This window comes from Chryseobacterium sp. (genome assembly GCF_041914225.1).
Taxonomy (GTDB): Bacteria; Bacteroidota; Bacteroidia; order Flavobacteriales; family Weeksellaceae; genus Chryseobacterium.
This window is the reverse complement of the sequence record NZ_JAYSDT010000027.1, coordinates 1-56,187: the sequence shown is the minus strand read 5'-3', so window position 1 is coordinate 56,187 and position 56,187 is coordinate 1. Positions and strand designations below refer to the sequence as shown.

At 35.9% G+C, this 56,187-nt stretch carries 31 protein-coding genes and 1 pseudogene; 25 read left to right on the top strand and 7 right to left on the bottom strand.

Features of this window, described 5'->3' with window-relative positions; all coding sequences use genetic code 11:
• Both ACE3RB_RS13035 and yidC read left to right on the top strand, forming a co-directional pair.
• Window positions 1–1,577 (top strand): CTP synthase (locus ACE3RB_RS13035; RefSeq protein ID WP_374464603.1); only part of this gene is annotated, 1,577 nt, incomplete at its 5' end.
• A 179-nt stretch (window positions 1,578–1,756) separates the two neighbouring features.
• Entirely contained in the window at window positions 1,757–3,556 is a 1,800-nt protein-coding gene (gene yidC, locus ACE3RB_RS13030; protein ID WP_374464602.1) for a membrane protein insertase YidC, read from the top strand.
• Between the two features lie 130 nt (window positions 3,557–3,686).
• On the opposite strand, the gene ACE3RB_RS13025 is transcribed toward yidC, so the two are convergent.
• Complete coding sequence (locus ACE3RB_RS13025; protein ID WP_374464601.1) at window positions 3,687–4,271, bottom strand: ribonuclease HII; 585 nt, start codon at window positions 4,269–4,271, stop codon at window positions 3,687–3,689.
• 544 nt (window positions 4,272–4,815) lie between these two features.
• Between ACE3RB_RS13025 and ACE3RB_RS13020 the strand changes: the two genes are divergently transcribed.
• From ACE3RB_RS13020 to argS, 7 genes are all read left to right on the top strand, one after another.
• On the top strand, window positions 4,816–7,839 hold the full coding sequence (locus ACE3RB_RS13020) for a SusC/RagA family TonB-linked outer membrane protein (RefSeq protein ID WP_374464600.1): 3,024 nt from the start codon (window positions 4,816–4,818) through the stop codon (window positions 7,837–7,839).
• Between the two features lie 8 nt (window positions 7,840–7,847).
• Window positions 7,848–9,500 carry a SusD/RagB family nutrient-binding outer membrane lipoprotein gene (locus ACE3RB_RS13015; protein WP_374464599.1) on the top strand — a complete coding sequence of 551 codons (1,653 nt, stop codon included), beginning with the start codon at window positions 7,848–7,850 and terminating at the stop codon, window positions 9,498–9,500.
• Window positions 9,501–9,894: 394 nt separating this feature from the next.
• On the top strand, window positions 9,895–12,930 hold the full coding sequence (locus ACE3RB_RS13010; protein ID WP_374464598.1) for a SusC/RagA family TonB-linked outer membrane protein: 3,036 nt from the start codon (window positions 9,895–9,897) through the stop codon (window positions 12,928–12,930).
• 5 nt (window positions 12,931–12,935) lie between these two features.
• A complete protein-coding gene (locus ACE3RB_RS13005) occupies window positions 12,936–14,366 on the top strand; it encodes a SusD/RagB family nutrient-binding outer membrane lipoprotein (protein ID WP_374464597.1) in 1,431 nt (476 codons plus the stop codon).
• Between the two features lie 292 nt (window positions 14,367–14,658).
• The gene (locus tag ACE3RB_RS13000) at window positions 14,659–17,655 is read left to right on the top strand and encodes a SusC/RagA family TonB-linked outer membrane protein (RefSeq protein ID WP_374464596.1); all 2,997 of its coding nucleotides are present in this window, start codon (window positions 14,659–14,661) and stop codon (window positions 17,653–17,655) included.
• A 12-nt stretch (window positions 17,656–17,667) separates the two neighbouring features.
• Window positions 17,668–19,089, top strand: coding sequence for a SusD/RagB family nutrient-binding outer membrane lipoprotein (locus ACE3RB_RS12995; RefSeq protein WP_374464595.1), 1,422 nt, complete (start codon window positions 17,668–17,670; stop codon window positions 19,087–19,089).
• An 81-nt stretch (window positions 19,090–19,170) separates the two neighbouring features.
• A complete protein-coding gene (argS, locus tag ACE3RB_RS12990) occupies window positions 19,171–20,931 on the top strand; it encodes an arginine--tRNA ligase (protein WP_374464594.1) in 1,761 nt (586 codons plus the stop codon).
• Between the two features lie 114 nt (window positions 20,932–21,045).
• Here the strand turns inward: argS and ACE3RB_RS12985 are convergent, their stop codons facing one another.
• The 5 genes and pseudogenes from ACE3RB_RS12985 to ccoN form a co-directional block, all read right to left on the bottom strand.
• Window positions 21,046–21,987 (bottom strand): YihY/virulence factor BrkB family protein, encoded by a 942-nt coding sequence (locus ACE3RB_RS12985; RefSeq protein WP_374464593.1) that lies wholly within the window; start codon window positions 21,985–21,987, stop codon window positions 21,046–21,048.
• A gap of 1 nt (window position 21,988) precedes the next feature.
• Window positions 21,989–24,316, bottom strand: a complete 2,328-nt coding sequence (locus ACE3RB_RS12980) for a BamA/TamA family outer membrane protein (RefSeq protein WP_374464592.1) — start codon at window positions 24,314–24,316, stop codon at window positions 21,989–21,991.
• Window positions 24,316–29,343 (bottom strand): annotated as a pseudogene (locus ACE3RB_RS12975) (translocation/assembly module TamB domain-containing protein). Before ACE3RB_RS12975 ends, ACE3RB_RS12980 begins: the two are co-directional and overlap by 1 nt.
• A 291-nt stretch (window positions 29,344–29,634) precedes the next feature.
• A complete protein-coding gene (locus ACE3RB_RS12970) occupies window positions 29,635–30,522 on the bottom strand; it encodes a cbb3-type cytochrome c oxidase N-terminal domain-containing protein (protein WP_374464591.1) in 888 nt (295 codons plus the stop codon).
• Window positions 30,523–30,541: 19 nt separating this feature from the next.
• Complete coding sequence (gene ccoN / locus ACE3RB_RS12965) at window positions 30,542–32,821, bottom strand: cytochrome-c oxidase, cbb3-type subunit I (RefSeq protein WP_374464590.1); 2,280 nt, start codon at window positions 32,819–32,821, stop codon at window positions 30,542–30,544.
• Window positions 32,822–33,005: 184 nt separating this feature from the next.
• Between ccoN and ACE3RB_RS12960 the strand changes: the two genes are divergently transcribed.
• The 7 genes from ACE3RB_RS12960 (at window position 33,006) to ACE3RB_RS12930 (ending at window position 41,565) form a co-directional block, all read left to right on the top strand.
• Window positions 33,006–33,299, top strand: a complete 294-nt coding sequence (locus ACE3RB_RS12960; protein ID WP_374464589.1) for a helix-turn-helix domain-containing protein — start codon at window positions 33,006–33,008, stop codon at window positions 33,297–33,299.
• A gap of 287 nt (window positions 33,300–33,586) precedes the next feature.
• Window positions 33,587–36,559 carry a sensor histidine kinase gene (locus tag ACE3RB_RS12955; RefSeq protein WP_374464588.1) on the top strand — a complete coding sequence of 991 codons (2,973 nt, stop codon included), beginning with the start codon at window positions 33,587–33,589 and terminating at the stop codon, window positions 36,557–36,559.
• Complete coding sequence (locus tag ACE3RB_RS12950; RefSeq protein ID WP_374464587.1) at window positions 36,556–37,170, top strand: response regulator; 615 nt, start codon at window positions 36,556–36,558, stop codon at window positions 37,168–37,170. The genes ACE3RB_RS12955 and ACE3RB_RS12950 overlap by 4 nt, the downstream gene beginning before the upstream one ends.
• Before the next feature lie 110 nt (window positions 37,171–37,280).
• Window positions 37,281–38,072: a hypothetical protein gene (locus ACE3RB_RS12945; RefSeq protein ID WP_374464586.1), complete on the top strand. Its 792-nt coding sequence runs from the start codon at window positions 37,281–37,283 to the stop codon at window positions 38,070–38,072.
• A 174-nt stretch (window positions 38,073–38,246) separates the two neighbouring features.
• A complete protein-coding gene (locus ACE3RB_RS12940) occupies window positions 38,247–39,068 on the top strand; it encodes a hypothetical protein (RefSeq protein ID WP_374464585.1) in 822 nt (273 codons plus the stop codon).
• A gap of 187 nt (window positions 39,069–39,255) precedes the next feature.
• Window positions 39,256–40,674 carry an amino acid permease gene (locus ACE3RB_RS12935; protein WP_374464584.1) on the top strand — a complete coding sequence of 473 codons (1,419 nt, stop codon included), beginning with the start codon at window positions 39,256–39,258 and terminating at the stop codon, window positions 40,672–40,674.
• A 258-nt stretch (window positions 40,675–40,932) separates the two neighbouring features.
• Window positions 40,933–41,565 (top strand): HdeD family acid-resistance protein, encoded by a 633-nt coding sequence (locus tag ACE3RB_RS12930; protein WP_374464583.1) that lies wholly within the window; start codon window positions 40,933–40,935, stop codon window positions 41,563–41,565.
• A gap of 62 nt (window positions 41,566–41,627) precedes the next feature.
• Here the strand turns inward: ACE3RB_RS12930 and ACE3RB_RS12925 are convergent, their stop codons facing one another.
• On the bottom strand, window positions 41,628–43,049 hold the full coding sequence (locus ACE3RB_RS12925; RefSeq protein ID WP_374464582.1) for a transcriptional regulator: 1,422 nt from the start codon (window positions 43,047–43,049) through the stop codon (window positions 41,628–41,630).
• A 607-nt stretch (window positions 43,050–43,656) separates the two neighbouring features.
• On the opposite strand from ACE3RB_RS12925, the gene ACE3RB_RS12920 reads away from it, so the two are divergent.
• The 9 genes from ACE3RB_RS12920 to ACE3RB_RS12880 all read left to right on the top strand — a co-directional run bounded on the left by ACE3RB_RS12920 (window position 43,657) and on the right by ACE3RB_RS12880 (window position 55,945).
• On the top strand, window positions 43,657–44,949 hold the full coding sequence (locus ACE3RB_RS12920) for a hypothetical protein (protein WP_374464581.1): 1,293 nt from the start codon (window positions 43,657–43,659) through the stop codon (window positions 44,947–44,949).
• A 48-nt stretch (window positions 44,950–44,997) separates the two neighbouring features.
• Window positions 44,998–45,543 (top strand): hypothetical protein, encoded by a 546-nt coding sequence (locus tag ACE3RB_RS12915; RefSeq protein ID WP_374464580.1) that lies wholly within the window; start codon window positions 44,998–45,000, stop codon window positions 45,541–45,543.
• Window positions 45,544–45,773: 230 nt separating this feature from the next.
• Window positions 45,774–46,766: a hypothetical protein gene (locus ACE3RB_RS12910; protein ID WP_374464579.1), complete on the top strand. Its 993-nt coding sequence runs from the start codon at window positions 45,774–45,776 to the stop codon at window positions 46,764–46,766.
• 500 nt (window positions 46,767–47,266) lie between these two features.
• On the top strand, window positions 47,267–48,256 hold the full coding sequence (locus ACE3RB_RS12905) for a hypothetical protein (protein ID WP_374464578.1): 990 nt from the start codon (window positions 47,267–47,269) through the stop codon (window positions 48,254–48,256).
• A gap of 5 nt (window positions 48,257–48,261) precedes the next feature.
• Window positions 48,262–48,747 carry a hypothetical protein gene (locus ACE3RB_RS12900; RefSeq protein ID WP_232721397.1) on the top strand — a complete coding sequence of 162 codons (486 nt, stop codon included), beginning with the start codon at window positions 48,262–48,264 and terminating at the stop codon, window positions 48,745–48,747.
• A gap of 95 nt (window positions 48,748–48,842) precedes the next feature.
• Window positions 48,843–50,237, top strand: a complete 1,395-nt coding sequence (locus ACE3RB_RS12895) for a SpvB/TcaC N-terminal domain-containing protein (RefSeq protein WP_374464577.1) — start codon at window positions 48,843–48,845, stop codon at window positions 50,235–50,237.
• Between the two features lie 29 nt (window positions 50,238–50,266).
• On the top strand, window positions 50,267–50,851 hold the full coding sequence (locus ACE3RB_RS12890) for a hypothetical protein (protein WP_374464576.1): 585 nt from the start codon (window positions 50,267–50,269) through the stop codon (window positions 50,849–50,851).
• The gene (locus ACE3RB_RS12885) at window positions 50,851–55,683 is read left to right on the top strand and encodes a colicin E3/pyocin S6 family cytotoxin (RefSeq protein ID WP_374464575.1); all 4,833 of its coding nucleotides are present in this window, start codon (window positions 50,851–50,853) and stop codon (window positions 55,681–55,683) included. The genes ACE3RB_RS12890 and ACE3RB_RS12885 overlap by 1 nt, the downstream gene beginning before the upstream one ends.
• Complete coding sequence (locus ACE3RB_RS12880) at window positions 55,673–55,945, top strand: hypothetical protein (RefSeq protein WP_374464574.1); 273 nt, start codon at window positions 55,673–55,675, stop codon at window positions 55,943–55,945. The genes ACE3RB_RS12885 and ACE3RB_RS12880 overlap by 11 nt, the downstream gene beginning before the upstream one ends.
• Window positions 55,946–56,187: the final 242 nt, after the last annotated feature.

The following is a 56,187-nucleotide window of genomic DNA, read 5'->3' as shown; positions in this document are numbered from 1 at the left end:
TGACAGGAGGTGTAACTTCATCTTTGGGAAAGGGAATCGTTTCTGCTTCTCTGGGACTTCTACTAAAATCACGCGGCTTTAATGTAACGATCCAAAAATTAGATCCTTATATCAATATCGACCCGGGAACTTTGAATCCTTATGAACACGGAGAGTGTTATGTGACTGAAGATGGTGCGGAGACGGATCTGGATTTAGGCCACTACGAGCGTTACCTTGATGCTCCTACATCCCAAAACAACAACGTTACTACAGGAAAAATTTACCAGACTGTCATTGAAAAAGAAAGAAAAGGAGATTTCCTTGGAAAAACAGTTCAGGTAATTCCTCATATTACTAACGAAATCAAACGTAGAATTAAGATCCTTTCAAAACAGAACTACGATATCATCATTACTGAGATCGGGGGAACTGTGGGGGATATCGAATCTTTACCATACATTGAAACTGTTCGCCAGCTTAAATGGGAATTGGGAGAAAGTAATTGTATGGTCATTCACCTTACTTTACTGCCTTACCTGGCATCAAGCGGAGAATTAAAAACAAAACCATCCCAGCATTCCGTTCGTCAGTTAATGGAAAGCGGAATTATGGCAGATGTATTAGTGTGCAGAACGGAACATAAAATTCCTAAAGATCAGAGAGCAAAGCTGGCTCAGTTCTGTAATGTTCCTTTAGACAATGTAATCGAATGTAAAGATCTTGAAACGATCTATGAGGTTCCAATGTATCTTCAGAAGCAGAACTTTGATGATGTAGTTTTGAAAGCGCTGGATCTGAAAAGTGATAATGATGCTGATCTTAAAGACTGGAAGAGTTTCCTTAAAAAATTCCAGAATCCTAAGAAAACAGTTGAAATTGCTTTGGTTGGAAAATATGTTTCCCTTCAGGATTCATATATTTCAATTGCTGAAGCTTTCAAACATGCCGGAGCAGACCTTGAAACTGAAGTAAAAGTAAGATGGGTATACAGTGGAGACATCACTGAAGACAATATCAAAGACACCCTGAAAGGTGTGAATGGTATCCTTGTAGCTCCAGGTTTCGGAGACAGAGGAATTGAAGGGAAAGTTCTTACGGCAAAATATGCAAGAGAAAATAAAATTCCAATGCTGGGAATCTGTTTAGGAATGCAGATCATGACGGTTGAATTTGCAAGAAATGTATTAGGACATACAAAAGCAAACTCTATGGAATTTGATACCGCCACTCCTGATCCTGTAATTTCTTTGATGGAAGAACAGAAAAATGTAGTGGATAAAGGTGGAACAATGCGTCTCGGAGCATGGAAATGTGCTCTGAAAAACGGTTCCAGATTATATGACATCTACGGAAGCAAAAATATTTCTGAAAGACACCGTCACCGTTATGAATTCAACAGTGATTATCTTCAGGAATTTGAGAAAAATGGTTTCCTTGCTACAGGTACCAACCCTGAAACCGGTTTGGTAGAAGCTCTTGAGCTTCCTGACCACCCGTTCTATGTAGGGGTTCAGTATCACCCGGAATATAAGAGTACGGTAGCAACACCGCATCCTTTGTTCAGAGCTTTCATCAAGGCTTGCGAAAAGAAATAAGGTAAATATTTTATCATAGACGTCTATACATAAACTCAGGCTGATTATTCTCAGCTTGAGTTTATTATATAGTAACAACGTAAAGCATAGAGTTTTGATAAAAAAACAGTATTTTTGTCAGCTCAAATTACGTACAACAGTATGTACTTTTTAAACGTAAAATTTTAATATAAAATAAAATGCAACAAAACAACGGAATCGATAAGAAGCAGATGATTAGTTTCGCGGTTTTATGCCTTGTTCTATTCGGCTTTATGTTCTATTTCCAGAACAAACAAGCAAAAGAAGCGGAGCTGAAAGCTCAGGAGCAGAAAACGGAACAGGCAAAAAATGCCGTAAAGCAAACTCAGGCAACCAATATCAATCCAAATGTAACTCCTAATGCCATCCAGACAGCAAGTCTTGGAAATAATGAATTGAAACTTGAATTTTCAAGCTTGGGAGGACAGGTTTCTAAAGTAGAGCTTTTAAAATATAAAGCCTACAACCATAAAACAGACAATGCGGATCAGCCTCTTTATCTGATCACTAAAAATAATTCAAACTACGGCTTTCAGTTTAAAGATAGAACAGGGAAGACCGTTAATACTAAAGATTTAGTTTTCTCACCTACTGTTAATGGAAATGCTGTGACGCTGACAGCGGATTATAATGGTGCTGTAATTCAGTTTATTTATACGGTACTTCCAAAATATACCTTAGACTTTAAAGTAAGAACTCAGGGCCTTTCTAAAATTACTTCTGATAATAAAGCAGATTTTATCTGGGATTATAATGTAAGAAACTTGGAGAAAGGTAGAGCCCAGGAACAATCTCACTCGGAATTTTCGTATGCTTTCAATAATTATAAAGATTATGATTATGATGGAAGAACCACAATGGAAGAGGAAAAAGAAACTCTTAACTGGATTGGCGTAAAGCAGCAGTTTTTCTCTTCAGTGATTGAAGCTAAAAACGGATTTACTCAAAGTAAAGGAAATCAGGAAAATGTTGAAGAAGGAGAATATCTGAAAAAATTCAACTATGAAGGTTTTGTTCAGATGACCGGAAGTGAACTGAATCAGGATTTCACATGGTACTTTATGCCTTTGGACTTACCATTGCTTAAATCTTATGATAAAAACTTTGATGAGATTCTTCCTTTAGGTTGGTCGTTCATCGGAGCAATGAACCGTTATTTCTTTATGTGGTTGTATAGCATTATCGCTGCGTGGGGATTATCTGCAGGCTGGGTAATTTTTGTAATGACCATCATTGTGAAACTGATTCTTTCGCCAATTATGTATAAGCAGCATAAGCTGAGTGCGATGATGAAAGTGATCCGTCCGGAAATTGATGAAGTAAATGCGAAGTTCAAGGATGCGGATCCAATGAAGAAGCAACAGGCTACAATGGAAGTTTACAGAAAGGCTGGAGTTAATCAGATGGCGGGATGTTTACCTGCATTGGTTCAGATTCCTATTTTCTATGCTTTATTCCGTTTCTTCCCGAATTTTATTGATCTTAGAGGGCAGGGGTTTTGGTTTGCAAAAGATTTGACAGCTTATGATGATTTGATCAAGCTTCCGTTTAAAGTTCCTTTCCTTGGAGACCACTTGAGTATTTTTGCATTAGCTTGTACGATTGTTATTTTGATTTATACGGTAATGACCTCAGGAAATATGCAGCAGCCTCAACAGGAAGGAATGCCAAATATGAAGGTGTTAATGTATATCTTCCCGATTACATTCCTGTTCTTCCTTAATACTTCAGCTTCAGGTCTTTCATGGTATTATTTCGTATCGAATGCGATTAACATCTTAATTATCCTGGTGATTAAATACGTTATTCTGGATGAGAAGATAATCCATGCTCAGATTCAGTCTAACAAGGAAAAACCGAAAGCAGAAGGTAAATTCCAGAAGAGAATGAGAGAGATGATGGAGAAAGCTCAGGAGCAGCAAAAAGCTCAGGAACAGCAAAGAAATAAAAAGAAATAATTCTTAATAATAATATGTAAAGAGCAGCAATTTTTTAATTGCTGCTCTTTTTTTATGTAAGCTTTTATTTAGAATCATTTTAAATTTTCAATCAGGCTATGAGAATTTAATAATTGGAAATCGGCTTTTTTCAGTCATATTTCAATCTGAAAGATTGTCTGTGATAAACTGTTGGACCGTGCTTTATAAGGGCTTCCTGGTGTTTTTTTGTGGCATAGCCAAAATTAGTATCCCAGCCGTATTCAGGATGCTCTTCGTGAAGCTGGATCATGAGCTTATCTCTGTAATTTTTAGCAAGGATAGATGCCGCAGCGATAGATAATACTTTAGAATCTCCTTTGATAATACACTGGTGCGGAATGTAATTATAAGGATGAAATTTGTTTCCATCTACCAAAATAAGTTCAGGAGTTATAGTCAGCTTATCCAAAGCACGGTGCATTGCATGAATACTTGCATTGAGAATATTATGTTCATCAATAAAGGAAGCAGGAAGCTCTGCAATAGCGTAATTTTTTACATTGTCCTTGATATAACTATCCAATTCCATGCGGGTTTTGAATGTTAATTTTTTAGAATCATTAACTAAATTTTGTTCAAAACCTTCATCTAAAATTACCGCAGCAGCTACCACCGGACCGCTTAAACATCCTCTTCCTACTTCATCACATCCGGCTTCGATGTAAAGGTTTGACCAGTTTTTTATTAGTTCCATATTTGTTTGAAATACCAATCGCAAAATTAAATAAACAAAAATATTAATCCAATGTTTGTTCTAATGATTTATAGAATGAAATATTATTAAGATTATTTTACGCTTGATTTTTAATATTTTAGATTAACACTTCTTGCTGAAAAGAGGTTTTTTTTTGATAATAATACTTTTGCGTTATATTGTACATGTCTTTTCTTCTTTTTCTTGACAATTGAATAATTAATTCATATTGTTAATGTTTCATTGTTTTGGTGTTTTTTTAAAATTTATTGTATGTTTTTATTGTTTGTATTGACTTTATTCTTTGTTTTGTTGTTAAGTTGATGTAATAAATATTAATTTTTGTTCTTGTTGTTGTTTTTTGAATAATGCAGTTTAATTAGTTGTTAATATTTGTTAAAATGTTTATTTTTAACAAATATTAATATTTTATTTATTGTTTTTTTTAATGATAGTTGAAATTTTATATTTTTTTAAGAAAAAGTTTTGTGTTTTTAAGAAAGTTTTACAAATTTGTAACCTGTAAAAAATAATTGAATTCGATATGAAGAAATTAACTGCAAGTGTATTTGCGGTAGTACTATCATCATCATTTGTGATGGTATCAGCCCAAAACACTAAAGATACTCTAAAGACCAAAAATATAGAGGAGATCGTTGTTACGGGTGCCTTAGGTATTAAGAAAAAAGCTGATGCTATTACAAATGCCCAACAAATAGTAAGTACTAAAGAACTTAATCAGGCTGCTGCACCAGGGGCAGTTCAGGCATTAACAGGAAAAGTATCTGGGCTTCAAATTACCAACACAAACAGTGCTGTAGACCCAAGTTTTAAAATTATTTTGAGAGGGTCAAAATCAATTACTGGTAATAATCAAGCTTTGGTTGTTATTGATAATGTGATTTCAGATGCTGCAGTTTTAAACTCTTTACCTCCAGAAATTATTCAAAGTGTAAATGTTATTAAAGGGTTGCAAGGAGCTGCTTTATATGGTTCTCAAGGGGTGAACGGAGCTATTATTGTTACAACTAAAAGAGGAACGAAATCTGAAAAAATTCAGGTTAATTTAACTTCTGCTGTTGAAGTAACTCAGGGATTTAAATATCCACTTATTCAAAAGAAATATGGAAAAGGGGTTCAGGACGACAGTTATAGTGATGCTGATTATGGTGGTACAAACTATGTGCCATGGGAGAACATGTCTTGGGGAGCTGCTTATGACTATCCAGGGTTTGGAGGGACATTGGTTCCAAGTGGGTTGCCACAAGCAAATGGTAAATTTATATACGAAAATTATTCTCCTGTAAAAGATCATTTTTCAAAATTTTTCACCAATGGTGTTAGTTTCCAAAATGGTGTTAGCGTGAATGCTGGTGGTTCTGATGGTTATGCATTTATGTCAATCAACAGACTAGATAATGCTTTTGTTGTTGATGGGGATAAAATGAGACAAAATAACTTCTTGTTCAAAGCAGGGAAGAAGCTTGGGAAATTAAGAATTGATGGTCAGTTCAATTATATAGGAAGATTGGTTAATAAAACTGATTCAGGCATATATGACGATATCTTGCAAATGCCATCTACTAATGACATTAGAAAGTATAGAAATTCTGGAATCGGGGGATATCTTACTGCTTATTCTACTAACCCTTACTGGACAGTGGAGCATGCAAGATATAATACTAACAGAGATTATCTAAATGGTATATTGTCATTACAATATGAATTTAATAAGCATATCAACATTAGCTATACAGGAAATTTAAATCTTACTAAAACTCAGCAGGATAACTGGAATGATGGTTCAACTGGCATTATCAGTTATTCTAACACAGGAGTTCCATTCTTAGATTCTCACACTTTGAATCAATTTGGATCTCCGGATGTTACAGCTTATTATTTCAACAGAATATACAACGATAGAAAATACTATGGAGATTTAATGTTAAATTTCGATTATGATTTAACATCAGATTTGAACTTGAAATTTAACCTTGGAAATAATATTCAAGATAGTTATTCTACTGCAAGAACTGTTGGGGGAACAGGATTATTTATTCCAGGATGGTATAACTATAATAATGTATCCAATCCATCTCAATATGGAAGTACGGATGCTCAGGCTGATGGTGGATATATGGATAATTATACTACCAGAAACAGAGTATTTGCCGGATTTGCCAATTTGGATTTAGCCTATAAAGATTATTTATTCCTAAATGGGACTTTCAGATATGAAAAGAATTCTGTTTATACTGTAAATAGCAGAGATCCTCTTACAAACAACAGATTGACAAATAATAAAGCGTATTCTTATTATTCAGTTGGGGTGTCTTTTATTCCGACTAAAGCTTTTGATTTTGGAGGCAATGTACTAAACTATATGAAAATTGCACCAAGTTTCACAAAGGTAGGAAACTCATCTGGTATAAATCCATATAACGTTAATGCTACTGGTATCATCCCTACAGGATATCCTTTTGGACCTATGCCTTCATACATCATGTCCACATCTATTACTAATCCTAGTGTTAGACCTGAGTTTGTTAATACTTTTGATCTAAACATTGCGCTAGGTTTCTTAAAGGATAGAATTACTTTGGAAGGATCTGTTTACCAGTCTACTACGCAGGATTTGATCAGTAGTATTACTCCTTCGAACACGTCTGGATTATCTTCTTATAGAGATAATATTGGGAAGTCTAGAATGAAAGGTTTTGAAGTTGATTTGGGAATAACTCCAATCAAAACACAGGATATTACTTGGAATCTTCACGCAGGTTATGCAATGTCTAGAACGAAATTATTAGAATTAAGCAGTGGTGCAGAAAGAGTTCCAATCTTGACGTATACAACTCCTTCGGTTGGTTTAGCGGCAGTAGTAGGCGAGAATTTCTATTCAATTGTTGGAACAACTTATCAGAGAGATCCAAATGGTAACATTATTGTAAATTCCAATGGGGTGCCATTAGTAAACTCTGCAACAAAAGTATTAGGAAGTTTAAATCCTGACTATACGATGACATTTAATACTTCTTTCAGATATAAAGCATTTACATTATCAGCGGTAGCGGATTATCGTAAGGGAGGTAAGTTTGTATCATTTACAAAAAGATTATTGGCATTTACTGGAGGGCTTGAAGAAACAGCAAGCCAGGACAGAACTCAAGGTTATGTTGTACCAGGTTCTGTGCAGCTTGTTAATGGCTCATATGTTCCAAATTCAACACCTGCTTATGGTGATGATTATAATGGTGCAACGACATATTGGTCAGGGTCAATTTACAGAAATGTTGGAGAAAATTTAGTAGTAGATGCTACAGCATTTAAAATTAGAGAAATTGCAGTATCATATGATGTTCCAAAATCTGTTTTAAATTCTACCTTCATAAATAGTCTTAGTTTGAGCTTATATGCTAGAAACCCAATTATTATTTATTCTAAAGATAATAGAAACTTTGCAGACCCTGAAACGGCAAGTAGTAACGATAACGCTGCAGGAATTGCTTTAACGACTCAGTATCCTACAACAAGAACCTTTGGTTTTAAAATTAACGCAACTTTTTAATTAAGAAAATGAAAAATAAATTATATATAATTGCTTTGTCAAGTTTATTGCTTGGAGCTACTTCATGTAATGATTATCTTGATATTAATGAGAGCCCAGATAGAATTTCTGTTAATGATCTGACTCCTAACTTTGTTTTTCCAGGAGCTGTTACAAACAGTTATTATGTGCAGGCAAGAAGATTAAATCTTTTTGCGGGATTAATGATGAATAGTGTTGCAGGAAATTCTTATTCTTATGGAACGCCTTTCGTGGATGAGTACTCTCCAAATATTACAAGTGCATTCTATGCTGATGTTTGGGATCAGTTATTCAGAAATGTAGCTAACTTTCAGTTTGTTTTAGATTATAGTGATCCAACAGGAGAATATACTCAATATAAAGCGATGTCTAAAATCATGAAAGCTTACTATGTTCAGACATTAACTGATTTATGGGGAGATATGCCATATTCTGAGGCTTTCAAAAGGGAATTAAACCTTACTCCTAAATATGATAAAGGAGAAGATATCTATAAGGCTTCTATTGCTGATATTGAAAGTGCAATCCAAATGATCGATTCTAATAAAGGTGCGAATCCAGGTAGTTCTGATGTTGTTTTCAAAGGATCTATGAGTAGCTGGAAAGCTTTTGCTAATACATTAAAACTTAGATATCTTATCAGAATGTCTAATGTTACAGGTGATTTAGCAACTTATAGAGATCAAAAACTTGCAACTTTACAAGGGGCAACATTTAATACAGCTGATGTAACTGTTAATCCTGGATATTCTCAAAGTTCTGATGCTCAACAAAACCCTTGGATGAACTATTATGTATACACAAGTGCAGGTGCTCAACCTCAAAACTGGACTTTAGTTGTACCTTCAGAACATATTGCAATTGCTTTAAATGGTAATGCTGTTCATAGAGAGGGGCAAGCTACAGTTCCGGACACAAGAAATGTATACCAAAAGTTTAATGGAATTGTTGATGGAAGAAGAGGTAGAATATTTACTCTTGTTTCAACAAAAGATAATAATAATGTTACTACAGCGAATGTTGAGGGAGTAAGGCAAGGTGCTACTCCTGGGCAGCCAGGTGCTCCATCACTTAGAACTGTTTCAAGAACTGGTGATGGATTAATTGTAGGATCTCAAACTATTGGAGCTACTGATGCTGCTGGAAGAAAAGCTGAATTAATCCAGAAGGGCTCTTCAAAAGCAGGCGTTCTAATGACAAAAGCAGAAACAGAATTTTTATTAGCTGAAGCTGCTCTACGTTATCCAGCACAATTTTCTGCAGCACAGGCGCATTTCGAAAGTGGTATTACTGCGTCTTATGCCTACCTAGGTGCATCTGGTGCGACAACTTATATAGCTAGTGTAAACGCTGTGCCTAAATTAGGATGGACTGGTACGGATACTAATAAGCTTGAGGCAATTATGACTCAAAAATGGATTGCTTTAACAGGAATCAACCCCGAACAATCTTATTTTGATTATACAAGAACATCTTATCCGGAAACGCCGTTACCAACAATCTCGCTTAAAGCGGTTAAACCAAACAGATTGTTGTATCCAAACTCCGAATATCAATCAAATGCTAACAATGTTCCAAGTATGGCAGCAGATGATGTTTTTGCTAAAAATAAATTTACCCCATTCTGGGCTAGAAACTAATTTTTGTAATACAATTTTAATATATTTTACCGCCTTCGGGCGGTTTTTTTGTTTATGAGATCTGTATTTCTTTATTGTAAAAATTGTTTTGCATGATATTATAATAATATAAGAGCCTTTTTGTTTTTTTAAGTTATTGTAAATCAGTGTTTTTAGCTTTATTTGTTCACGATTTATTATAGAGATTATCAATTTAAATAATTGTTATTATTTTTTAAATGAAATTAATAATCTAGTAATTTGTTTTTGTTAAATATTTTGTTTTTAACTTATTTTAATAGTTTTTTCATTGTTTTTATTTATTAATATTAAATTAATTGCAATTTTTTTACATTTTGCTTTGTGGTATTAATAAAGTTTTACAAATTTGTAAAGTCACAAAAATTAATTTGATATGAAGAAACTAACAACCAGTCTTATAGTTTTGGTATTGTCTTCTTCTGTTGCTATTGCAAATGCTCAACAGAAAAAAAGTGATACTGTTACACAGACAAAAGAGATTGAAGGTGTAGTAGTAACTGCACTTGGAATCAAAAGAGAGAAAAGATCTCTCGGTTATGCTACCCAAGAAGTAAAAGGGGAAGATGTCAATAAAAACCCTACGACTAACTTCCTAAATAACCTATCTGGTAAAGTTGCAGGTTTGGAGATTAAGCAAAGTACAAACTTTGGAGGATCAATCAACGTGGTTACAAGAGGTTTTAAGTCGCTATTGGGAGATAATCAGGCTCTTTTTGTTGTAGATGGGGTACCTATCATGAATAAAAATATCAATACAGCAAGTCAGGCAACAGGTGGAGGTGGTTATGATTATGGAAGTTCAGTATCTGATATTAACCCTAATGATATAGAGACTCTGAATGTTCTCAAAGGAGCAGCAGCAACAGCTCTTTATGGATCCCGAGCTCAAAATGGGGCAATCATTATTACAACCAAAAAGGGAAAAAGAAATAAAGAAGGTATTGGAATGGAGTTTTCTACTTCTATCACAATGTCTTCCATAGATAAATCTACATTTCCTAAGTATCAGACCCAATACGGACAGGGGTATACTGGTAACAGCTTTAGCAGTACATTATATCAGGGAAGTCCAAGGGTAGCTTTCGGTAATGATGCTTCCTATGGATCTCTTTACGATGGCTCAATGGTTTGGCAATATGGGGCATTCATTCCGGGGTCGCCTACTCAGGGCCAGAGAACACCATGGCAAATGGCGAAAAACGGCCCTATTAAGTTTTTCAATACGGGAACTAATTTTGTAAATAGTTTAGCATTTAGCGGTGCAGATGATAAATCGAGTTATCGTTTAAGTTATACTAATACTGATGCCACGGATATTATGCCGAATAGTTCATTAATAAAAAATAATTTTAGTGGAAATGCATCATATAAACTGACTGATAAATTAACTGCTAATCTTTATGCAAACTATATTACGCAGAAAACTATTGGCCGTAATACTACCGGATATAATGATAATATCATGACTAATTTCAGACAATGGTGGCCTACCAATGTTGATATAAAAGATCAGGAATATCTGTACCGTACCTTCAAAAAAAATTATACATGGAATATGAGGGGTATTTCTGACTTAACACCTGCCTTTTGGGATAATCCATATTTCCAGAGATATGAAAATTATCAAAATGACTCTAGAGATAGATTTGCAGGAAATTTTAGTTTAAGCTATGATGTCTCAAAAGATATTAATCTCTTGGTGAGAATGGGGCGAGATGGTTATACTATGATCACTGAAGACAGAAAGGCGGTAGGCTCATATGCAGGAAATAGTTTTGGATTAAATGGAGCAGTCAATCAGCCTTCGGGTTATGCAACAAGTCTTTATAAGTTTTCTGAAACCAACTATGATTTCATAGGTACTTATAAAAAAAATATTACTGATGATTTTAATGTGAATGCATTATTAGGGGGTAATATTAACGTACAGAAAACATATTCTAATCAACAGTCTACCTCAGGAGGATTGTATATTCCAGGTATTTATACTATTGCAAACTCAGCATCCGCACCGGTTCGTCCTTTGATTTCTGATTTGACAAAGTATGTATACGGAGTATTTGCCCAAGTATCCTTGGGATATAAAAATACTTATTTTTTAGAAGGAACTTACAGAAGAGATCAATCAACAGCACTACCTGAGAACGATGCTGTATACTGGTATCCATCATTATCTGCAAGTGTAGTGTTTTCAAACTTAGTGAAAGCAAATTGGTTAAATTTTGGTAAAATTCGGGCTGCATATGCAAAAGTAGGTTCTGATACTGCTGCTGATCAGCTTTTGAACAGATATTTTTCGCAACCATCTTACGGAGATATTCCGATATATGCTTATAATACCACATTAAGGAATTTTGAGCTTAAATCTCAGGGGCTTAAAAATTTTGAAGTTGGTATTGAAGCAAAAATGTTTAAGAATCGTTTAGGGTTTGATGTAGCTTGGTTTCAAAATAAAGCCTACGATCAGATATTACCATTACCTGTATCTTTTGCCAATGGGGCGTTGGCAAAAACTCAAAATGCCGGTGAGTTAACCACAAAAGGGTTTGAGGTTTCCATTAATGCAACACCAATTAAATCAACCAATTTCTCTTGGGATCTTAGCTTGAACTGGTCTAATCCTTGGACAAAAGTAACAGCACTGGCACCAGGTATTGAAAATATTACAATAGGAAGATTGCAGGGAGGTGTTAGTATTAATGCTCCTCTGGATGGTGATTATGGATCAATATGGACCTCGGATTATGTTTATGATTCAAATGGAAATCCTATCGTAGGAGCTAATGGAGCCTATTTGGTGACTGATACACCAACTTATAATCAGGGAAGTTTCCAAGCTAAATGGACAGCAGGATTAAGTAATACTATTTCATATAAAAATTTATCATTAAGCTTTTTAATTGATTGGAAAAAAGGAGGTAAGGTGTATTCGTTAGATCAATATTATGGATATGGAACAGGTGTATATCCCGATTCTGTAGGATTCAATGATTTAGGTAATCCTATTAGAAATACACTCGCCAATGGTGGAGGTGTTATCTTGCCGGGGGTAATGGAAGACCCTAATAATCCAGGACACTTCATCACAAATACCATTAGATTGGATAAATCTCAATCTAGTCAGGTTTTGGGAACAGACCTTCCGGGAGCGGCTTATGTATATGATGCAAGCTTTGTGAAATTAAGAGAAGTTGCTATTACTTATAGGTTTGATAAGCATGTGTTTAACTCTAAATTTATACAAGGAATGTCTGTGAGTTTAGTAGGTAACAATCTTTGGATTATTCATAAGAACTTACCATACTCTGATCCGGAGGCAGGTTTGTCTTCAGGAAATATTCAAGGATATCAATCAGGTCCTATGCCGGCTACAAGAAATATCTCCTTTAATGTAAAAGTTAATTTCTAAAGAATATGAAAAAATATATATTAACACCAATATTAGCTCTCTTGTTTATAGGTTGTACAACAGGTGATGATGTGAATCTTGATCAACATGCTAACTACAATACGACTCAAGAGTCTTTGCTTACATATGCGCAAAAAGAGCTAAGTGATTATATGAATACACCTAATGTTAATGAAAATAACTTTAGGCTTACAATGCAATACTGGCAAGAAACGATTTATGTAAATGAAAGTAACTATGATTTTACAAACAGAAATGTTTCAAATAATGTTTGGACAGACAACTATGTAAATGTATTAAAGAATTTAGACCAGGCGGAAAAAATAATCAATGAATATGTCCCAACACCTGCAGAACAATCTACCTGGCCAGGAAAAAAGAAAAATCAACTGGCAATTGTAGATATAATGAAAACCTATACCTATCAAGTTTTGGTAGATACTTATGGAGATATTCCTTATACCCAGGCTTTAAATATTGATCTTTATCCGCTTCCAAAGTATGATAAAGCATCAGATATATACTCTTCACTTATTTCAAAATTAAGTACAGATATAAATAATTTATCTGGCAGCAGTGGAACTTTTGGTAATGGAGATATATTTTATAATGGAGATATTTCAAAATGGAAAAAATTTGGTAATTCTCTGTTATTAAAATTGGGGATTGCTTTAGCTGATGTTAACCCTGCTTTAGCTCAGTCTACTGTAAATCAGGCAATTTCGGGAGGGGTTATGACTTCTTCAAGTGATAACTGTCAGTTCGCTTATTTGGCTGCTTCTCCTAATCAGAATCCTATATTTCAGGAAACGGAATCAAGAGATGATTTTATTGCAGGAAAAACATTGGTCGATTATATGAATACAACTATGGATAATAGAATTACTAAATATTATACCGATGTTGACGGCGTATATATCGGACAGGTAATAGGGGCTCCTGGAGAATTTTCAGAATTTTCAAACGCAGGTGATTTTGCTTATACAGCTACAACACCTGGCCTTATTATGACATATACAGAAGTTGCATTTTATATTGCTGAAGCTGCTGCAAGATGGGGGATAGGTGGAGCACCGGCTACTTTGTATAACTCAGCTGTAACATCTTCTTTTGCGGATTGGGGATTAGCATCTGATGCTGCTGCTTATATTGCAGCACATCCTTATAATGCGGCTAATTGGAAGAAATCAATCGGTGAACAGGCCTGGGTGGCAATGTATAATCAATCAGTGACTTCCTGGAACTTCTATAGAAGACTGGATTATCCACAACTTGTAGCTCCGGCTACAGCAATTCCAAATGCTGGGGGGAGAGTTCCGGTAAGGCTTCAGTATCCAGCGGCCGAAGCAACAACAAATGGGACTAATTATGCTGCTGCAAGTGCTGCTATTGGTGGGGATAAATTAACTACAAAGATTTTCTGGGATGTAAATTAATGTAATAATTTTTTTAATATACATATTATACCGCCTTCGGGCGGTTTTTTTATTTAATAATATTATTGTTTAATAATTTAAATGGAGTAATGTGAATAATTAAATTGAATTATTTTTCTTAATATTTTAAAATTTTAGTATTTTTTTTATGTATGTTTATTTTTTAACTTATTTTTTTTGTTAATTATTGTATTTTGTTGCTTATGGATGATAAATTTTTATTTTTTTTAACATTTTTGTTTGAATTATTGAATATAATTGACAAATTTGTACGGATATAAAAATAATTGATATGAAGAAACTAACAGCAAGTCTTCTTGTTTTAGTGTTGACTTCTTCTATGGCAATAGTTAGTGCCCAAGAGAAGAAAGATACCATTAAAGCAAAAGAAATTGAAGGAGTGGTAGTAACTGCACTTGGTATTAAAAGAGAAAAAAAATCTTTGGGGTATGCATCGCAGGAAATTAAAGGAAGTGCGCTTACAGATGGAACAACGAATACCGGAAATATTGCAGCGCAATTATCAGGTAAAGTTGCTGGACTTAATGTTACTACAAATAACAATTTTGGAGGATCTTCCAACCTTTTAATTAGAGGAGTTAAGACACTGGGAGGAGGTAATCCTTTAATTGTTATTGATGGATCACCTGTTAATAATGCCAGTACCCGGGAAAATTCAATTGACTATGGAAATGCCCTTTCTGATATCAACCAGGAAGATATTGAATCCATAAACGTATTAAAAGGAGCTGCAGCCTCTGCACTGTACGGTGAAAGAGGGTTAAATGGTGTAATTGTTATTACAACCAAGAATGGAAAAGGAAAGGATGATGGTTCCTGGGGAGTTACGCTTTCCTCTGCAATACAGGTAGGGTTTATTGATAAATCCACTTTCCCTGAGTATCAGACAAGATATGGAGCCGGTTACTCTCAAAAATTTGGTACTCAGGCTTCCGATGGTTTAAATAATGCAAACTTTGGAGCGGATGCTTCTTGGGGACCTAAATTTGACCCCAATTTATTGGTTTATCAGTGGGATTCATTTAATCCTTTATCTCCCAATTATCAAAAAGCCACCCCTTGGGTAGCCGCTAAAAATGGACCGATTAAATTTTTCGAGAATCCGGCCTCATACATCAATAGTGTAACATTAGAAAAAGGACAAAAAGGGAAAAACATCAGTTTTAATTATGAAAATATGATGTCTGATGGATTAATACCTAACTCGCACCTTAATAAAAATAATTTCTCTTTAAAGATTAATTATGATCTAACCCCTAAATTACATACATCTTTTTATTCTACAATGACTTTACAGGAAACTAAAGGTAGAAGTATTACAGGGTATTCTAACAATATAGCTACAGGTTTCAGACAATGGTGGCAAACCAATGTGGATATTAAGGATCTGCAAAACTTATATTTTGCAAATGTAGATCCGCGCGTAGCCAATGCATCCAATAACTATGGTAATGTAACCTGGAACAGGAAGTCTGCAGCAAATGGGGCTCCTGCATATTGGAACAATCCATATTTCCAGGCCTATCAGAATTATTCTTCAGACAAAAGGTATAGAAGCTTTACCTATGGTCAGTTAACATATGATGTGATTGATAATATTTCTGTAACTGGAAAAGTTTCTTATGACAGATCAAATCTTATGGCTGAAACGAGATTGGCTGTTGGGTCTTTACCTCAGGCTTTTGGGCAATCAAATAACTCTATTGGTTCAGGCTATGGAAGACGAGATATCCTGCAGACGGAGACCAATTATGACTTAATGGTGAATTATAAATTCGATATCACAGATAATATTAATCTTTCCGGAGTTGTAGGAGGAAACATACGTCGAAATTATTATAATTCAATCTATGCTTCTACAGAGGGAGGATTGATAGTACCTGGAATTTATGCTTTATCCAATTCTAAAAAAGCACCTTTGGCACCAGATGAAAATCAGTTTACAACTCAGACAAACTCAGGGTATGTTACAGCTTCATTTGATTTCTTTAAAAAATTCTATATAGATGGAACGTGGAGGGTAGATCAAAGTTCAACATTACCTGCAGGCAATAATGTCTATAACTATCCTTCTGTAACTGGTTCAGTCATTATGTCCGAAATCTTAAATACTAAGAGCTGGATGAATTTCTGGAAATTGAGAGCAAATTATGCAGAGGTTGGAGGAACAGCAGATCCTTACCAACTTGCTAATAATTACAGATCTTCGGGAATTTTATCTGGGGTAGGAATATATAATTCAATTTTAAATCAGCCAAACCCTAATTTAAAACCACAGAGATCTAAAGAATTTGAAATAGGAACTGAAGCTCATTTCTTAAAAGATAGAATAACAATTGATTTTGCTTATTATAAAACCAAAACAATTGACCAGATTATTTCTCTTCCTATTTCTTCCGGTGCAGGATTTACTGCTAAAATAATTAATGCAGGTAGAATTGATAATACTGGTTACGAAGTACAACTGGGATTGGTACCTGTAAAATTAAAAGATTTTACATGGAATATTGATGTTAACTGGTCAAAAAATAAAAATGAGGTAGTTAGCCTGTATCCTGGAATTACCAACCTTTTATTAAATAGTTTTCAGGGAGGTGTATCTTTAAATGCCAGAGTAGGAGAATCATGGGGAACACTAGTAGGTGCTGATTACACGTATTTAAATGGCGAAAAAGTAATTGATCCGAAAACCGGGAAATATTTACAAAATCCAAATCAGGTGATAGGTAATACTACTCCGGATTGGATTGGCGGTATCAGAAATAGCTTCAGTTATAAAGGCTTCTCTTTAAGTTTCTTAATTGATATGCGTAAGGGTGGTGATATATTCTCAACAGATATGTATTATGGATTGTCGTCCGGTCTGTATAAAGAAACTGCTGAAGGAGATTTCAGAGATAAACCTATTGTTGTACCTGGTGTTCTTCCTGATGGAACTCCAAATAATATTGCAATATCACAGGTTGATAACAGTGGTTCTACCGGATACAAAACACAGCCTGCACGCGAATTTGTTTACGATGGATCTTTTATTAAGCTAAGAGAAGCAAGTATTGGCTATATGCTTCCAAAATCTTTATTGGCAGGTACCAAGATTTATGATGCTAAGATTTCAATTGTAGGTAGAAATCTATGGATAATTCATAAAAATTTACCATATGCTGATCCAGAAGCTATGGTGGGTGGAGGACTTAATTCTTACGGATGGTCAATCGGTTCAATGCCTACAACAAGAGATCTGGGTATCAATGTTACATTTAAATTCTAAATTACTTTAAAAATGAAAAATATTATAAAAATAAGTTTGGTGTCTGCATGTATTGGATTAGCTTTAAGTTCATGTCAAAGTGATTTAACTTCTCTTAATGATGACCCTAAACACCCGTCGGTTCTTCCATCTGATAACTTACTAGCTACTGCATTATATCAGTCATCTTATTATATGGATAACCCTAGTGTAAATTTTAATAATTACAGATTCTTTACACAACAATGGGCGGAAACTCAGTATCCGGATGAAACCCAATATAATTTGGTAACCCGTAATCAACCTCGTAATCATTTTAACAGAATGTATGTTTACAGTATTAACAATCTGAAACAAGCAAAAATGAATCTGATGAATGAGGTGGAAACGGATGATATACGAGCTAATAAGTTGGCAACTTTAGAAATTGAAGAGATTTTTATTTGGGAAAATATTGTTGATACTTATGGGGATGTTCCTTATTCTGAAGCTTTCAAACCGGATGAGATTTTAACTCCTAAATACGATGATGCTAAGACTATTTATCTTGACTTGATCAAAAGAATTGATGCTGTTACTGCTACTATAAAACCTGCAGCTACAGGTTATAGTGATCTGGTTTACGGAGGTAATATGACTAAATGGAAGAAATTTGCTAATTCTATTAAATTAAGATTAGGGATGAATTTAGCAGATGTTGATCCTGCATTGTCAAAAACTATTGTTGAATCGGCGATTGCCAGTGGTGTTATTTCTTCTGACGATGATGCTTACAAATTCAAATATGATGGAAATACTTTTTCCAATCCGGTATTTGATAATTTAGTAGCCTCAAACAGGAATGATTTTTTACCTAGTGAACTAGCAATTAATACTATGAGTACTCTTTCCGATCCAAGAATGGATGTGTGGTTTACCAAAGTAGGAGGAGTATATAAAGGAGGCGTTTTTGGAGAATTAAATGATCCATATACTAATTTCTCTCAATTAAGTTCTTATTTCAGAAGTGCTACTGCAGCATCCAATCTTTTTAGTTATGCGGAAGTAGCCTTCTTAAAAGCAGAGGCTGCTGCAAGAGGATATTCAGCTGGAGGCACTGCTGCAGAGCTTTATGCAGCTGCTGTGAAAGAATCTATGAGGGAGAATGGAATAAGTGGTACCATCGCAGATGCATATGTGCTTGCACATCCTTATAATCCGGCAAACTGGAAGCAATCTATAGGTGTACAAGCTTGGATTGCTATGTTTAATAAAGGTTTTGCTAGCTGGAACTTTACAAGACGTTTGGATTACCCTATTCTTGTGAATCCTCCAAAATCTAATTTATCTTCAGTGCCTTACAGAATGCCTTATTCTGATCAGGAATATGTATTGAACGGAGCTAATGTAAAAGCTGCCGGTGATAAAATTGGTGGAGATAAGGCTACAACAAAGCTTTTCTGGGATAAGAATTAACACATATTTTATTAACATTCATATTATACCGCCTTCGGGCGGTTTTTTTATTTCCGTATATTTGTACTTCAAAATTTTGACATGAATATTAAAGATATTATAGAGCAAAAACTTTCGGAAGTCATTTTAAATGTATACCAGTTAAAAGACATCAAACTGGAAGTTCAGGAAAATAAAACAGAGTTTGAGGGCGATTTTACGATTGTCACTTTCCCTTTGGTAAAACAGTTGAAAAAGAATCCTGAAAGCATTGGGGTTGAATTAGGAGAGGCTTTGACAGAGCAGACGGAACTTTTTGAAAGCTTTAATGTAGTAAAGGGTTTCCTTAATGTTAAGGTGAAAAACCAATTGTTTGTGGATAACTTCAGGTCTGTAAGTGAAAATTTCTCTACAATAGAAAAGAAAAATTCTACGGTAATGGTAGAATATTCTTCGCCGAATACTAACAAACCATTACACTTGGGGCATATCAGAAATAACCTGTTAGGATTCTCGGTTGCTCAGATTTTAAAAGAGGCCGGATATGATGTAATTAAAACTCAGATCATTAATGACAGAGGAATTCATATCTGTAAATCCATGCTGGCATGGGAGAAATTTGGGAACGGAGAAACTCCTGAAACAACCAATACCAAAGGAGATAAATTTGTTGGAAACTATTACGTAGAGTTTGACAAAAATTATAAAAAAGAAATTGCAGAGCTTGTAGAGCAGGGTGTAGGTGAGGAGCAGGCTAAAAAAGAGGCTCCGGTAATGAAGGAAGCTCAGAAAATGCTTCTGGACTGGGAAAATGGAGATGAAAAAGTAAGAGCGCTTTGGGCAGAAATGAATTCATGGGTTTATAAAGGATTCAATGAAACGTATAAAAGATTAGGCGTTGACTTTGATCAGGTTCAGTATGAAAGCAACACATATATTTTAGGAAAAGATCTTATTCAGGAGGGGCTGGATAAAGGAGTTCTGTACCAGAAAGAAGATGGTTCTGTGTGGTGTGACCTTACAGATGAAGGTCTTGATCAGAAGCTGTTACTTCGTTCAGACGGTACTTCAGTCTATATGACGCAGGATCTTGGAACAGCCGTAGAGCGTTTTAAGCAAAATAATATTCAGAAACTGATCTATACAGTAGGAAATGAACAGGATTATCACTTCCAGGTTTTATTTAAAATCCTGAAAAAGTTAGGATATGAATGGGCAGACCAGCTGTATCACCTTTCTTACGGAATGGTGGAATTGCCTGAAGGTAAAATGAAATCCCGTGAAGGAACTGTCGTAGATGCTGATGATCTGATGCAGGAAATGTATGAGACCGCAAAATCTAAGGCTCAGGAATTAGGAAAACTGGAGACTCTTTCTGAAGAAGAGAAAGAAGCTTCTTATGAAACGGTAGGACTGGGAGCATTGAAATATTTTATGCTGAAAGTGGATCCTAAGAAAAAAATGCTTTTCAACCCTGCAGAGAGTATTGATTTCAACGGGAATACAGGTCCGTTTATTCAATATACTTATGCACGTATCCAGTCATTGTTGTCTAAAGCAGGTACTTTGCAGACTGGAACAGCTGAGATTGAATTAAATCAGTCTGAAAAAGAATTGATTATGCAGTTGGCAAACTTTAAAACTGTTGTAGCCAAGTCAGCAGAAACATTAAGCCCGGCATTGGTTGCCAATTATGTTTATGACCTTGTAAAAACATACAACTCTTTCTATCAGAATAATCCGATTCTGAATCAGGAAGATGAGAAGATAAAACAATTCCGTTTGAATATTTCAGATATCACAGCGAAAACGATCAAAAAATCGTTGGAACTGTTGGGAATCGGAACCGTAAACAGAATGTAAACATAAAATCCTCCTGAAATTTCAGGAGGATTTTTTATATCAATTAATTGGTTTTATGCTGGCAATTCGGATCGTATCTCAAAATCCCGAACCTCGAATCCTGCATGCCACATGTTACGTCTTATCATCGGGCTCACTATGCATCTGCTTCAAACTATCCGCATACAACTTAGCCGGAGTCCATCGTGCATGTTTGGAAAGTGTGACTTTATATCCCTTTTTATAAGTGTAAACCTTGGTAAATTCAGCACCGAAAAATATCAGCATACAGGAATAGTTGATCCACATCATGATCAGGATAACCGTTCCGGCTGCACCAAAGGCTGAAGTAGGCTTTACCTGATTGAAATAAAGGCTTAATAAAAATTTTCCGAGGGTAAATAAAACGGTTGTCAGAAATGCGCCTTTCCATACAGGTTTCCAGCTGATCAAGACATCAGGGAGCACTTTAAACATTAAAGCAAATAGGAGCATAACCAGACCAAAACCCACTGCAAAGTTGACAAGCTCTACCAGCATATAGGTTTCAAAACCAAAATATTGGGTGATAATCGTATTAAACAGGCTGATCAGAGAAGACAAAATCATGGTGATCATCAAAAGGAATCCCAGAATAAGAATCATTCCTAAAGAATTGGCTCTATCCAGTAAAAATTTTACTAATGCTTTTTTGGGAGCAGCTTCTACTTCCCAAAGTGTATTCAATGAATGCTGAAGCTGAAGAAAAAGCGTTGTAGAACCGAAAACCAATGATCCGACTCCTACAGCTTTCATAAAAATATTCTTTTTGTCAATCAAAGCGCCCGCCAGCATCCCTTCGATACTTTTTGCCACATCAGGACCCATAATACCACTGATCTGCGTGCTGATCTGTCCGCGGATCGCTTCCTCTCCAAAGAAATTTCCAAGCACCCAGATAATAATAATCAATAATCCCGGGATTGAAAAGATAGCATAATAGGCAAGACTCGCTGAATCTTTTGATGCAGAAGAATTGTTCCATTCTGTAAACGTGTCTTTCAGGACCTCCCAGAAAAATTTGGCAGTTTTGATCATATTAAAAAGGATATCCGATGGCAATATTTAAAACAAGATTATCTTTTCTCCAGCTTGGATCTCCGAAGTTAATTTTGTCGAAGGCCCATCTGTCTCCCTTCTGATAATAAGGAACTCTCAGTGGCATGGCCAGATCCAGTCTTAAGATCAGGATAGAAAAATCCAGCCTCAGACCTACTCCGGCTCCCACCGCAATTTCATTTAAAAAATCTTTTGAAAACTTAGCCCCGGGTCTGTTTTCATCGTCATGAAGAAGCCAGATGTTTCCGGCATCTATAAACACAGCAGCATTTAAGAACTTATAAAGATTGGCGCGGTATTCGGCATTTAATTCCAGCTTAACATCTCCGGACTGATCGAAGTAAGAACCTTCCGGTATGGTTCTCGGATCAAAGCTTCCCGGTCCCAATGTTCTTGCACGGAATGCTCTGATACTGTTACTTCCTCCTGAGAAAAACTGCTTGGAGAAAGGAATAAATTCTGAATTCCCGTATGGATAAGCAATTCCTCCGATAAATCTCGTTGCCAGTGAAGACTTTTCACTAAACTTATGATAGAACCTGAAATCATTTTCAATTTTTACATACTGGCTGAAAGGAATACCAAATATTTTCTTCTCTTTATCTTTTTTTACATCAGCACCCGTAACCAGCTCCGTAATATTTCCTGCCAGATCAAGCATCCCTTTATAGTAAATGGTATTGGTCTTAGGCAGCATGGTATTGGTATAAGTGTAAGAATAAGTAGGACCAAAAATGAGCTGCTTATCTACAACCCGCTGCATAGCAGGATTGCTGGCAGACTTAATATGATATTCTTCTGTAACATTTGCCGGAGAAACCAATGTAATATCAATCACTTTCAGATCATGCTCCTTCCTTGCATTTTCTTTCCATAAATATCCGAATGACCCTGTGAAATTATTAAGCGTGTAATACTGTGTTCTGTTTTGGAATTCATATCCCAATGTGATATTCGTTCTGGGAACAAACTCACTGGATGAATGAAAACGGAACGGTGCTACAATTCTTGGAATTGAAAGCTGTACATTTGTTCCTGCACGGAAAATATTATTGGCATTCTGGGCTCCTCCCATCTGGAAATCAAAAGCGCCGTAGATCGCAGCTTTGAATTGTTCTGCGCCCCTGAAGAAGTTTCGGTGTGTCCAGTTCAGGTTCAGCTCACTTCCTGCATAGTTGGCAGAATTGGTTCTTCCTAATGCTTCCAGACGAAGGGACTGAATTTGTCTCGGAGTTAATAAATAATAGGCGTCAAATTTATGGCTTAGAGAATCAGATACAATGAACTCATTCTTTACAAATTTGAAAACCCCCAGACTGATCAGCCGGTTCAGAGTCAGGTTATGATTGGAACGGTTATACAGATCTCCCTGTTTGAAATATAAGGCTCTGTCAAAAATCTTTGGTTTGAATTTATGCTGTGGATCAATTACATATATATCATCGAAAGCATATTTTGAAAGAGAGTCTTTATTCATCGGGATGCTGTATTTTCCATCTTTTACATCCTGAATGTTGTAGTTGGGAAATACAATCACTTTGTCAATACTGAATTGCTGAGTCGCTAAATTCGGAGTATTGTCTTTCAGTTTTACGTTAAGTTCAACCTTATGATTTTTGCTTACCGTGCTGTCTGCCTGTACGATAATATTATCCGGATGAAAATAATAAAAACCTCTTTCCTTTAACCTGTTATCAATTCTTTCTCTTTCCGCCTTAATGACATCAAGGTCAAAAGGTCTGCCGTCTTTGAGAAGGGTTTTATCAGCAAAGCTCTGGATTTCCTGATTAACCAGTGTAGAGTCCTTCTGAAACTTTACTCCATCAATAAGGTATCTTGAACCTGGCCTTAGCGTATAAATAACCTTAGCTTTTTTATGTTTTGAAACCGTATCATAAGTAGCTTTAGCATTAAAATACCCTTTGTTTTCAGAATAATTTTCAATAATATCTTTATTGAATTCTCTGTCTACATCACCTAATAAAACTGGTTTTTCGCCCACTTTATATTTAAGCCAGTAATTAAAACCTTTGTCTTTTTTAGGCTCTTTGGCTATGTTATAGAAATACAGTTTTGGGCGCATTCCTAAAAATGTAGAATTGGGTTTGGGGGTGAGATTGGCTTCCAGTGCAGACTGCAATTCTTTTTTTTCTTTTTTTGAAATCGTATCGTTTTCAATCTTTACTTCAGCTCCTGTGTAGAGCATCTGGCCTTCTTTCAAAAACCTGGTATTGCTGCACGAAATCACCGTTGATGCCATCCCGGAAACCAACAGGTACTTACAATATATATGGAACTTATTACTCATTATTTAAATTCTACCACTTGGTTATTTTGATTCTTTTTCGGTTTTTTCTCTTTGGATTTCTGGAAAATCTCCCGGAATTTGTCATAATCCAATGTAATAATGAATCCGACTCCGGTTTCTATGATCTGCCCCTGAAGAGCCACCTGGTATTCATCCTTGCGATAAGCACGAAGCATATATCTTCCGTCTTTGGAAAGACTGTAATCTACAGAAACATTCCCTGCAATATTGGTCATATTTTCATTCTGACGGGCCTGGCCTTCCAGCCCGAAGTTGCTTCCCACCGTTACTTTCAATCGGTCATTCAAGAGTTTTTTACTGATATCCACATTCAAATCGGTTCTCGTATTTTTCTCCCCGCTGGAATAATCTTCTGAAGAATCAAGACCAAAATTAAGATCTACTCCTTTAATCAGACCTGCCGCAAGATTATTCAATTGCTGAGAAAGGATTTTACTCACACTCTGTCTTGCCATGGTCTCCGCAGACATTCCTGCTCCGCTTTCAAATGGATTCTCCCCTATGAAACGGTTCAGAAGCAATAAGGCAAATACCTGCTTATTCAGTTCTGATTCCTGGGTTCTGACCTGAGCGAGTTTCTGGTCAATAATATCTTTTACATTCGTGGATACGGCATTATTTTTTTCATCCGTAGTAATATCGAAAGTGAGCTGAGGTTTCAGAAGTTCACCTTTCATCTTCAATAATGCATTGAAAGGTACCCTTTGCTTAAACTGATTGATTGTAGAGGCACTTTCTCCACTGATCTGCTGTTCTACAAGGTCAATAGGTGGTGCTTCAGTTTTGTAAACCGCTGTAATATCCATCTGGGCCATGGTAGGTTCACCGGTCCAGGTAATAGTACTTCCTTTCTGGATATCAAATTTACGTTTCAGGAAGCTTACAGAGAGATCATAGCTTCCTTTGTCCACTTCATATACTCCTACCAATGTGGTTTTTCCTGACGGATCTATTCCTCCGGTTAATTCTGCCTCACCCTGAAGCTGTACAAAATCACCATTGGCTTTATCAATAATTAATGAAAGTTTTGCTTCTTTGCTTACTTCAATATTGACACTTACGTCCATCCCTTTGATGCGGCTCTGCGCAGTAAGGGTATCTGCTTTAATGGTTTTATTCAATACAACCTGATCCTGATCTACAAACTCTACAATGCCGTCTCTTTCCTGTAAAGATGGGCTGGATTGAGGAAGGACGAAAGTGAAATCCGTATTGTCAGCTACGTTCAGTTTTCCGTCTACTTTTGGAAGATCCAGGTTTCCTCGGATATGAAGACCGGCGTCAATAGCGAGAATACCATACATGATTGCATCATTGGATTTTTCCGAATTAACCACTTTAAAGTCTTTGGCATTCACGTTCAGGTTAAACGCAAAATCTCTGTACGTCTGGGTAAGAACCTGCCCATCCACAACAAGTGCGTTACCGTCTTTATCTTTTATTTTGAATCTGTCAAACTCAATTCCACGGCTGGTAAAATCTATTTCATCACTCAGATGTCTGAAATCACTTCCTGTTTTGGCAATTTCCAATCCTGCATCATTGAATTTTACTTTTCCTGAAATATTTGGTTTATCACTGGTTCCTGTAATCTTTAAGTTTCCTGAAAGATATCCTTCGGTATTGGTAATCGCATTCATAGAGAATCCCTGAATGCTCTTCATTTGAAGCTGGTTGATGGCCATATTCAGGTCAAAAGTACTGGATGAAGTATTGTAATCTCCCAGGATTTTTACATCATTGTTATTCCCGGAAAGAGCGATGTCGGCATTTAAAACATTCGGTGAAGCATTGATCACTTTTACGGCGAGGTTTCCGACAGGGCTTCCGTAGACGATTAAATCTGAAATATTCAGGTCGGAAGTGAAAGTCATATTTTTAGTGACATCCCGAAGCTGTGCCGTACCGTTGATAGTCCCTCTTGCAAGAACTGTATCTTTTTTAATAAGTTCCGTAATGGTTTCAATCTTAAAATCTTTCAACGAAATATTTAAAGGGCTGGCAGGGCTGGCACTTTCAGACTGAACAGCAATTTCACTGCTTCCATTGGATAAAATAAAGTTATCCGCCAGAATTCCTTTGCTGCTGATCTGAATTTTATTGTTTTCTGCAACATTCCAGTCAGTATAATTCAGTTTTAGACCATTGGGATTAAGAGAAATTTCGGTAATGTCATTCAAGGATTTTGCGTTTCCTGCAATCAGGAACCGGGTGGCATCCTTTTCATCTTTTGTCGTGACATTGTATCGGATTGTGTTATCTGCAACATCTCCGTCAATACTGATTTTATTTAAAGAAAAGCTTGAGCTTTTTAAAGCCGCAACATTCAGGCTGTACTGCAGCGCCTGATTTTCATTGGTAACTTTTAGAGTTCCTTTTTCAATAGAATTTTCACCATACAATAATCGTGGAATCTGCCCGTCAATTTCAATTTTCTGAGAATCGGCGTCATAGTTTCCTGCTAAATTTATGGTTTCAAAGTCTTTCAGATCCGGAATAAATTTTCAGATCAGGTCATCATTTTTGATTTTGGCCGTAAAGGTAAAGTGCTGCCCCGGATCAATTTTCCGGGTTTTATCCGGTTTCTGGAACTGATAATACTGGTTGACAGTTTGCGTCAAAGCGCCAAAAACCTGGGTGAGCTTATATTTTCCTTTCAGTTCTGCGTCGGCAATCTGAGAATTGAAAATAATATTGGTGGAATCCTGAGTGGATGAAGCCTTCAGATTAACTTCCTGTACAGGATATACTTCTTTGGTATCTGAAAAAGCAAAATCTTTAAGGTTGAGATATCCGTTCAGGTTATTGGGATCTAAGCTGGAGAAATCACCATCAATTTTTCCGGCAATAATCATTGGTTTTTCATAGAAGCCCAGCTTGTTAACATCCAGCTTAATAACTTCTCCGTTCACTTTTACCGTTGGATTTTTTTCGTCATAAACTCCGGAAGCAGTTAGCTGTAAGCTGGCATTGGGATCTTTGGAATCCAAAATAACATGATATGCTCCCTTATTGATCTTTCCGGTAAGGTTCATATTCTGATAACGGTATCCCCTGTAGACAGCAGAAGCAACATACCCCTTTAAATCAGCATTGGCATTCTTAAAATCAAAGCTTTCTCCTTTTGCTGCAATTTGTGCAGTGACAGGGCCAATATCTTTATTCTGGATGATTTTTCCTACCTGTATTCCCTGAAGATTGGCTTTTACATTATACAATTCATGATTTTTTCTCCTCATATCTACCTGTGCGATAATGGCAGCATTTCCGAGAGTAGAGTAGAGGTTAAGATCGGTATTTACTACTTTCGTTGTCCCTTTTGCATTTCCTTTGATGCTGAAATGGGATGGAAGCGAAATATTGGATGGAATTGTATTTTTAGGGACAAGATTGAATATCGTTTTGGCACTGGAAGAAAATTCGCCGATTCTCAGGTCATAATATAACTGATTCGGATTCATCGCATTCCTGATTTTTCCGGACGCCATTACCCTCAGCTGATCCAGACCGGAAACTTTAAGATCCTGAATCAAAAGATCATTGACGCTCCCTTTTACATTAGCATTTACATTAAGAATAGCATTTGGATATTTGTTGAATGGAACTGTATTTCTTAAAGTCGGAACCAGGTTCAGAATATCTGAGAATCCGATTTTTGAATCTTTGATATTGGCTGAAATTTTCACGGCGCCTAAGTTTGAACTCAGCTGATCAATAGAGTTATAGTTTAAAATAACCTCATCACGCAATAATGTCTTTGGGGTTTGCAGATAAAGGTCTTTGAGATAAGCTTCTTTTTCAGCATACACAAAATCCGTATTGAACTTCTGAATATCCAGACCTCTGCCTTCTTTAATCTCTGCAGAATTCACCGTTCCGGCAAAAGTATTATTCTCCATTTTAAAGCTTCTCACCTCCACATTCATTTTTGAAAAATTAAGGTGGTTGAAGTCCATTCCCTGCTTGGTTGGAGCAATGGCAGTGTTATTATAGACTGCTTTTACATCATTCAGGACGAGTTTTCCTAAAAGAAGTTTCATGGCTTTATCCTGATCGGAAGCTTTGGAAACCTCAGGTTCTTTTGTGTTTTTCGGATTGGCATTCTGAGCGGGAAGATAAAGGTTGGCGTTAATATCTGCCCCGGAAAGAAATACATTCGCTACGTTGAAAGCATTATTTTCAAGATCCAGTTTATTGACCTTTGTGCTCAGTTCTTTAAAGATAATTTTTGCAAATGTTTTGGTGTTTTCATCACCGTAATCAATATCGAAATGGGTAAGCTTAATGCCTCTCAATTCAATATTCATCGGCTTTTTTTCATTGAGGGAATCCACTTTTTTCTCTACCTTTTTGGCAACTTCTTCTACAAGGTCCTGCTTTAGCTTTAATTTTAATCCGTCAAGATTAATATCATTGACGGCATAGTTGTTTTTGCTAAGGTCAAAGGTTTTTACCCTCGTATCGAACGATTTAAAATAGAGCTTAATATCATTCTTCGACTGCTGGTCGTTGAAAGTAACACCGATATCTTTTAAATTGATTTTATCAAGGGAAATAATAAAAGGTTTGGAAGGACTTTCTTCCTTATCAGTGGTGGCAAAAGCATCGATGATATAATCAAAATTGAATTTTCCGTCCGGCTTCCGTACCACATTGGCGCGGGCTCCTTCCATATTGACGGATGTAATATCTGCTGTAGAATTAAGAAGTTTTAGCATGTGTAAACCTACATCCAGTTTTTTCACTGCCAGAAGGGTATCTACATCCTGTCCTTTGAGATAGAGGTTTTCCATGACAAGGCTGTTGGGAAACCCGATGTAGACTTTTTCAAGGCTTACCGGGGTTTTGATTTTTTTCTCAAGGTAAACAATGAGTCTGTCTTTAATGAAATTTTGAACGGCAGGAAGTCTTAAGCTTAATATCAACAGGGTAAGAAGAACCAATATTGAAATAAAGGTTATTGCAATACGCCTTAAGAGTTTTGTGGTGTTGATTTTCAGTTTCAAATGCGATGTGGTTTCTAACAAAGATAATAATACTATTTTATTTGGTCTTTGTTGTGGTATCCTTTGCGAATGCAAAAATCCTGCCTTGGCCGTCTTTTTATGGAATTTTAGTTTGTAGTTTTCAAGTGAATAGTTGAGTAGGACGAACCAAGGCAAGAATTGTTATTGTAAAAAACGCCCCCTTTTTATCATTTTTTAATGTTGAAAAGGTTAGTTAGCAAAAATGAAAATTCAAATGTTAGTGTAGTAAAGGGGGCGTGGCATGGTTTATAAGATAGATAATAAATTTTTTTATTCATTTCCGTTTTCCCATTTTACCTCTTCTCCCTGAGGCGCTGCTCCGCCCTGTGCGGTTGTTATAGGAGCAGTTTCCTGGTTGATGTGGTAAATGTAAGCGGCAATTTTTTCAGCATCTCTTCCCGTAATGGTTCCTTCCTTGATGAATGGTCTCATGGTAGGATTGTTGGGAGAACCGTTTTCAAGCATCCAGAAAACATTTTTAAATAAGCTTTTTTCTTTAATATTAATCCAGTGGGTATCGGTAAGGTTAGGACCTATACCTCCTTTTCCTCCGTCTCCGTGGCAGGTAACACAGTTTGTTTTGAAAAGTTCCTGTCCTTCCGCAATATTATCAGCACTGTATTTTGCAGATTCCAGATTGATCTGCGGGGCACTTTTTTCATATTCTTCGATGGAAGCTAACATGGTTTTTACCTCCTTGGTATATTCTACATCCGGGTGGGCATAATCTGTAAAAGAGAAAGCTACCAGATACACCGCGCAGAAGATACATCCGAACCAGAACAGACCGATCCACCACTTCGGAAGAGAGTTGTCAAGCTCTGTAATTCCATCGAAACCATGATCGATAAGGATATCTTTTTCTTCCGTAGCAGTTTGTTTTTTGAAGGCAGAATTCCATAATTTCTGATAATAAGGAATCTTTTTTTCTTCCAGGTATTGCTTTTTCTCCTCTTCTGATAATCTGTTGAAACTTTCATTCTCCACCAGATCTCCAATGGAGTTCATGATCAGCAGAAGGATAACAGCGATTAATATCAGTGCCCAGAAAAAAGGAGAAGAAAAATATCCTGAATCTCCGGCGAACATTTCAAAGGCCATGATCGTTAAACCTATCGTTGTTGCGATATATACTGAAATTGGGGTTCTCGTTTTCATTGCATTACAATTTTAAATGTTACTCTACACTTGCGGTTTGTACCTGTGTTGTTTTAATATCTGTACCTAATCTCTGCAGGTATGCGATCATTGCTACAATTTCTCTCTGCTCAAGCGGTACATAGGCAGATCCTTTTGCTGTTTTTTCTTTGGTCATCTGATCTTTTACATCGGTAGCTTCAGAGTAGATTCTCTTTACAATTGCTTTTGACTGGTTGTCTGCCCATTGGTTAGCAGAATCGATCTGAGCTTTTGTATAAGGAACGTCGAAAGCATTTTTCATCAGCTTCATTTTATCCACCATCTGGGTTCTGTCCAGTTTATTGGTAATCAGCCATGGGAAACGGGGCATGATAGAACCTGCAGATGTAATTCTTGGGTTATACATGTGCTTGAAGTGCCATGAATCCGGGTTTCTGCCTCCTTCTCTGTGAAGATCCGGCCCTGTTCTCTTAGATCCCCATAAAAATGGCCTGTCATATATGAATTCTCCTGCTTTGGAATATTGTCCGTTTTTTCCTTCAAATCTTACCACTTCATCACGGAATGGTCTGATCATCTGGGAGTGGCAGGCGTTACATCCTTCCCGGATATATAAATCTCTACCTTCCAGTTCCAGGGGAGTATAAGGCTTCACTGCGGTAATGGTCGGAACGCTTTGCTTAAGGGATAGTGTCGGAACAATTTCCACCAGTCCGCCAATAGCTACCGTAATGAAAGCTAAGACTGATAGGAGAGTAGGCGTTCTTTCCAGCCAAAGGTGTACACCTTCACCTTCTTTTCTGCCGCTTCCGATATTGGCCAGTGCAGGTGCTTCCGCCGGAACTTCTCTCTGGAATGAACCTGTTTTAATCGTTTTAATCGCATTTACAACCATCAGAACAGCTCCTGAAATATAGAACAGTCCTCCTAAGAATCTCATTTTATAGTAAGGAATAACAGCGGTTACGGTATCCAGCCAGTTTTTCCATAACAGTGTGCCGTCCGGGTTGAACTGTTTCCACATCAATCCCTGTGTGAACCCTGAAATATACATGGGTACGGCATAGAAGATAATTCCTAATGTTCCCAGCCAGAAATGCCAGTTGGCTAATTTTACAGACCAGAGTTTTGTTCTCCACATGATCGGGATCAGGTAATAAACAATTCCGAATGCCATGAAACCATTCCACCCAAGTGCACCAATGTGTACGTGTCCGATTACCCAGTCGGTATAGTGACCAATTTTATTTAATGATTTTGTTGCTAGCAGAGGTCCTTCGAAAGTAGCCATACCATAGCAGGTAACGGCAACCACAAAGAATTTCAGAATAGGATTTTCTCTTACTTTGTCCCATGCCCCTCTTAACGTAAGAAGACCATTCAGCATTCCTCCCCATGATGGTGCAATAAGCATAATGGAGAATCCGGTTCCTACGGCTTGAGCCCATGCCGGCAAAGCTGTATATTGCAGGTGGTGAGGCCCGGCCCAAAGGTATACAAAGATCAGCGACCAGAAGTGAATAATGGATAATTTGTATGAGAATACCGGCCGCTGAGCTGCTTTTGGCATAAAATAATACATCAGACCTAATACAGGAGTGGTTAATACGAATGCTACCGCATTATGCCCGTACCACCATTGTACTAATGCATCTTTTACTCCTGCATATACAGAATAGGATTTCCAACTTGTGAAAGATAACGGAACTTCAAGGTTATTGAAGATATGAAGCATGGCTACAGCAATCCAGGTTGCCATATAAAACCATATTGCTACATATAAATGTCTCACTCTTCTTTTAGCAATAGTTCCGAACATATTGATTCCGAAAATGATCCATGAGAATGCAATTAAGATGTCAATAGGCCATTCATGCTCGGCATATTCTTTAGAAGTATTGATTCCCATAAGGAATGTAATCACTACACTTACAATCATCAGCTGCCATGACCAGAAGTGAATCCAGGAAAGGGTATCACTGTACATTCTGGTTTTAAGAAGCCTCTGCATACTGTAGTAGGCACCACAGAAAAAGGAGTTACATACGAAAGCAAAAATTACAGCACTGGTATGAAGCATTCTGATTCTTCCGAATCCCATAGCCCCCTGTGTATTGATCAGCCCCTGAATATTACCCGAAGCCAGACTTTTAATAGTTGTATCATCCGTACCGAATAAAAATTCAGGCAATTCAGGATAAAAAAGCATCAATGCAGCTGTAAGCCCCAGCAGAAATCCTACAAGTCCGAATGCGATAGTCGCATAGAGGAATGCTCTGACAATAGTATTGTCATAATTAAATTTTTGCGTCTCCATAAATTCCAATAGTGTTTACCGAAGTGATATTTCCTCTGAAAAAGGTTTGTTTTTTAACCTTTTTATATGTTAAAAGTAAATATCATGTAACGTGTATAATGTTTTGCCAAAGGTATTTATTAACTTTGTTGAAGGCTAATAGATAATCTTCTAAAATATACCGAAAACTACTAAAACAGAAACGATGAAAGTATGTGGGCAAAATATCAGGAAAATACGTAGGAGTAAAGACCTTACGCAGGAGTATATGGCCTTTGAAATGGGAATTTCCCAAAAGGCTTATTCCGATATTGAAAATTCCAAGGTGAAGATCAATCTGGAAATACTGACTAAAATCTCTGATATTTTAGATATCAGGCCATCCGATATCTGCAGTATTTCGCATAAGTGCGGAACGGACGGTTTTGAAGATAAATACCAAAGCCTTCTGGAATATATGAAACAGAATAATATATCAATTCCCAAAGAATTTCTATAAGCTGTAATACTTCTGTTATATTAACTTTTCGAATTATAAAACAATGATCTCCCCGGACAGAGGGAGATCATATTTTTTTTGCGAACAAAAAAGACTGTGTTTCTAGCATGCCTGATGATCATGGCATTGATGAGGGAACAAATGTTTGGTTTTTCAAATTTATTATAATCAATACAGTATTAATAAATAATTATGTAGAAAAAAATTCACATAATTGTGGATAAATATTTACAATAAATTTAATTTTGTATAATATATTTGCCTTAAATATAATGCTGGCCCTCTGAATGAAGCATCTCTACTTTATTTCACTTCTATTTTTTTTATGTGTCAACGGCCAAAGCTATACGAACCAGTGGTATACTATGGACAATGGTCTGCCTCAAAACAGCATCAAAGACATTGTAAAAGACAAATATGGTTTTATCTGGCTGTCTATGGAGGGAAGGATCCTGAGATATGACGGGAGTAACTTTGTACAGTATAACAATTTTAAACTTAAAAATTTAAGTTTTGGAGATTTCTATGGCAATATAAAAAAAGACAGCATTTCCGTTTTCAATATTTCTGAAAAAAAAGCTCTTCTGATTTCCCGCCGGAGACCGGACATTATAGCTGCCGATAATGCATTTGGGCATGGGGGCGTTTTGAAAAATAAAGTATATAAAAGAATTGTAAGGAATACTCTTACGGCCAGGTATATTTCTTATTATATCAATTCCTATTATGTTCAGCTGGATGAAGGGACCTATTACTTTGAAGATAATAATATTGTTTACGTTGATAGAAAAAGCAAGAAAATAACTATTGTTACTGGTGGTTTTTCTTATGACCGGTTGAAAAAAATGTTTGTTCATGGCGAATCTGTATTCATTAGTGATCCGGCCCGTAAGAAAATAACCCGGTTATACAGAGGAACATTGTCAGAGATGGAAGCCGATTCTACTTATACAGATCCGGAAACGAGAATGTACTGGCAGCAAATTTCCGGACAGGTTTTTATCATTGATCGTGGCAAGATATACAGAAGCGAATTCTCAGCAGGTAAGCTAAAACTCACTTTTTTACTGGAGTATAAGGATATTGATAAAGACATCTCCGGAGCTATATTTTATGATGAGACAGCAAGGAAACTTTATATCGGAAGTTCTATTAATGGATTGAAGATTCTGAGCATGTCAGATTTCTCGGTTTCCAGGAAAAATATACCCTATCAGGATGAGGTTTGCTATGCAGCAATTTCTTATGGGGACAATTCTGTTCTGACACAGGAAGGAATAAAATATTCCCGTAATACTTCAGAGAGGGTATTTTTTGCTCCTCAGTCCTATGATAAGAGGCATATATTTGAGGATAATGCGGGGAATCTTGTATATCGGGAAAATAATTCCATTCATATAAGATATAAAAATACCGGATTTTCAAAATATGATTCCATTTCTTTTCAAGATAAAGAGATTGATGGCCTTTATAAAAACGGGAATCTTTACAGTGCATCCATAGTAGATAAAAATAAGTTTTATCTGTATCTGTTTGCTCAGGATAATTTTAGAAAAACTGAAAAGATTATTCTGTGTGAAGATAATATAGATGCTGTTTTCAGATATAATAAAGACCTGCTTTATCTGGGAAGCAGCGGAGGAATTTATGTATACTCTTTTTCCCGGAACAAAATCATAAAGCAGATAGGAAAAGGTCTTCCTGTAAAACAAATCATCAGAACAAAAGACGGAAATATCTGGTTCACCACTTACAGCAGAGGGATTTATTTAATGAAAGATCAGGCAGCAGTCAGAATCCCTTCCGATAAAAATGATTTTCTGGCCAATGCTCATTATCTGTTGGAAGATCAAAAGTCCAATTTATGGATATCTTCAGATAACGGGTTGTTCATGATTAATAAAAATGATCTCCTGCAGTACATGAAGACGCCTCGGGGTGCGGTCACTTATTACCGGTATACTAAAAAACACGGCCTTTTGAATAATGAATTCAATGGAAGTGCAAACCCTTGTGCCCATGTGCTGAAGGACGGACAATTTGTATTTCCGTCTATGGAAGGATTTGTATTTTTTAATCCCGCAAATATCAGAGTTTATTATCCGGACAGTAAAGATATTTATTTGGAAAGAGCAAGGGTAAAAGGAAAAATGATTCAGCTGAAGGATAAACTCTTGCTGGAATGCGGATATAAAAATGCGGAACTTTATATAGATATTCCTTATTATTCCGACCTTGACAATATCTATCTTCAGGCCAGGCTTTCAGGAAGTGAAGACAGTCGATGGATCAATATCAAAAGTGATAGGATATTCCGGTTAGCCAATGTAGAACCCGGAACTTACAATCTCATCGTCCGGTTTTTATCTTCCGAAACCGGAAAATTCATATATAAAACACTTCCGGTAGAGGTTGAGGCATATTTTTATCAGACACTGTTCTTTAAAATCCTGATGGCAGGGATTATCATTTTCGTCATTCTGGTGATCGTGCAGATCAGGACCAATTTTTTAAGGCTGAAAAATAAAGTGCTGAAAAATACCCTGGACCACAAAGACAAGCAACTGCTGGAAACCAATAACAAACTTAAAAACGAATCCGATTATCAGAAAAAACTGGTGGAAAGTATCAGCCATGATATTACAACCCCTGTAAAATTTATTGCACTTCTTTCACAGGAGCTCAACCAGTCTGAAGATCCGAAAACACAGAAAAAATACTTTGACAGCATTTACAAAACCTCAGAGCAGCTTTATAAATTTACATTAAGCCTTAAAGAATATACGGAACTCTATAAACAGGAAAACACAGAGAACGAAGAATATTCTATCTATGATCTTATTGAAACCAAAAGGCTGTTATTTGAAGAAATTGCAGCTCGGAAAAAAACATTTATCTATAATTTTTGTGATCATCAGCTGAAGAGTAAATTTAATAAAAACATTCTCCTTGCAGTCTTCCACAATATCATTGATAATGCAGTGAAAAATACTTCAGACGGAGAAATTACCATTACATCAGCCTCTGCGGAATCCCATATAGAAATCAATATTGCAGATACCGGAACCGGGATGTCTGATGAGCAAATGGCCTATTATTCCGGACTGTTTAAGAAAAACGGGAATGAACATATGATTTTTAAAAATTACGGTTTAGGGCTTCATATGGTTGTTCAGTTGGTAAGAAAAATACATTCCGAAATGACTTTCCATAAAAATACTCCGAGAGGAACCCTCATTAAAATCCTTATTAAAATATGACAAAAAAAATACTCATTGCCGATGACCACCATGTGGTAAGAATCGGGACGGCTTTAATTCTGGAGAAGAACTTTAATCACTTTGAGATAGATTTTGCCGAAACCTATGGAGAAGCAAAACAAAAAATTGAATCTGAAAAATATGATCTGGTTATTCTTGATATTGAACTTCCCGGGAGCATTCTCAAATCAATGGTCAAAGAAATTAAAACCATCTCTCCGGAATCCCTTATTTTGATCTTCACTTCCTATAAAGAAAATATTGCGCTGCAATATATTGAAGAAGGGGCGAACGGCTTTCTCAATAAGCAAAGTGACCCTGAAAATTTTGTCAAGGCTGTTGAAGCAATCTTTAAAGACGGATATTATTATACTTCTGAGATGATGAATGAGATTTTGAAAGGGAACCAAAGGAAAAAAGCCATTGAAAATCTGTCAGAGAGAGAACTGCAGGTTTTTAATCTTCTGGCCAAAGGAAACGGTAACCTTGAAATTGCTAATGCTCTTAATATCGAAGAATCTACCGTAGGAACCTACAAAAGAAGAGTCTACCAGAAATTAAAAATATCCAACCTTGTTGAGCTGCTGGAAATTTACAGCGAAATTCATTAGAGCAATTTCCGTAAAGTCATAATATCACTACGTTTTTGTGGAAAAATAAGTAAATAACGTAAGGTGTTGGAAGATATTCCAAGCCTTGATTTGCGAAAATGTATTTGTCTATGAAAAAAAAGATGTTTTTTATTATCCTGCTGGCAGGTTTAAATTATTCCCTTATCTCATTAAATGCACAAACAGGCAATGTAGGAATTAATACAGCTGCTCCTGCCAATACGCTTACTGTAAACGGAAATACTTCCATTGGTTCCGGTTATACGGGCGTTGTTGCTCCCACCAATGGAACAATTATAGAAGGAGACGTGGGTATCGGAACTTCTGCACCTGCTGCTAAGCTGGATATTATCGGTAAGATAAAAATTACTGACGGTTCACAGGGAGCTGGAAAAATATTGGGTTCTGATGCTAATGGATTGGCAACATGGCAGCCTGCACCAGGCTCTATACTGATTACAGGGAACAATAATCAGACTCCTAATTTTTCTATTATTACCCCTCCAACAACAGAATTTATTGCAGACTGTCCTGTAACGCTAAACAAAGGATTATATACATTGTATTATTATGTACAATTTGATTATTTTATTCCGGGAACCACCACTGCAAGGCCTATAGATCCTACCAGTGGATCTACAGTTGCAGCTACTTTCCCGAGATTTATCTATTTTAATTTTATTACCAGTTCAGGATCGGCAAGCTTTCCAAGTTATCCTGCATTTGGAGGGAATGAAGGACCTCATATAGTTCCTTCTATAAGTGCTCATCAGGTTGCAGCCAAAATAAGCCAGCTTGTTGTTGTAGATCAGGATAATACGGTTATACGTCCAAGATATTGGAATATTCCTGCATATGGGAGAGTTTCAAATATAGGGCCGATTATTGCTGTGAAAATGTAATTAAAAATATCCAATCTTTGAGCTGCTGAAAATTTACAGCGAAATTCATTAGAGCTATTTCCTAAAGTCATAATATCACTACCGTTTTGTGGAAAAATACGTACAGGATCGGTTCTTTATTTACTCATTTTTCGCAGTAGGTTAGTGCTTCAATAAATTTTAAAAACAATTTCAATGAAAAAGATTTATGTTATGACTTTAGGGATTTTTGCAAACTTGGCTGCTGCGCAGGTTGGGGTTAATACTCCAAATCCCCAGGGAATGTTTCATTTAGATGGAAAGAAAAACAATGAGGCATCAGGTCCTGTGAGCCCCGCCAACCAGGCAGATGATGTAGTAATGACAACTGATGGTCGCGTAGGCATCGGGAATAACAATCCGGCAGCAAGTTTAGATATAAAAACAGCAGGAACCTTAGCTGCTCCGGTATCAGGAATAAAAATTGCGGATGGAGCACAAAATGATAACTATGTTCTGACTTCTGATGCCAATGGTAACGGTTTATGGAAGCCTGTGAGACTTACTGTGGTAAGAGGTACCAATGGACCTGGAGTAGATATTCCTTTTACATTTACCAACGCATTCAGTTATACAGGCTCTTACATTGATTTACCACCCGGGAAATGGCTGGTGACTGTACAACAGCTTATTATTCCTGCCGGAGCTGCATTAATCAGTGATCAGTGGATGTGGCTAAGGACAAGCTTTTCAGACCAGTCTAGTATTGTACCGGGAGATGTAGCCGATATTTCAGGAGATATTTCCCAGGCTCCGGTTTTGGTAAGCGGGCTTATTCAGGGGCCTGCGGCAACGCTTACAAGATTTTCTATTATTCAGGGAAGTCTGGTGATTAACAATGCTTCCGGTGCTGTAAAAAGATATAAATACATAGCAGGAAATAATGTAATTGGAGGTGCACAGACAACTGCTACCTATTTTCAGGGATTTGGAGGAAACTTTTCCGAAAATATTATTTATGCAGTGCCAACAAACTAAACGACAATTATTAGGATTAAGCTCTTAAGAGAGAAAGATCAGTGATTTTATATTAGTGTTCAGATAAACCTTGTCAGATTGATGAGGTTTTTTCTTGTACACTCCATTGTCAATTGCCAATTTCGCCCATGGAATGTGAATTTCTCTGAAAAGTTTTTATATATTTAGCGACCGAATAATTCATTCAATGAGCAACGAAAATAAAACAGGACAAAACGAGACTTTAGTTAGAGGATTAACAAACCGACATATACAATTAATTGCCCTTGGAGGTGCCATCGGAACCGGGTTATTCCTGGGAATCGGGCCGGCTGCAGTACTGGCTGGACCATCCGTGATTTTAGGCTATGCTTTGGCAGGTATCATCGCCTTTTTTATTATGCGTCAGCTTGGTGAAATGGTAGTTCAGGAACCCGTATCGGGAAGTTTTAGCTACTTCGCTTACAAATATTGGGGAAATTTTCCAGGATTTGCTTCCGGTTGGAACTACTGGATTCTCTATATTCTGGTGAGTATGGCCGAACTTACAGCTATCGGACACTATATTCACTTCTGGTGGCCGGAGATTCCGCTCTGGGTGTCCAGTTTATTCTTTTTTGTAGTCATCAATGCGCTTAATTTAGCTTCTGTAAAGGTGTATGGAGAAACAGAGTTCTGGTTTTCCATCATCAAAGTAGTGGCTATTATTGCGATGATTATTTTTGGTGTATATCTTCTGATAAGCGGTACAGGAGGAGAAAAAGCAAGCATTACCAATTTATGGAATGACGGAGGATTCTTCCCGAAAGGATTATTTAATAAAACAGAAAGCGGATATTCAGGATTATTTGCAGCAATGGCGATGATAATGTTCTCTTTCGGAGGACTGGAGCTTATTGGGATTACTGCTGCTGAGGCAAAAAATCCGGAAAAAACGATTCCGCAGGCAACCAATCAGGTGATTTACAGAATTCTTATTTTCTATGTAGGAGCGTTAGTAATCTTATTTTCTTTAAGTCCGTGGAGAGATATTACAGAAGGCTCCAGCCCGTTCGTAATGGTATTTCAAAATCTGAATGGTCTTGAGTTCAGTCTTTTTGGGAAAGTAATTCAGTTCAATACCTTGATTGCGAATGTCCTTAATCTGATTGTTTTAACAGCTGCTTTGTCAGTGTACAACAGCAGTGTTTACAGCAACAGCAGAATGCTTTTCGGATTGGCTCAACAGGGGAATGCCCCGAAATTCCTGAAAAAGTTGAATAAAAATGCTGTACCGATCAACGCAATTATTGTATCGTCATGCTTTGCAGGAATCTGTATTATCATCAATAAATTAGTCCCTGAAAAAGCTTTTGAATATTTAATGGCTCTGGTTGTATCTACGTTGATTATCAACTGGCTGATGATATGCTACACCCATCTGAAGTTTAAAAAAACAATAAGCGCAGAAGGAATCTATTCAAAATTCCCATCCATTTTTTACCCGGTATCGAACTATATCTGCATTGCATTTCTGGTTTTGATTTTAGGATTAATGAGTATTACAGGAATGGAAATTCAGGTGATTCTGATTCCGGTCTGGCTGGGCTTTTTATTTGTGATGTATAAATTATACAAACCGAATTAGGAATTAAAACAATATTTGAAAAGGTGGAAATCATTTGATTTTCACCTTTTTTGTTTGTAATTAGCAGTAAAAATGATCTTTTAAGAGAACTGCAGATAAGAACAATTCGGAGGAATATCATAGTTTTTCCAACTTATTTTTTGTACATTAGTAAGAGGTTATATTTCAAATTAAGGTGAAAATTGTAATCTGTTTGAAATTCCTGCGGATAAGCCGAAAACCGTTACAAAAAAGTAGGCAGAACCAAAAAAGACACCTATGGCCAATTTATTTCAAACCCTTACCAACACTGTAAAACATTGGTACATCCCGCTAATCTTCGGAATTCTGTTTCTGATCTTCGGTTTTTATGTATTCAGTGTACCTCTTGCCACGTATGTTACACTTTCTATTTTTTTCAGTGTTTCATTCTTATTTTCAGGCATTACTGAAATATTCTTTTCCTTACAGAACAGCAAATCCCTGCAGGGCTGGGGCTGGTTTCTTGTGAGCGGACTATTAACAACTGCAATAGGAATTTACCTTATTGCAAATCCACAGATTTCTATGGCAGTACTTCCGTTTGTTATCGGATTTACTTTGCTGTTCCGTTCTTTCCAGCTGTTAGGCTTTGCATTTGACCTGAAAAGCATGAGGATAATGAGCTGGGGAAATGTGGCTCTTGCCAGCGCAGGAGGTATTATATTTTCCCTGTTGCTGATATTCAATCCGGTGTTTACAGGTATCTCATTAGTAACACTTACCGGTGTTTCCTTTATATTCATGGGAATTGCTTCCATTATGCTGGCTCTGGATTTAAGAAAGATAAAAAAGATTCCGGGGAAGGTAAGCCAGGAATTAAGAGACAGGATCAGGTCAATACAGGAAGAGATTGAGGAACTTAAAAAATAGTAACGTATTATTTCAATATAGAGACCTTGTGAAAGGTCTTTTTTTGACCAGAATAAAAAATGTTAAAGTTCCAGAATCCATTTCTGAAGTTCCACCTCCTGCGGGAGTTTCAACTTCTTTTTAAGTCTGTATCTTTTGGTTTCTACTCCCCGTAAGCTGATGTTTTCATATTGGCAGATTTCTTTATTGGTAAGGTTTAATCTGATATAGGCACTGAATTTTATATCATGCTCTGTAAGCTCAGGCGTATGTGCAATCAGCTTTTCGTAGAATTCAGGATATACTTCTTTGAAGCGGATCAGAAATAATGGACTTCTGCTTTCCATCAATTGAATGATTTCTTCAAAGGAGTCATTTACTTTTAATTTAAGAACATCCGTTTCCTGGATCTTTTTTTCAATTATTTTATTTTTTTTGAGTTCCTTTTTAATATAGATTTTTCTTATAAAATAGAATAATATCAAAAATACAGCTATAATCGCCAGCGCTACCACATAAAATGTTTTTCTTTCTTTTTCTTTTTCCTCATGTTTTAATTCAATCAGCTTATTCACAGCAAGGTTTACAGCTTCTCTTTCATTTTTGTTTAGACTGTCACGAAGGGTCGTGTACTGTCTTAAATAGGCATTAGACTTTTCAATTTCATTCAGAGATTTGTAAACACTGGAAATGGTATCATAAGCGGTAAGTAATGCCGTTTTATTTTTTGTTTTCTTGAAGAAATCAATTGTTTTTAAATAATATTCTAATGCCTTCTTTTGATCTCCTTTCACGTTATAAAGATCACCGTAGCTAAATAATGCGATTCCTTTTTCAGTTCCTCTTGCTGTACTGAAGTTAAGCAGGGCCTTATTCATATAGTATTCTGCTGAATCTAAATGAATTTTCTTTGCAATAAAGCCATCAGCAATCCTTGTATAAGTGAGTGTACCGGGGTTGACAGCCAGCATTTTTTTCTCTATATGCTGTAAAGAATCCTGATTTTTTGTCCTTACAAAATTCGTACGCTTCCATGTATAATTATAGAATAGAATAACTTTTCTCTGACGTTCGTTAGTAAGCTTTTTAATATAATATTCTGCTTTGTTGAATGCAGCATTGGATTGCTCTAATAATCCGAGTTGAGTATAGTTTTTACCATACTCATTGTACAGATTTCCTATCAGAAGAGGAGAACTGATATTTTTAAGTTCCTTTTTAGCTTTATCAAGATATTCCAGGCTTTCTTTGTACCTGCTGAAATTGCATAATATACCGCCAATATTCGTATATGTCATAATGATTCCTTTGGTGTCACCACTTTGTTCATACTGGGCAAGCATTTTGGTATTAAATTTTAAGGCACCTTCAAAATCACCTCTGCTTTTATATTCCCATGTTGTTTTTATAGGTTCGGGCTGAAAGGAGTAGTCCTGAGCATCATAAAATATGGAGTAAAAAAAGAGAATCAGGTATAGTGATTTAATTCTAAAATTTGGGAACATATTTTTTAAAATTATTAAAGCAAAAATAACTTTTTTATGAATATGATTAAAAATTTAATTAATTACAGTGTATTCTTTGACGGTAGAATGTGAAAATATACTTCAAAAATACTCCAGTTGATATATAAGATACTGTTTTTTAATTCATTGCATTGTGAAGTATATTTGATGTAATGTTATGAATAGATAATAAGGATATATTTATAACGAATTAATTTTTTTTTCATTCTTTCATTCTTTCACGTTTGAAAATGTTTGTGTTTATGGCAGGGATATTCATGATCCCTGCTTTTTTAAATGATACATAGAATAACGTTATAAGACATTTATATTTTCCCTTATCATCCTTAAAACTGCTTCTGAAAAGCTAATAATTCACTTTTTATGTTTACTTCAAAGTTACTTCATTTTGTTTATAATTATTTGTAATTCAATATGTTGTATGTTGACGTGTGTTTGATGTAGGATTTTTTTTGTTTGCAGGCAGTAAGTTTGCATCATCTAATTCGAACATTGAAAAACTTCAGACCGGTCATGTTTTTCATTACGATTCTAAATACACACAAGAAAAAAATTTAAACATCAAACCATTTTTAAACGTAAACAAATGAAAAAAATAATTATTTCATCAGGAATCCTTTTCTATAATTTAGTTTTTGCCCAGGTAGGTGTAAATACTCCGAATCCTCAGGGAACTTTCCATGTAGATGGCGCAAAAGATAATGTTTCAACAGGAGTTCCGACGGTGGCCCAGCAGTCTAATGATTTTGTGGTGCTCAGCAATGGTAACGTAGGGGCAGGAACAGTAAATCCTACAAACAAACTTGATATCCGTTCTACCACGAACGGAGCGTTAAAAATTGTTGATGGTACACAAGGTAATGCCAAAGTTCTTACATCTGATGCTAATGGTGTTGCTACCTGGAGAGATCTTCCTGTAACGAATATCTATAACTCAAACGGGACGCTTACAGGATCCCGTACAGTGGCTCAGGGAAATAATTCTTTGGCATTTACAAGTACTGCCACTACAGGGACCAATCATTTTTCAGTAAATGGAAGTACATTTTCGGTAGATGCCGTTAACAACAGAATCGGTATAGGAACAACAACTCCTAAGAATATGCTGGATCTAGGAACTGGTAACGGAAAAAAATTGGCATTATGGAACAGCACTGCAGGAGATGACTTTTACGGATTGGGAAATGCAGCCAATGTTTTACAATTATTTGCAGGTGCTACAGCTTCAGGAGATCCATTAATGACTTTGAATAAAAACGGTAGAGTAGGCATTGGTACTATAGCTCCCACAAATGTACTGGATGTTCGTTCTGCAACCAGCGGTGCATTAAAAATTGTAGATGGAACACAGGGAGCCAATAAAATATTAACTTCTGATGCCAATGGAGTGGCAACATGGCAGAGAGCCGCATCAAATGTTGCTGTAGGGTCTTTAGGTGTAGGGTATGATGTCCCTTTTTCTCAATTTTCTGATTACAGATACACAGGCTCATCCATTGCATTACCGCCCGGGAAATGGATGGTTACCATTTCATTGCTAATTGTGCCAAGCGGTACGTTCACAGTAGATGACTGGATGTTTGTAAGAAGTACTTTCTCAGAAACAAATCTGACAACAGTTGGACAGACCGGCGTGCAGTCCCCTGACGTTATAAGGCCCACATTAATGAGTTTTCAATTGGCTGGGCCATACAATGGAGGCCAAAAATATAATGTAGCTACAGGAACCATACAAATCAATAATACATCTGGAGCAATTAAAACTTACAGATACATTGTAGGGAATACTCAAGCCAGTGGTAGTGTAACGGGAGCTAAATTATCTGGAGTGGGAGGATCGTGGTCTGAAAATGCAATTTATGCAGTTGCTGTTAATTAATAATAAAAAGTATATAAAATCCAATATAAATATTTCAGGCCACAGGGGATGAAAAGAAAACCTATATCAACAAACAGGCTGTTGGGGATTATTACTATCTCAATGATGACGCTTTTAGTTCCCCTGGTGGCTATGGTTTTTATAAATACCAGTGCATCTCTGCTTTGCATTTCGGTTTTTTTAATCCTCCTTGAAATTGAATTCCTTTTTCTTTGTTTCATTCCAAATTGGAAACTGCTTATTCTTTTAAAGAGAAATATCCCAGATAAACAGCTTAGGCTCACTCATTTTTTAGCCGCAATTCCCTTTTTTCTCGTAGGAGGATATGCAACACTGTGGTCTGCATCAAAGATTTATCTGGAAACAAATGCTATATCCCGGGATTACAGGGCCGGTATCTTTAAATCTTACTATGAAGGGAAATCGCCGGTTTGGTTTACATACAGTATAGAGAGTGATTATGCCGAATTTACAGCAGAGATTATTTTGAGGTATTTTTTCACAGGCTTATGGGGATTTTTACTGGAATTTGGAATATTGCTGATAACAGTAGCATTTGCTTTTATCATAAGGCCAATCTTTCGGAACACTTAAAAGCAGTGGATTGGAATTTTTGAGTTAAAATAAATAAGTACTCCGGTTAAAATAATATGTTGTGTATATGATTTTTATAATGAATTATTTGTGTTAATTTAATATTGTATTAGGGTGAAAAAGTGTAAATTTGATTGGAAATGTGGCTTTATTTAAATAAAATTTAAAACAATAAATAAAGTAAACATTTTCTTAAAATATCCAAATTACACAATTTTAAATTTAAAAAAATGAAAAAAAACTTAACTCTGGCAATGGTATTCTTTTCTATCATTGCTTTTTCTCAGGTAGGGATCAATACCCCTAATCCTCAAGGTACCCTTCACGTTGATGGTGCAAAAGACAATCCGGCAACCGGTATTCCAACCGACGCGCAACAAGCCAATGATTTTACAGTAACATCTGAAGGTAACGTAGGTATTGGTAATATCACACCATTATCGAATCTCCATATAAAAAACAGGGGAACTGCTACGGGGATCGGTGGCGGGGAAGCTACCAATACCGGATTACTGATAGAAAATCCCATAGCCAATAGTTCCATATTATCAATCTTAAGAACTACAGGAACTAGAGTAAAACAGGCAGTAATGGGTATAAATCCTAATTTTAATGGTAATAACGGGGTATTTATTATCTCCCGTGGCCCTGGAGGAAGTGATTGGGCAATGGATTTAACTACAGGAAATATAGGGATTGCTACTAATTCACCTACTCAAGCAATCGATATTAATGGGGGAGCTCGTATACGTACAATCAATTCTAATGCTGGTACAACAGCCGATAATATTGTGGTAGCCGATGCAGCCGGGGTTTTAAAAGTTGTGTCTGATCTACCTAGAAGGTCTGTTTATAGCACTGCTGCCATCGCATCAGGAGGTAGTGAAACATTGACTATTACAGACCCTAACTTTAGTTTTTCTCAAATAAATATAGTTGCGGGGAATGCTTGTGCCAGAACGATGATTACAACATTTTCAAAATATGGGAATACGCTTAACTATTTAGGAGGGCAAGCAAGAGATATTACAGGACAATTTACTCAATTGGATGCTAACGGTAATAATATCTCTGTTAAGTTTCCAGGCGTTTTGAATTGTGCAGACGGCGGAAACGGGACACAATTTGATTTTGACATTCTTGTAAATGGAAATAATATAACAATAACTAATAGAGGGAATATTGCTAAAACATTTTCTGTTAGGGTTATAAGTAATTTGTAATTATTTGTGTGAAAATTTTTGGACTTTGATAATGTATAGTAGAATTTCAGCAGTGATTGAAGATAAAAAACAAACAAATTTACTGTATATTAATAATAATTTATACAATGCCTTCAGCCGGAACAATAGATTTTACGAATAATGGCGATACAAGCTTACAGTATAAAGTGATACTTACAAGACTTTTTTAGTTTTATAGGATCTAAATTAGTAACAAACTATTCAATAAAAAGACCTCAATGAAAGGTCTTTTTTTATTTGAATACTTATTTAAATTCTTACTAACATAACTTTTGTATCTATAATTGATAAAAGTCATATTAAACGTCATTAATATAGTTTTAATACATGTTAATAAGTGTTAAAATTACGCTTGAAAAAAGCTCAAATGAATAAAAAAATTAATTCCAATAATACCTTGTTTCCGTCATTTCAGAACAGTTCTATCTAGAAAATCAGCGATGTAAAATAAATTCAATATATAAATTTAACTAAAAAATATGAAAAAAAAATTATTTTCGATGGCCTTATTGGTTTCATCTCTTGCTTTTTCACAACAAGCCCAAACATTTTCTGAGGTAACGATACAAGCTTATTCACCTACCTTATACTTAAAAAGAAGTGTGAATGACGGTGGCTTTGTAAGAGGAATTCAAACTCAGTCTCTCAATGGAGATAACGGATGGTTTTTTGGAGATGTACATGGTAGCCAATGGGTAGTTTCTAAGGGAGATTATACAGGCCGAAAGCTTGTTATTAATGACAGTAACGGATACGTCGGAATTGGAACAGATTCTCCTTTAGCTAAACTTGATATTGTTGGAAATATCATAACCGGAGCAGGAGATTCTGTATTGGGAACAAATGCTTTCTCTATACGATATGCTTATGGTTCTATGAACAATTGGGGCGCTTTGCGGAGTTCGAATTCAACTTATATGAGTTTCGGTGTAAAAGCAAATGATTTGAATCCGGGATGGTTATCTAGTACTGGATTACTAAATTTAGAAAAAAGTGCAATTACTCTGGATGAAACTGGATTTAGTTTTCTTACCACTCCAAAGCAGAAAGTGGCATTAAATTCACCAGTTGCAATGAATGAAATAATGAAGATTTCTATTACAGGAAATGCATTATTACAGGGAAAATTTGAAGCAAAAGAATTAAAAGTGACTTTAACTCCTACTGCTGATTTTGTATTTGATGAAAAATATGATCTTCCAAAATTAGAAGAAGTTGAAAAGCACATCAAAGAGAAAAAGCACCTACCCGAAATTGCATCTGCTAAAGTAATGGAAAAAGAAGGTGTAAATGTGGGGGATTTCCAGATTAAACTGTTGCAGAAAATTGAAGAACTTACACTTTATACCATTGAACAAAATAAACAAATTAAACAACTTCAGAAAGAAAATGAAGTTTTGAAAGCTCAATCTGCAAAAATTGAAAAGTTGGAGCAGCAGGTTCAACAGTTTTTATTACAAAAAAAATAATACGAATGAAAAAAAAATTACTTTCAATATTTTCTCTTTTAATTGGTTTTTTCGGTTTTTCTCAAACAGAAGTCTATTTCAAATATGATGAGGCTGGAAACCAAAGATACCGGGGAACTGATATAGCGGGAAAAAAGATTGAAGAAACTCCTTTGAAAGAAACTGCATTGCAGGAACAAGCAAGAACAGCATCTATAGTTCAAGAAATACCTGCTATGGATGAAAAAACATTTTGGAAACAAATAAGACTTTATCCGGTTCCAGTCAATGATTATTTAACCATTGACTGGACTGAAGAAGTAGATGGGCTTATAGAATCTGTTTCTCTATACCAACATAGTACCGTCCATTGGAAATTCCAACAACAAAATATTCCAGAGCTAAATCGTCAGGTTAAAATCAATATGACTGGATACGATTGGGGTGTTTATATCCTGCGCTTCACTTTAAAAGATGGAAGAGTCTTTGGTAGGAACATTACCAAAAGATAATCTTAGAAGAGGTTGTTAAAGATAAGAGTATAGGATTATTATTTTGTGCTCAGGATATTATTTCTAATTATTAAATATCATTATAAATACTAAAAATGAAATTTTTTTCATCATTGATACTGTCGTTGTGTTCGGTGTTGGTTTTTTCACAGACCATACTGTATCAGACAGAAACGGTATCTCGGACGGTTCAGGATCCACAGACGGTGGTAATGGCTCAGGGATTCCATGCTAAAGCAGGGGTTTCAAATTCCTTTGTGGCAAAAATTGGTCCTGCTACGGAAAACTCTGGAGGAGGACCCATTAATTCAAATGCGGGAGCAAGTAATCCAAGCGGAGCAATAGCTCCAGATAAACAGAGTTTTCATGATACAAAAGGAAAAGTGGAGGTCAATGGAGGTGGACAGTTGCAGTTTACCTTACCTATTGCCTTACCTCCAGGTATAAAAACAGTTGCTCCTCAAATAAATCTGGTTTATACCAGTGGTGCCGGTAATGGAATTGCTGGATATGGGTGGAATTTGACAGGGATTACTTCCATTTCCAGAATGGGACGAAACATAGAGAAGGACAAGGAAGTCAAAGAAATAATGATGGATTATTCCGATTATTATAGCTTTAATGGACAAAGATTGATCTTAAAATCTGGTGAATATGGTAAAAACGGAGCAGAATATGTAACCGAAAAATATTCAAATCTTAAAATAAAATCTTTAGGTTCCCGAAATGGATTGCAGGGTCCAATGCTTTTTCATGTCACATTTGAAGATGGCTCTCAGGCCTGGTATGGAGATACGGTACATGACGATCCTGGGCATGCAAGTGCAGGCAGAACCTCCATGGAATACAATATTGTAAAATGGATGGATGTTCAGGGAAATTATATTACTTATGAATATGAAAAAAATGCCTATATAACGTCACAGACAAATAGTGCAGGGGATGTTAGTAAAATTAAATTGATTAAATGGGGAGGAAATGAAAAACTAAATAAACCTCATTTTAACGAAATTCAATTTAACTATAATATTGAGAGAACTGTAAAAGAAATCTCTTATCATCAAGAGTATTATTATAATCAGGATAAACTTCTTAATGAAATTGTTGTTAAAGCCAACTCAAATGCTTTTAAAAGCTATAAGATCGAATATACCAATAATAATACAAGTTATCAGTTTGTTGATACTATTACAGAGATTAACGCAAACGGTGAATCAGCAAATCCTATAAAATTTGATAGAAAATCTGATAATTCTACCATTAAAAGTTCTGAGATTTCTAACAACCTAAATCTAGATAGTAAAAATATTGCAGACTTTGATGGAGATGGATATTTGGACCTTTTAACTTATCAAACTTCGGCAGATGGTTATTATGAATGCTTGCAATATGATGATTATGGGCATTGTGAGAGAGAAGGAGATTATATACAGCCAACAGTAGCGGGAACCTATATTACCTATAACAACTTCTTTGGGCAAAGAAGGTGAGGGTTTCTGATATTAATTTAACAGGTGCTTTGGCAATCAATGCAACATTGGTTAATGATAAAATGAGACCTGTAAAATCCTTGTATACTCATAAAGCAGAATCTAATCAGATAAAGTTTGATAAGTATGTATTGGAAAATGAACAATATGTTCTTAATCAATCCAAAACAGTACCATCATCATTGTATGATAAAAAATATGATTCTCCTAGCGATAATCCTCAATCTGACCGTATAACGATCAGGTCTTATGTAAGGGAGTTCAGAGACATAGATGCAAATGGAGATGGGCTTTCAGAGGTATTATTTTCAGTAGAAAATATTACTACAATTTATCCGTACAATGGTCCGATCGATGATCCTGAAGTAATAGTGGGTGACCCTAGTGTACCCGTCCACAGACCTGTAGAATCATATAGTAGCTTTGATTATTATATTGTGAATCCAAACACATCACAAAACGATGCTTATTGGGTAGGATCTGGTCTAAGAGATCTTTTGAAAGAAGGTATAACCATGGATTTTGATGGAGATGGGAAAGAGAATCTTGTTGAGGTTTTAAAAGATTGGGTTAGCAGCAACTCTTTCGTAGTAATGATGCTGGGAAATACGTAATGAAATCGAATTCTGTACTTTACTACGGAGAAAAGACAGGGATGGTTTTTGGAGACTTTAATGGAGATGGAAAAATGGACTTCATGGTTCCTCAAGGGACAGAGACGTCTAATTGGAAATTATATATGAATTCTGGTAAAACACCTGCTTCAGGAAACAATGATCTTTCATTTAAAATCCAGAATCTTGATAATTTTTCATATTATACCAAAGAACCTACACTTGTTGACGATACTTATAAAAGAACAGTAGCAATTTCACATTTTGCTAAAGACTTAAATGGTGATGGTAAAAGTGATTTGATTCGTTTCGAATCTCAGGTTTTTAGAGCTCATAAATGTTGTGCTGATTTAGATTCAAGAAGGGGATTCAAGGTTCTCGAATCAACGGGAGTTGATGCTAATGGTAATATTAAATTTGAGACAAAATATGATGAAGATCCATGGAGTATTATTTCTCAGATTGGCGCTCATTGGATTCCAATGAATGTGTCACTTCGCATCAATAAAGAAGAGAATATCTTTTTTGTAAAGGTCGAAAATCATTTATTTCGTTATAGTTATTATGATATAAAAAACAGAGAGAGAATCTATGCAATTAACCAAGGAGGAATAAAAACCGAAATTGTATATAATGAAATAGATGCCAATGATGCGACTACAGCTAAGTTTTATAAACCAACTACGATTCAGACTTATCCATATGTTCAGGTAGAACATATGCCTCAAAACTTCATTGTTACCCAACTTAAAGAAGAAGGAAGAAAGCAGGATTTCAAATACAGGGATCTGATTGTTAATCTTCATGGCAAAGGAGTTATCGGATACAGGCAAGCTGCCCGGTCTACATGGTATGCAGATGGCTTTGAAAATACAAAAATATGGTCAGGAGCGGAAATAGATCCATTAAATGAAGGAGTGACTCTCAAAGAATGGTCAATAAAAACCAATGATGAGAATAAAATATTTCCGGCAAACATTTCTGAAAATAATAACGAACTTTTAAATTTTAAATCTATAATTTATCAGAAAGATGAGCTTTTAAATGGACAGGTAATTACCAATACTGCAGGAGTAGATAAATCAAAGATTGTAACGGCTCTGCTGCCAAAATCTACAATCACAAAAGATTTTTTAACCAATACACTTACAGCAGATAGTATTGTTTACGGAGCGTATTATCTTCTTGCGCAAACAATATCTAATGTTAATAATAATTATGCAATAACAACATCCTCCTTTGATTATAATCATAATCCTACAGCTTCTGGTTCTGATTATTTTATTGGCCGATTAAAATCGCAGACCAATACAGTACAGGCGTATGGTGATGTGAAGTCTGCAAAAGTTGAATATTCCTATGATGGTAACTTAACTAAAACTGTAAAAACATGGAATAGAGACAATTCAGGTTATTTATTAGAAACTTATGATTATGATGGATTTGGGAATGTAACAAAAAAAGTAACCAGCAATAGCATAGATGCTTTAACCCAGACCACGGGTACAAAGTATGATCCAAGAGGAAGATTTGTAGTAAAGAAGACAGATAATCTGGGACTTGAAACCAATATTGATTATAATGATTGGGGGCAAATAAAACTCCAGACAGATCCTCTAGGGAATACTCTTGAAAATATTTATGACGGGTGGGGTAAACTCTTAAAATCAAAAACAAATTTAGAAGGTACTACAACGTACCAGTACTTAAGAGATACTGATTCTAATATAACTTTGATTCAATACGATGCTGATGGAAATATTTCAAAAAAATATACTAATAAGCTAGGTCAGGAATATAAGAAAGCAACCAAAAGCTTTGGACAAGGTAAATATGTTGCAGTTTATTCTGTATATGATATATTAGGACGGAAAATCCGCGAGAGTGAGCCTTATTTTGATCAGTCTACTGAAGAACTGCCAGGTGATCTCCTGTGGAATGTTAATACTTATGATGATGCGGTTTTCCCTGCTAAAGTAACCACTACAGGATTGGCGAAAATTAGTACCCAAGGACTTATTACCTCTTTTACAGGGAAAAAAATGGAATCTTCAGTGTCAGGTAATATTACCTCTGTAGTCGAAGTAAATGGCTATGGAAGAACTACGGCCAAAACAACTGATGCGTTAGGAAATGTAATTTCTACCTCAGATAAAGGCGGAAACATCTCTTTTTCATATAACGCTTCAGGTGAACAGGTAAAGGCACAATACGCAGAGAATATTGTTACTACTAAATATGACAGTTGGGGACGAAAATCAGAGTTTAATGATCCATCCAATGGATTGTATAAATATGAATATAACGGATTAGGGCAGCCAAAGAAAACAATCAGCCCTAAAGGAACAAAGGAGTTTGTTTATAATAATTTTGGCCAGCTGATTAGCCAGAAAGAAATTTCCACTGTAGATAATGGTCAGGCCACTGATAAAACAATTACCTATACTTATGATAATAAGGGAAGAGTAATTGCTAAAAACGGAACCTCTAAAGGAAAACCTTATAGCTCAAATATTTCTTTTGATCAGCAGGGAAGAGTACTGTCCTCTTCAGAAAGCAGTAATGGTAAATATTTTATTCAGAAAGGAATTACCTATGATGATAAAGGAAGAGTTATTACTTATGAAAAAAGTCTTTACTCATCAGGTGTATTTACAAAGGTAAACATCGAAAATGTTTACAATGATTGGAATGGAGCATTATCCCAGATAAAAGATAAAAATTCCGGTAAAGTATTATGGGAAATAAAGGATATTAATGCAAGAGGTCAGATTCTTAGTTCCAAACTGGGAGCGGCGAATATTACTAATGGCTATGATGGTAACGGATTTCTAATGAGTGTTAATCATTCATCACAGGTTAAATCCGGGATTTTGGATGTGGGCTACAGTTTTGATGGAGTGAAAAATGAGTTGAAAAGCAGAAGGACTTCAGGAGACTTTAATATTTTAGAATCGTTTAATTATGATGATAATAACAGGCTTGTAAGTTGGACAGATCCTGTTACAGGTATTACTCCTCCTAATAGAAATGTTTATGACGTTAAGGGGAGAATAATGAAAAATGATCAGGTAGGAACCATAAAATATGAAAACTCATCTAAGATCTATCAGCCTACAGACATGACCCTGAATGCTGCAGGAACTCAAAATTATAATAACGATCTTATTCAAAGCATTACTTATAATGAGAATAATGACCCTGTCTTCATTGATGGTCAAAAAGGAGATGTGGCTTTCCAGTATGGATTGACAAGCATGAGGCAGAAAGTTACCTATGGTGGAAATTTTGACGCTGATAAAGAGGGAAAATTCACGAAGTTTTATAGTGAAGACGGAAGTTTTGAAATTATACGCGATAATACATCTGACAAAGAGAAGCATGTTCTTTATATAGGCGGATCTCCATATGAAAGTAATATTGTGTATTTAAAGAACTATGAAGAATCTGGAGGTTCATATAAGTTCTTGCACAAGGATTATTTAGGCAGTATCTTAGCCATTAGCGATGAAGCAGGAAATAAATTGGAGCAAAGGCATTTTGATGCTTGGGGTAACTTTACTCATCTTCAGATTGGCAGTGGGCAAATTATTACAGATAAAAATAGTATTAACAGCACCGCATTACTATTAGAAAGAGGATATACCAGCCATGAGCATTTTGTAGAAGTAGGAATTATTCATATGAATGGAAGATTATATGATCCATTATTAAGAAGATTCTTAAATGCAGATGAAAATATTCAGGATCCTACAAATACTCAGAATTATAATAAATATGGGTATGTGATGAATAATCCGCTTATGTTTAGTGATCCAACCGGAGAAGAGCTTGTTACACTATTTGCTATTTCTATGGCTGCTATTGTTAAAGCTGTAATTATCGGTGCTGCTGTTGGATTAGCTGCTTATACATTAAGTCTGGCAGTAACGGGTAATTTTGATCAGTGGAATTTATTGGGAGCCTTTAAAGTAACCTTTACAGGTGCTGTTTCAGGAGCTGTTATTTTTGGGATAGGAAGTTTATTTACCGGTGCAGGAGGGTGTATAACTACGGTATCACAGGTTCTTAAAGAGTCTATTGGAAATGTAGGTCTTGCCATGGTACAAGCGGGAACTCACGCTATTGCACAAGGTATATTAAGTGCTGTACAAGGTGAGTCTTTCTTGAGTTCTGCAGCATCAGGATTTTTTGGTAGCTTAGGTGCCTCGGCTTTTGGAGTAATAGCTCAAGGAGCTGCTAATACTACTGTAGGGACGGTATTCTTTGGAGCTCTTTCCGGGGGAGTTGGAGCGGAACTTACAGGAGGAAATTTCTGGCAGGGAGCACTTGTAGGAGGAACAGTTGCTGGATTGAATCATGTAATGCATGAAATAGGAGGAACGTTTGAGGAAAACTTAGCAGAGAATGAAGGGGATAAGAAAGGGGATAGTGCTAGAGATACAAGGCACCACAAACCTGCACCAAAAAATTTAAAAGGATTTCCAAATGCAAAAAAAGTCCCTAATAAGGGAAGAGCAAGATGGAAAGATTCCGATGGAAGAATTTTGGAGTGGGATAAACAGCACGGGGATGTTGAAGTGTATAGTAAGAAAGGAAATCACTTGGGATCTGCAAGGCCAGATACAGGGGAAATTTATAAAGATCCTGTTCCAGGAAGAACGCTGAATAAATTTATTAGTGTAGGGATTGGAACGACGATTATAGTAGGAGGTGTAAAATTATTAGACTGGGCTACAAAAAGAATTTCACCTTTTTTGATGACTCCAATAATGCAAATGCAGATGTATCAAGAACCTAATTATAAAACTTATGAGAAATATGAATTATAAAATTCGAAGAGTAATAGAAGAGTATAGCATATTGGATGAATATATTCATAAAGATTATACATTAAATATCACAGTAGAAGAAATCTTAAAAGTATTAGATGATTTGGTACTTCATGAAGATGATTACGAAAATGAAATCTATGATCAATATGACTTGACAAAAGAACAGGTTTTTAAATTAAAACCTTTTGTTGAAAATGATTTCAATGAAGATTTTGACAAATATATGTATCAATTAGCTTGCTATAGTGAAGATGATTAGTCTCAAAAAAACATTATTTGTAAAAAAGAGAGTTTGAAAATAAATCTTTTAAACGCAAGGTAAACTCTAAGAAATTATATTTTATGAAAAATGGCCATTGTAATTTACAGTGGCTATTTATTGTATTGCAAAATAAGAAATTAGATTTAATAAGAATAAAAAACAAAAACCACCCTTAAAAAGGATGGTTTGTAGACCCACAGGGATTCGAACCCCAGATGACTGAACCAAAATCAGTAGTG

Coding starts and splice junctions, on each gene's coding strand:
- ACE3RB_RS12995 (WP_374464595.1), top strand. CDS start 17,668: ATGAAAAATATTATAAAAATAAGTTTGGTGTCTGCATGTATTGGATTA.
- ACE3RB_RS13000 (WP_374464596.1), top strand. CDS start 14,659: ATGAAGAAACTAACAGCAAGTCTTCTTGTTTTAGTGTTGACTTCTTCT.
- ACE3RB_RS12985 (WP_374464593.1), bottom strand. CDS start 21,987: ATGATCAAAACTGCCAAATTTTTCTGGGAGGTCCTGAAAGACACGTTT.
- argS (WP_374464594.1), top strand. CDS start 19,171: ATGAATATTAAAGATATTATAGAGCAAAAACTTTCGGAAGTCATTTTA.
- ACE3RB_RS12940 (WP_374464585.1), top strand. CDS start 38,247: ATGAAAAAGATTTATGTTATGACTTTAGGGATTTTTGCAAACTTGGCT.
- ACE3RB_RS13015 (WP_374464599.1), top strand. CDS start 7,848: ATGAAAAATAAATTATATATAATTGCTTTGTCAAGTTTATTGCTTGGA.
- ACE3RB_RS12880 (WP_374464574.1), top strand. CDS start 55,673: ATGAATTATAAAATTCGAAGAGTAATAGAAGAGTATAGCATATTGGAT.
- ACE3RB_RS12900 (WP_232721397.1), top strand. CDS start 48,262: ATGAAAAAAAAATTACTTTCAATATTTTCTCTTTTAATTGGTTTTTTC.
- ACE3RB_RS13010 (WP_374464598.1), top strand. CDS start 9,895: ATGAAGAAACTAACAACCAGTCTTATAGTTTTGGTATTGTCTTCTTCT.
- ACE3RB_RS12955 (WP_374464588.1), top strand. CDS start 33,587: ATGAAGCATCTCTACTTTATTTCACTTCTATTTTTTTTATGTGTCAAC.
- ACE3RB_RS12885 (WP_374464575.1), top strand. CDS start 50,851: ATGAAATCGAATTCTGTACTTTACTACGGAGAAAAGACAGGGATGGTT.
- ACE3RB_RS12970 (WP_374464591.1), bottom strand. CDS start 30,522: ATGAAAACGAGAACCCCAATTTCAGTATATATCGCAACAACGATAGGT.
- ACE3RB_RS12915 (WP_374464580.1), top strand. CDS start 44,998: ATGAAAAGAAAACCTATATCAACAAACAGGCTGTTGGGGATTATTACT.
- ACE3RB_RS13005 (WP_374464597.1), top strand. CDS start 12,936: ATGAAAAAATATATATTAACACCAATATTAGCTCTCTTGTTTATAGGT.
- ACE3RB_RS13020 (WP_374464600.1), top strand. CDS start 4,816: ATGAAGAAATTAACTGCAAGTGTATTTGCGGTAGTACTATCATCATCA.
- ACE3RB_RS12895 (WP_374464577.1), top strand. CDS start 48,843: ATGAAATTTTTTTCATCATTGATACTGTCGTTGTGTTCGGTGTTGGTT.
- ACE3RB_RS12950 (WP_374464587.1), top strand. CDS start 36,556: ATGACAAAAAAAATACTCATTGCCGATGACCACCATGTGGTAAGAATC.
- ACE3RB_RS12980 (WP_374464592.1), bottom strand. CDS start 24,316: ATGAGTAATAAGTTCCATATATATTGTAAGTACCTGTTGGTTTCCGGG.
- ACE3RB_RS12960 (WP_374464589.1), top strand. CDS start 33,006: ATGAAAGTATGTGGGCAAAATATCAGGAAAATACGTAGGAGTAAAGAC.
- ACE3RB_RS12920 (WP_374464581.1), top strand. CDS start 43,657: ATGAAAAAAATAATTATTTCATCAGGAATCCTTTTCTATAATTTAGTT.
- ACE3RB_RS12905 (WP_374464578.1), top strand. CDS start 47,267: ATGAAAAAAAAATTATTTTCGATGGCCTTATTGGTTTCATCTCTTGCT.
- ccoN (WP_374464590.1), bottom strand. CDS start 32,821: ATGGAGACGCAAAAATTTAATTATGACAATACTATTGTCAGAGCATTC.
- yidC (WP_374464602.1), top strand. CDS start 1,757: ATGCAACAAAACAACGGAATCGATAAGAAGCAGATGATTAGTTTCGCG.
- ACE3RB_RS12935 (WP_374464584.1), top strand. CDS start 39,256: ATGAGCAACGAAAATAAAACAGGACAAAACGAGACTTTAGTTAGAGGA.
- ACE3RB_RS12945 (WP_374464586.1), top strand. CDS start 37,281: ATGAAAAAAAAGATGTTTTTTATTATCCTGCTGGCAGGTTTAAATTAT.
- ACE3RB_RS13025 (WP_374464601.1), bottom strand. CDS start 4,271: ATGGAACTAATAAAAAACTGGTCAAACCTTTACATCGAAGCCGGATGT.
- ACE3RB_RS12930 (WP_374464583.1), top strand. CDS start 40,933: ATGGCCAATTTATTTCAAACCCTTACCAACACTGTAAAACATTGGTAC.
- ACE3RB_RS12910 (WP_374464579.1), top strand. CDS start 45,774: ATGAAAAAAAACTTAACTCTGGCAATGGTATTCTTTTCTATCATTGCT.
- ACE3RB_RS12925 (WP_374464582.1), bottom strand. CDS start 43,049: ATGTTCCCAAATTTTAGAATTAAATCACTATACCTGATTCTCTTTTTT.